We start from the raw sequence: 56,243 nt of genomic DNA on the forward strand, positions 1-56,243 counted from the left end.
TGGGTCGAGATCGTCTCCACCGCCCACCGGATCGGCATCCCCACGACCAGCACGATGATGTACGGCCACGTCGACAACCCGCGTCACTGGGTCGGCCACCTCAACGTCCTCAAGGCCATCCAGGACACCGCGCGCGACAACGGCAGCGAGGGCTTCACCGAGTTCGTGCCGCTCCCCTTCGTGCACACCAGCGCACCGATCTACCTCGCGGGCGTCGCCCGCCCCGGCCCCACCCTGCGCGACAACCTCGCCGTGCACGCGATGGCCCGGATCCTGCTCCACGGCCGCATCCGCAACATCCAGACCAGCTGGGTCAAGCTCGGCGTCGAGGGCACCCGCGCCATGCTCCGTGCCGGCGCGAACGACCTGGGCGGCACCCTGATGGAGGAGACCATCAGCCGGATGGCCGGCTCCGAGCACGGCTCCGCCAAGACCGTCGTCGAGCTCACCGAGATCGGTGCGGGCATCGACCGCCCGGTGCGCGAGCGCACGACGACGTACGGCGCCCAGCCCCCGCGCTGAGTCCGCTCAGCCGCGCGCGGACCGCCGGCGCGAGATCGCGTCGACGGCGGCGGCGATGAGCAGTACGACGCCGGTGATGACCTGCTGCCACTGGGCGTCGAGGCTCGGGCGCAGCAGGAGGCCGTTGGGGATGATCGCGATCACGAGCGCGCCGAGGATGGCGTCGCGCGGCCGGCCGCGTCCGCCGAAGAGCGAGGTGCCTCCGATCACGGCCGCGGCGACGGAGAAGAGCAGCACGTTGCCGGAGCCGAGATCGAGGGACGCCGAGGACTGCGACGAGGCCAGCATGATGCCGCCGAGCGCGCCGAAGGCGGAGCAGATCGCGAAGGCGGTCACCTTCATGTGGACGACGTCGATGCCGGCGCGCCGCGCGGCCTCGGCGTTGCCGCCGGTCGCGTAGAGGTGCCGGCCCCACGTGGTCTTGGTGAGCGCGAAGGTGCAGCCGATCATCAGCACGATCGCGATGGCGGCGGGCACCGGGATGCCCTCGATGAGCTTGAACGGGTTGGTGTTGCGGTTGCGGCACGCCAGCGCGGTGATCACGATCGCGACGGCGGCGAGCACGCCGCCGCGCACGAGCACCAGGCCCATCGTCTCGTGCGCCAGGCCCGCGGCCTTGGCGCGGACCGAGCGCACCACGGTGTAGCCGACGTAGCCGGCCACGATGACCGTCACGAAGATCCAGCTGTTGACGATGCTGAGGTTGCCGTAGGTGAGGTCGTGCCAGAACGGGTAGCGCGAGATCGTGACCGGCTGGCCGCTGAGGGCGAACTGCAGCACCCCCTGCCAGGCCAGGAAGAGCGCGAGGGTGACGACGAAGCTCGGGATGCCGACCTTCGCGACGAGGAAGCCGTTGAAGATGCCGATCGCGGCACCGATGCAGACCGCGGCGATGAGCGCCGGCAGCAGGTGCTGGGTCTGGTTGGTCAGCACGAGGACCAGGCCGACGAGCACGACCACCGCGCCGGCGTACGTCTTGAGCCACACCGCCAGCGCGATCGCGAGCGCGAGCCCGACGATGATCGCCCAGTAGAGCGCGCCGGGGAGACCGTCGTGGAGGCTGCCCTTGAAGACACCCACCGCGGCGAAGGCCGCGCACGCACCGCCGGCGGTGCCGGCCGACAGGTCGATCTCGCCGAGCAGCAGCACGAAGACCAGGCCCATCGCGATGACGGCGATGTAGGCGCCCTGGCCCGGGATGCTCCCGATGTTGTACGCCGACAGGAACTGGTCGCTCACCTGGCTGAACAGGATCACCAGGACCACGAGGCCGAGCACCGAGGGCAGCGCCCCGGGGTCCCCGCTGCGGAGCTTGCCGAACCAGGAGCGGAGGGCTCCGCCGATCGACATCTCCTCGACGTCGAGGGAGAACTCGCTGGCACGCTCGGACGTGGGCAGCGCCCCGGCCTCGACCCGGATCTGCGGCGTATCGCTGGACATGGTCCCCTCAGATGTTCTCGCTGGCGACCGCGGGCGCGAGCCCGATGTCACCGCTGCGGCCGGACGTGATGAGCTCGACGATCTGCGTCGTCGAGCTGGCGCTGGTCGACACCTCCGCGGCGACGCGGCCGAGGTAGAGGGCCGCGACGCGGTCGGCGACCTCCATGACGTCGTTCATGTTGTGGGAGATGAAGACGACACCGCAGCCCTGGTCGGCCAGGCGTCGGATCAGGTCGAGCACCTCGCGGGTCTGGGCGACGCCGAGCGCCGCCGTCGGCTCGTCGAGGAAGACGATCTTGCTGTTCCACAGCACTGCGCGCGCGATCGCGACCGTCTGCCGCTGCCCCCCGGAGAGGCGCGAGACGAGCTGGCGCACCGACGAGACGGTCCGCACCGACAGGGCGGCCAGGGTCTCGCGTGCCCGCCGCTCCATCTCACCGTCGGAGAGGATGCCGCCGAGCTTGCTCAGCTCGCGGCCGAGGAACATGTTCTGGGTGATGTCGAGGTTGTCGGCCAGCGCGAGGTCCTGGTAGACGAACTCCAGACCGAGAGCGGTGGCGTCGCGCGGGTCGTTCAGCGTCACCGGCCGGCCCTCGAAGCGGATCTGGCCGCTGTCGATGCCGTGGATGCCGGCGATGCACTTCACGAGGGTGGACTTGCCGGCGCCGTTGTCACCGACCAGCGCGGTGACCTCGCCCGGGTAGACGTTGAAGTCGACGTCGTGCAGCACGTGCACGGGACCGAAGCTCTTGTTGAGCCCGGAGATCTGCAGGATGGGTTCGGTCATGCCGGCTCCTCGGTCACGTGCGGTGGGAGCCGGTCCCCGGGGCGAGGCTGGGTCGCCCCGGGGACCGGTCGTCGGGTGGGTGGCTGGGCTCAGCCCGCGATCACTGGATCCCGAGCTTGCTGCAGTCGTCCTCGATGCCCGAGCACAGGTCGTCGGCGGTCAGCGCACCCGCGTCGATGACGTCCTGCACGTTGGCCTGGGTGATCACCTGCGCGGGGAGCAGGAGCGCCTTCAGGTCGTGGTCGGGCGCCTCCGGGTCGTCGAACGGCGCCAGCGTCATGCCGGCGTCGGCCGGGTCGGTGCCGGAGATCAGCGCGATGGCGAGCTGAGCGGCGGCGGTGGCCTCGAGCGTGACGTCCTTGAAGATCGTCATGCTCTGGTTGCCCGTGATGACGTTCTGCAGGCCCTCGACGCTGGCGTCCTGACCGGTGATCACGACGTGTCCGTCGAGGCCGCGGTTCTTCAGGACGCCGTTGACGGCGTTGGCGATGTCGTCGTTGGCCGCGACGACGCCCTGGACGTCACCCCCGGCGGAGGTCAGCGCCTGCTCGAAGGCCGGCGCCGCGTTCTCGACGTCCCAGCCCTTGACGGTCTGCTCGGCGACGATGTCGATGTCGCCGGAGTCGGCCAGCGGGTCGAGCACCTCGTGCGCACCCTTCTGGAAGAGCACCGCGTTGTTGTCGACGTCGGTGCCGCCGTTCATCATGATGATCTTCGGCTTGTCGATGTTCTGCGCCTCGAGGCAGTCGATCATCGTCTGCGCCTGCAGCTTGCCGACGTCCTCGTTGTCGAAGGAGACGTAGTAGGGCGCGTTGCCGCCGAGGTTGACGCGGTCGTAGTCGATGACGTCGACACCGGCCTCAGCGGCCTGCTGCTCGACGCCGGCGCCGGAGGCGGCGTCGATCGAGTCGATGATGAGCACGTCGACACCCTGGCCGATCATGTTCTGCGCGATCGAGGCGAACTTGTTCTTGTCGCCCTGGGCGTTCTGCACGTCGGCGTCGATGCCGGCGTCCGTGAGCGCCTTGGTGAGGAGCGGCTTGTCGTAGAGCTCGTAGCGGGTCGACGATGTCGTGTCGGGCAGGATCACGCCGACCTTGCCGGACGCCTTCGCCGAGGTGTCGCCAGCCGGCGGGGCGGAGGCCTCGCTGGTCGGCGGGCTGTCGAGCGAGCAGGCGGACACGATGTCGGCGGAACCGCCGCCGCTGCCACCGCCGTCGTTGTCGTCGCCGCAGGCGGCCAGCATGGCGACGCCGACGAACGAGACGGCTGAGAGGGCCGCGGTACGGCGCAGGGTTGTCTTCATTTCTCTCCTCGGGCTGAGCTGGGGGGCCGATGGGTCCGAGTGTCGACGGTCACACCGTTGCCGTCAAGACTTGAACACAAAAACGCGAATTCATCTCGCCGGACGCCATTAGTGGATGGTTCTTGACTGTTTAGCGCCGCTGTGGGCACAGTTCCGCCATGACGCCCGCCCGCAGCGACGCCGCCCCCGGCTCGACCGCGTCGCTGCGCGCCGCCAACCAGCGCCGGGTGCTCGACGCGCTGCGCACGACCGCCCCGGACGGCTCCGACGGCACCGTCTTCACCCAGGCCGAGCTGGCCCGGACGACCGGGCTGGCCCGGGCCACCGTGTCCAACATCGTGCGGGACCTGGGCGCAGCCGGCCTGATCGACACCGAGGCCGGAAGCGGACGGCGCGGTTCCGCCGTACGCCTCTCGCCGCGAGCCGGCGTGGTCGCCGGCATCGACTTCGGGCACAGCCACCTCGCGGTCGCGATCGGCGACCTGACCGGCCGGATCCTGGCCGAGGAACGCCAGCGGATCGCCTCCGACATCAGCCACGGCGAGGCCCTCGACCTCGCCGTCCGGATGGCCGACGACCTGCTCCCCGAGGGCGCGATCCTGCGCCGTGTGGGGCTCGGCCTCCCCGCCCCGATGACCGAGGCGATCATCCAGACCGCATCGATCTTCCCGGGCTGGCGTGGCATCGACGCCAGAGAGACCGCGATCGCCGCCTTCGGCGCGCCGGTCGAGGTCGACAACGACGCCAACCTCGGCGCCCTCGCCGAGCACCGCGTCGGGGCCGGGCGCGGCCTCGACAGCTCGGTCTGCGTGAAGATCTCCTCCGGCGTCGGCTCCGGCATCATCATCAACAACGAGCTCTTCCGCGGCACCGCCGGAAGCGCCGGCGAGCTCGGCCACCTGACGTTCGACGAGCAGGGCCCGCTCTGCCGCTGCGGCAGCCGGGGCTGCCTCGAGACCTACACGTCGGTCGGCGCGGTGCAGTCGATGATCGCCGGCCAGCTGCCCGACGCCACCCTCGACGACATCGTCGCCGCGGCCCGTCGCGGCGACGTCTCCGCCCGCCGCGCACTGGAGGACGCCGGCCTCCACCTCGGCTGGGGCCTGGCCGCGATCGTCAACATCTTGAACCCGTCGGTGATCGTGGTCGGCGGCGAGATGGCGCGTGCGGGCGACCTGCTGCTCGAGTCGGTGCGCATCGGGCTGCGCCGCCACGCCCTCGACCCGGTCGCGCTGACGCCCGTCGAGGCGAGCAGGCTCGGCGAGCGGGCCAGCCTCATCGGCGCGGTCCTGCTGGCGGCCGAGAGCACCGAGCTGCTGCTCGACGCCTGACTCACTCCTGGTCGGCGCGCTTCTTCCGCTCGGCCTGCGGGCCGTCGTCGAGGGCGAGGAACTCGGGGAAGGACACCCGAAGCCGCAGCCCGAGCTGCTCCATCAGGTCCACCGGAGGGGCCGGGGGGACAGGGGTGTCGGTCGGTTCGGTCATCGAGCACCTGCGGGGGCGTGGTTGGCGGTGGTGGCGGTGATCTGCTGGATCCGGTCGGCGATGAAGGCCAGCCGGTCGGCGTGCTGGGTGCGCACCGCCGAACCCTCGGCGAAGAGGTCGCGGAAGAGCTGCCGCGCGTTCTCCACCATGGGCGTCTTGTACGGCGCCTTGTCGGCGAACCCGACCACCTGGTGCTGGGGCGCGCCCGCCAGGGCGGCGGTGCGCCGGCCGATGACCGAGCTCAGCACGTCGCGCACCTGGTCGCCGTCGAAGCCCGGGGCCTGCGCGGCCCGCTCGTAGGCGGCGTCGTGCATCGCCAGCACCTGGTCCGCGCCGCGGAGGTAGGCCAGCGGCTCCTCGGCGCGCGGCGGGTCGTCGACGTAGTTGCTCGTGCAGATGAAGCCGAGCTCGGGGATCGCGACGTACTGGCCGCGAGCCACGTCGGTGAGGCCGACACCGAGCTCGTAGAAGCTGCGGAGGTACCACGTGCGGAGGAACTCCAGGCGAGCGATCACGTGCGCCCGCCGGGCGACGCCGTAGCTGGTCGGGAACGGCAGCGACCCGAAGACCCGCATCCGCTGGGCCGGGTTGTCGGCGTTGATGTGGCGTACGACGTCGAGGCGCGCGCTGGCCCGACCGGGTGCGGTGACGTCGAGGTGCACGACGTGGCCGCCGGCGCAGACCGCCTCGGGCCGCTCGATCAGCCTCTTGCGCGCCTTCTCGAGCGTCTCGAGCACCGGGTAGTTGTCGTCGGCGCCCATGATGACGAACTCGCGCTCGAAGGTGTGCAGCGTGCGGAGCAGCCTCTCGAAGACGGGGAGGTCGGCGTCGTACTCCTGGTGCTCGACCGCCACCTGTGCCTGGGCGACGGACTCGCGGTTGCGCTCCTTGACCTCCGGGGTGCTGCCGTCGGCGACGACCAGCTCGGCGCGCGGGTGGAAGCGGGCGTAGTAGTCGAGCACGGCCTGCAGCGAGGCGGGTCGGTCCGCGGTGGGGATGACGATCTTCATGCGATGCCGAGCGGCCGGAAGTCCACGTCGGGATAGTAGTTGCAGTAGGACTCCACCCGGGCCCGGAGGTCGGGGCCGATGACCGCGCCGCGCCCCGTCGTACCGACGTTCCTGCGCACCTTGCCCTGGTCGCCGCCGGCGACCTTCTCCAGCGCCTCGGCGATGCCCTCGCTGTTCCAGGGCAGCTGGCCGGCCTTGAGGATGCGGCGCAGCTCGCCGGGCGGGTCGGCGACCAGGTCCTCGTAGGTCACGAGCACCTTCTGCTCCGCCTTCGCCCAGCTGACGTAGAAGTGGAGGTACCACGGCACGGCCATGTCGACCAGGAACGCGTACATCCGCTCCTCGTCCCAGCCCACCATCGACTCCTCGACGTAGGCCGCGGCCGTCAGCGGGGAGTCGTTGACGAAGTGGTCGCGCAGGCTGACGAGGATGTCGTAGATGTTGCGCACCAGGCAGACCGGAACGATGCCGTAGCGATCGACGAGCGTCTGCGTCTCGTGCGTGTGCTTCACGTGCAGCTGGGCGACCCACGCCCGGGGGCGCTGCGGGCTCACGAGCTCGCCCTGGTCGAAGGCGCGGCGCAGGGTCTGGGTCGCGGCGAAGGCGCGCTGGATCTCGGTCTCGCTCATCTCCTGCTCGCGCCGCGCGTAGGACGGCACGATGTGCTCGCGCCGGTAGCCGGGCAGGCTCGCCAGCGCGGCGGAGAGGAAGGTCGACCCGCTCTTCGGCATGCAGGCCACCAGGACCGCGCGCGAGTTGGCGCCGGGGACGGCGGGGGCACTCGTCATCAGGTCGTCCGGTTCTGGTGGGCGGCGGAGTCGACGCCGACCCTATCGAGGCCCCGGCGCCGCGCGCGCCACGTCCGGAACCGCCGCCACCCCCGCCGGATCGCGCGCATGGCCAGCCACAGCACGACCAGGCCGGCGACCAGCAGCACCGCCGTGATCCCCGCCGCGACGTAGGGGTGCTCGATGGCGAACCACACGAGCGCGAGCACGACGACGTCCTCGGCGGTGCTCAGGGTGATGTTGCTGAAGGGCTCCGGCACGCTGTTGACCGCCAGCCGGGTGCCGGCCTTCACCGAGTGCGAGCCGAGCGCGGTGCCGCCCCCGACGGCGCCGCCGACGAGGGCGTTCATCGACTGCGAGTCGCCCGCCAGCAGCACCCCGATCGCGCCGCCCACCACCGGCCGAAGCACCGTCGAGACCACGTCCCAGGCGGAGTCGAGGTAGGGCACCTTGTCGGCGACGAACTCGAAGGCGTACATCAGCGCCGCGACGGAGAGCACCTCCCACCGGCCGAGCTCGTCGGGCACCTGGTCGAGCCCGCCGATCCGGTCGGCGACACCGAGGACCAGCACGACCAGGTAGGCGTTGACGCCGCTGGCCCAGCCGCTGGAGAAGGCGAGCGCGAGGGACTCCACGGCGGCAGGCTAGCCGTGTGCCGCCGCCCGTGTCGGGTACCCGCCTGTCATGGAGTACGACGACCTCAACCCGCCGCCCGAACCGGACCGTGAGACCTACCACGACGAGAGCGTCGACGACGAGGACCAGCTGCAGCCCGAGGACACCCTCGACGACCCGGACGTCGAGGACGTCCTCGACCGCGGCTTCTCCCCGCCCGAGCGCTACTCGACGGCCCAGGACCACGGCACCACGCCGCGCGAGGAGATCGAGGGCGAGACCCTCGACCAGCGGATCGCCCAGGAGGTCCCCGAGCCCGACCCCTACGAGGAGGCGGAGCGCGACGTGGACGACATCGTCGACGGCGACGTCGACGACGGTGAGGTCGGTGACGTCCGGGCCGGAAGGATCGTGGAGCCCGACGAGGGCGCCCGCGAGGACACGGAGAGCGGTCTCGTCGGCACCGACGTCGGGATCGACGGCGCGGCCGCGAGCGCCGAGGAGGCCGCCGTGCACGTCATCCCCGACGACGACCCGCCCGGCATCTGAGGGTCTGGTGGTGCGACCAACGGGTATCTGACCGCCATGGAATTCATCCTGTGGCTCATCGCCGTGGTCCTGGTCGTCTCCGGCATCGTCAGCCTCGTCCGCGGAGCGGTCATGTGGGGCATCGTCCTCATCGTAGTGGGACTGCTCGTCGGCCCTGGTGGCGTCAGCCTCTTCACGTAGACCGGCGACGGATCCCCTTGTAGATCCCGCGGTCGACGATCCACGGGAAGAGGACGTTGCGCACCGACCACGCGGGGAACCGGAAGGGACGCCCGTTCGGCGCGAAGACCTGGAGCCCGTCGTCCTGCGGACCCAGCACCGAGCCCCATCGCGACCGCGGCGGGGAGTAGGTCCCGAGCCGCCGCCCGGCGAGGTGGCGCCGGATGTTGCTGGCCAGCAGGCGGTCGGCGCGGTTGCGCGCCGAGGAGCGCAACGGGTCGGTGGCGGCGACGTCGCCGATCGCGAAGACCTCGGGCCGGCTGGGCGTCTGCAACGTCGGGCGTACGGCGACGAACCCCTCGTCGTCGAGCAGCTCGCCGGGCAGCCAGCCGCTGTTGGGCGTCAGCCGCCCGACCGCCCACAGCACGGCGTCGGCGGGCATCGGCTCCTGACCGGTGGACCACCGCACCGGACCGTCGGTGATCCGGTCGAGCGCGAAGCCCTCCGGCACCACCGCCCGGTGCCCACCGTGCAGCCCGACGCCGGCAGCGACGAGGCGGCGCCGGACATGGCTCCACACCCGCGGGTGGTGACGCGGCAGGGCCCGCTCCCCCGGGAAGCACAGGTCGACCTGCTTGTCCGGCCACCGGGTGCGCAGGTTCAGCGCGCTGCCCACGGCGGCGGCGCCGCCCCCGACCACGACCACCGAGCCGGCCGCCGCCAACCGGTCGTGCGCGGCGCGGAGGTCGGCAGCGACCTCGTCCTCGGTCTGCACCTCGGGCCTCCTCCAGAACCCGTTGCTCGCCCCCGTCGCGATCACCAGGACGTCGTACGGCTCGAGGTGGGTGGAGCCGTCGGGCAGCGTCACGGCGACCTTGCGCGCCTCGAGGTGCAGCGAAGTCAGCGTGCCGTGGACGGTGCCGACCCGGTCGAGCCCGCGGTAGCGGTCGAAGGGGACCCAGTACTGGCGCGCCCACTCGTCGGGTCGCGACAGCCGCAGGCCGAGCTCCTGGCCGCTGACCAGACCGGGCTTGGCCGAGATGCCGACGACCTCGGCGTGGCGCGCCAGGTGGATCGCGGTCAGCAGGCCGCTGTCGCCGAGCCCTGCGACGACCACCCGCGGTCTGGTCACGAGGCCGCCCGGCGTCGCGGCGGACGCGGGACGAGCATCGGCACCCGGTCGATCACGTCCTGGTAGGACGGTCGCCGCTCGAGGCTGCGCTTCTCCATCATCGGGATGCTGGCGCCCAGGAAGAGAGCCACCATCGCGACGGCGCCGAGCACCAGCCACCACCAGTCGCCGGGCGACGCGGCGATGCCGAAGAGGGCGAGCGACACCCAGAAGCTGATCTCGCCGAAGTAGTTCGGATGGCGCGACCACCCCCACAGGCCGCGGTCCATCGCCTGCCCGGGCTGACGCTCCGCGACGAACCGGCGCATCTGGCCGTCCGCGATCAGCTCGAGCAGCACCGCGCCGACGCCGACGACGAGCGCCACGGCGTCCAGCCAGCCCGCGTCGCGGCCGGGCAGCGCCACCGCGACGTAGACGGGCACGGTGCCGAGGAAGACCTGGAAGGTCGGGATCAGGTGGATCGCGAGGAAGTCGACGACCAGCTCGAGGCGCCCGGCCTGCTCGCGCAGCATCGGGTAGCGCCAGTCCTCGTGGTGCAGACCCGGGAACCCGATCACCCAGTTGGCGGTGAGCCGGACCGCCCACAGCCAGACCACCGCCAGCACGAGCGCGGTGCGGAGGCCGTCGCCGGCAGCGTCGCTCGCGACGACCCAGAAGACGGCGAGGTACGGCGGCAGCACGCTCCAGTAGGCGTCGTAGAAGCTCGAGTTGTGGTGGATCCGGCTGGCCACGAAGACGACGACGGTCGCGAGCACGTCGGCGACCAGCGCGTCGAGCCACAGCCACTCGGTGTCGGGCCCCCACAGCAGCCAGGCGGTCGCGACACCGAGCGCGACGACGTACGCCAGGCTGACCCGGACCATGGACTCGGTCTTGCTCATCGGCACAGGCTACCGGCAAAACAGGAACGTGTTCTAGTTCTTCTCCGGTCGGGCGGCCGCCGCCCAGGCGACCAGGTCGCGTGCGGGGCCCTCGGGCGGGTGCGCCCCGCCCTTCCACACCGCGTGGAGCCGGCGGGTGAGATCGAGGTCGGCGACGTCGATCCGCACCAGCCGGCCGGTCGCCAGGTCGTCGCGGATCGCGTGCGCACCCAGGGCCGCCGGCCCGGCGCCGGCGGCGACGGCGGACCGGACCGCAGCCGTGCTGGAGAGCTCGAGGGCGGGCGGCGCCGTGGGCAGCTGTTCGAGGGCGCGGTCGAGGACGGTGCGGGTGCCGGACCCCGGCTCGCGGACGACGAGCGGGGTGGCCGCCAACGTGGCGGCGCTGACCCGGCGACGCGAGCGCTGCGCCCAGGGGTGGGCCGGACCGACGACCACGACCAGGGTGTCGGTGCCGACGAGCCGGTGGCGCAGTCCCTCCGGGGCGTCGGGGCCCTCGACGAAGCCGAGGTCGACCTCGCCGGCGGCGACCAGCTCCGCCACGCGCTCGCTGTTGGTCGCCGTCATCGTCACGTCGGTCGGCGACTGCCCCAGCTGCTGCTGGCGGGAGCGGAGCGCCACCAGCCAGGCGGGGAGGAGGTGCTCGGCGATGGTCAGGCTCGCCGCGATGGTGAGGTGACCGCGGCGGTCGGCGCGCAGCGCCGCGATCCCGGCGTCGAGCTGCTCCGCGGCCTCCAGCACGCCGGCCGACCACTGCACCACGAGCTCGCCCGTGGGCGTCAGCGCCGACCCGCGGTGACTCCGGTCGAGCAGGGCCGCGCCGACGAGCGACTCCATGGTGCGCAGGCGCGAGGACGCCGCCTGCTGGGAGATGCCGAGCTCCGCCGCGGCCGCACTCAGGCTGCCGGTGCGCGACACCACGGCGAGCAGCTCGAGAGCACGCAGCTCCGGCACACGGGATCCCAGCACGAGACACAAAGTTACCTTGTGACCCCACAACCACAACCTCGTTCTGTGGGGCGAGACACGTGTCCAGACTGGAGGACATGACTCTCCGCGTCGCGATCATCGGCGCCGGCCCCGCCGGCATCTACGCCGCCGACATCCTCACCCGCTCCGAGACTCCGGTCTCGGTAGACATCCTCGAGCGGCTGCCCGCTCCGTTCGGGCTGGTCCGCTACGGCGTCGCGCCCGACCACCCGCGCATCAAGGAGATCGTCAAGGCGCTCCACCGCGTGCTGGCCAAGCCGGAGGTCCGCCTGCTGGCGAACGTCGAGTACGGCGTCGACGTGAAGCTCGACGACCTGCGCGACTTCTACGACGCCGTGGTCGTGGCCACCGGCGCGATGTCCGACCGCGACCTCGGCATCCCGGGCGAGGAGCTGTCGCACGGCGCCGCCGACTTCGTGTCCTGGTACGACGCCCATCCCGACGTCTCGCAGGACTGGCCCCTCGACGCGCGCAGCGTCGCGGTCATCGGCGTCGGCAACGTCGCGCTGGACGTCGCCCGGGTGCTGGCGAAGACCGGCGACGAGATGCTCACCACCGACATCCCCTCCCACGTCCACTACGGCCTGTGGGCCAAGACCACGACCGACGTGCACGTGTTCGCGCGACGCGGTCCGGCGTACGCCAAGTTCTCCCCCATGGAGCTCCGCGAGCTCAACCACTCCCCCAACGTCGAGGTGATCGTGCACCCCGAGGGCTTCGACGTCGACGACCACGGCATGGCCCACATCGCCCAGCACAAGTCGCAGAAGATGGTGCTCGACACCCTCGCCAACTGGGTGGGACGCGAGCCGGTCGGCAAGCCGCACCGGATCCACCTCCACTTCGCGGAGGCGCCCGTCGAGATCGTCGGCGACGGCGCGGTCACCGCGTTGCGCACCGAGCGGACCCGCCCCCTGGGCGACGGCCGCGTCGAGGGCACCGGCGAGGTGACCAGCTGGGACGTGCAGGCGGTCTACCGCGCCGTCGGCTACCGCAGCACCGCGCTGCCCGGGCTGCCCTTCGACGACCGCGACGCGGTCGTGCCCAACGACGAGGGCCGGGTCCTCGACCTCGACGGCGAGGCGATCCCGGGCACCTACGTGACCGGCTGGATCAAGCGCGGCCCGGTCGGCCTCATCGGCCACACCAAGAGCGACGCCGCCCAGACGGTGGGGCACCTGCTCGCCGAGACGAGCGCCACGGCACCGCTCCGGGAACCGGGCGACGTCGACGCCTACCTCGCCGAGCGCGGCGTCGCCGTCGCCACCTTCGAGCACTGGGAGCGCCTCGACCAGCACGAGATCGCCCTCGGCGAGGCGGCCGGTCGCACGCGGATCAAGGTCGGCGAGCGCGAGGAGATGCTGCGCGCCGGGCGGGGCTGAGGTCGCCGAGGACGGTCTTCGGGCGAACGGCGACTAGATTCGTCCGGTGCCCGACGCGGAGACCCCCCTCGACCGGATCGACCCGGACGAGCTCGCCACCACCCTGAAGGTGCTGGGGCAGCTCCACCGGCTCGATCCCGCGCACCCGGACGTGCGCACGGTCAAGCACGCGACCGGCCACATGTGGAAGCTGATCAAGAAGTCCCGCCGGGCGGCGATCCGCGCGGAGCGCGCAGCGCACGACCAGGCGATCATCGAGCTGACGGCGACCGGATCCGCGATGCGGATCGACGACGAGACGGCCGGCATCCCGCTGGTCTCGACGGCCACCGGCGCGTCGGCCGGCGAGCTGCTCACCGCCCGGGGCTGCTACATCTGCAAGCAGGACTACACGATCGTCGACGCGTTCTACCACGGCCTCTGCCCCGACTGCGCGGCCTTCTCCCACGCCAAGCGTGACCAGCGCACCGACCTCACCGGCAAGCGCGCGCTGCTGACCGGGGGCCGCGCCAAGATCGGGATGTACATCGCGCTGCGCCTGCTCCGCGACGGCGCCCACACCACCATCACCACACGCTTCCCCAAGGACGCCATCCGGCGCTTCGCCGCGATGGAGGACTCCGCCGACTGGCTGCACCGCCTGAAGGTCGTCGGGATCGACCTGCGCGACCCGACCCAGGTCGTCGCCCTGACCGACGACGTCACCGCCGACGGCCCGCTCGACATCCTCATCAACAACGCGTGCCAGACCGTCCGCCGATCGCCCGGCGCCTACTCCCAGCTCGTCGAGCTGGAGTCGGCCCCGCTGCCCGACGTCGCCGTGCTGCCCGAGATGGTCACCTTCGACCGGATCTCCGAGGCCCACCCGGCCGCGATCACCGGCGCCCTGCAGGCGCACTCGGTCGCCCACCACGAGGGCGAGTCGGCCGAGCACGCGGTGGCGGTGCACAACGCGGCGTCGCTGACCGCTCTCGCGCTGAAGGCGGGAAGCGCCTCCCTGGACGCCCACCTCGCGGGCACCGCCGTCGACGCGGGCGGGCTGCTCCCCGACCTGCAGACCAACAACTCCTGGACCCAGGTGGTCGACGAGGTCGATCCGCTCGAGCTGCTCGAGGTGCAGTTCTGCAACTCGATCGCGCCCTTCCTGCTGGTCTCGCGCTTGAGGCCCGCGATGCGTGCCGCCGTCGCGGCAGGGGCGCGCCGCGCGTACGTCGTCAACGTCAGCGCGATGGAGGGCCAGTTCGGCGGACGCCGCTACAAGGGCTCGGGCCACCCCCACACCAACATGGCCAAGGCCGCGCTCAACATGCTGACGCGCACCTCGGCCGGGGAGATGTTCGAGACCGACAAGATCCTGATGACCGCCGTCGACACCGGGTGGATCACCGACGAGCGACCGCACCAGGAGAAGCTGCGGATCGCCGCCGAGGGCTGGCACGCCCCGCTCGACCTCGTCGACGGCGCCGCCCGCGTCTACGACCCCATCGTGCGCGGCGAGGCCGGTGAGGACCTCTACGGCTGCTTCGTCAAGGACTACGCACCCGCGCCCTGGTAGGGCGCACGAACCAGGAGGACCCGTGGAGCTGCAAGACATCCTGCACACGACCGCTGCCGTGCGGGAGTTCACCGACGACCCGCTGCCCGACGACGTGCTCAGCGAGATCCTCGAGGTGGCGCGCTTCGCACCGAGCGGCGGCAACCGCCAGGGCGCCCGGCTGGTCGTGGTCCGCGACCGCGACACCCGCGAGCGCCTGGTCGAGATCACCTCGCCGGGCGCGCAGCGCTACGCCGCACAGGGCGCCGTGCGGGAGGGGCCGTGGAACCCGGTGCTGCCCACCTCGCTGACGGCCGAGGAGATCGCGGCGACACCGGTGCCGGCCCACCTCGTCGAGCCGATCCGTACGGCGGCCGCGCTGATCGTGGTGTGCGTCGACCTCTCCGCCGTGGCGGCGACCGACCAGCTGCTCGACCGCGTCGGTCTCGTCGCCGGCGCCTCGATCTACCCGCTGGCCTGGAACATCCTGCTGGCCGCGAGGGAGCGCGGCTACGGCGGCACGTTCACCACCATGGCGATCGCCGAGGAGCCGGCGCTCAAGGAGCTGCTCGGCATCCCCGACCCCTACGCCGTCGCGTGCGTGATCCCGCTCGGCCGTCCGGTCAAGGAGGTCAAGAAGCTGCGCCGCCGCCCGGTCTCCGAGTTCACCACGCTGGAGCGCTTCGACGGCCCCCCGCTCGCCGACTGAGGCCGCTCGGGGGTCAGGCCGCTCGGGGGTCAGGCCGCTCGGCGCTCGCGCTCGACGGACCCGGTCGCGGTCGTCGTACGCACGCGCGGGAGGGCGGAGGGATGGTGCTCCTGCACCCACGCCAGCAGGTCCTCACGCAGGTCGCACTTGAGGTCCCAGGCCGATGAGGCGTCGGCCGCCGAGGCGGTGATGCGGACGATCATCGTCAGCTCGGTGCTCCCGGTCACCTGCAGCACCCACTCGCGCCGGTCCCACAGCGGGTTGTCCTCGACGAGCTCGCGCGCCCGGGCACGGAGCTCGGCGACCGGGGCGGACGGGTCGAGGTGCAGCTCCACGGCCGCGATCACCCGCGACTCCGAGCGCGTCCAGTTCTCGAACGGTGTCGTGGTGAAGTAGGTGGCCGGCAGCACCAGGCGGCGCTCGTCCCAGAGGTGGACGACGACGTAGGTGAGCGTCAGCTCCTCGATGCGGCCCCACTGCCCCTCCACGACCACGATGTCGTCGAACCGCAGCGCGTCGGTGAAGACCAGCTGCAGGCCGGCGAACACGTTGCTCAGCGTCGTCTGGGCGGCGAGACCGGCAACGACTCCGACGAGCCCGGCGGAGGCCAGCACCGAGGCGCCGTACGTCCGCATCGTGTCGAAGGTCATCAGCGCGGCCGCGAGCCCGATCACCGTGATGAGGACCGCGGTGAGCCGGCGGATGATGCCCATCTGGGTGCGCACCCGGCGGGCCCGCCGGTTGTCGCGCACGTCGACGTCGACGTGGTGCATCACCCCGTCCTCGACGAGGAAGGCGATGCTCGCCACCAGCCACGACACCGCGCCGATGGTGGCGATCACGAGCAGGTGGCCGAGCGGGCGCTCGACCTCGGCGGGCAGCCCGGCGGAGCGTACGGCGGACAGCTCGCCCACCGTCACGAGGGTGGCGAGCCACGAGCGGTGGCACCGGTCGTGGATCCGCTCCAGGAACGGTCGCCGGGTGACACGTGCCGCGACAAGCACGGCCCGCGCGGAGAGCCACCCGATGGCGACGGCACCGACGAGAGTGCCGAGGAGGAGGACGGTCGTGGGTTCGGAGAGGACGTCGAGCATGGCTCCCTGGGAGGTCGGGGACGACGGTCAGCCTCTTCCTGTACCCGCCGCCGGCCTCCCCACCCGGGGACCACAAGGTGCTGCGCATCACGCCGAGCGGGGGTAACGTCGCCGATTGTCTGACACTCCCCCCGTCCGCTCGGAGAACCCATGAACCTGCCCCGCTCCACCTCCGTCGTCGCCGCTCTGGGCCTGACCGCGAGCCTCGTCGGCACGGCTGTCGCGGCCCACGCCGACGACAGCACGCTCGAACCGCACCACACCTTCACGATGTCGATCGACGCCGCGACCGGCGCTGTCGCCGTGCCCAACGGCGGTGCGGAGATCCCCAACATCGACTCGGTGAAGAGCACGATCCGCAAGTACTACAACACCGCGTCCGGCACGATCGACTGGGACGGCGACGGCACTCCCGACGTCAGTGGCCAGCTCGCCAACCCGACGTCGTCGCCCTACCTGTCCGAGGTCTCCGACATCGAGCAGGACCTGCTCGGCTCGCTGCGCTCGACCGCGCGGCCCGGCCAGATGGTCGTGTTCGACGCCGACGACACCACGCTGTGGAACTACAACTTCGAGGACGCCTACCTCAACTTCAACTTCGACCCGGTCAAGCAGACGACCTGGGTGGACGGCAAGCACTTCCCGGCGGTCCCGGGCATGGCCGACACCGTCAACGAGATCCTCGACCGCGGCTACGCCGTCTACCTGATCACCGGCCGCACCGCCAACCAGGAGGACGCGACCATCGCGAACCTCACCGAGCAGGGCTACGTCGACGGCGACGGCAACCCGATCTTCGACAACGACAACGTCTTCACCAAGTGGAACAGCGGCGACCCCGCACCGGCCTACATCGCCCAGTGCACCGGCGCCCGCTGCACCACGGTGGAGTACAAGGCGCAGACGCGTGCGCACATCGAGGACATGACCGGCGGCACGATCATCGCCAACGTCGGCGACCAGTGGAGCGACCTCTGGGGCGGGTACGCCGAGCGGTCGATCAAGCTGCCGAACCCGACCTACTTCCTGGCCAGCCCCGACCTCGTCGGAGCGCCGGCCCGCGACGCGTCGATGGTGCCGCCGTCGACGTACACGATGCTTCCCGACGGCTCCAGCGGCCTGACGGAGCGCGGTGACGGCATCCCCAACATCGACCTGGTGCGCAACGAGATCCGCGCCTACTACGCGGCCGGGCCCGGCACGCTGCCCGACGGCACCGCGGTCAGCAACGGCATCGCCAACAAGGACAGCTCGCCCTACATCTCGGAGATGAACGGCCTCGCGTCGTCGTGGACCGACGAGCTGACGACGAGCTGCACCGACGGCGTGCAGGCGCACGACACCGCTGCCGCCGCCCTGGCGGCGGCGAACCAGGACCTCCACGCCGCGAAGCGGCAGCTCCGCGACGACAAGGTGGCCCTGGATGCCGCGCGCGACGCGTTGCACCGGGCTCGGCACAAGCTCGCCGCCGCCAAGGACCGTCTCGCAGCCGCCGACACCCCGCGCGAGAAGCGCAAGGCCCGCAAGGCCGTGCACCACTGGCGGACGGTCGTCGCCGAGCGCAAGGACCTGGTGCGCGCGGCCGAGGAGACCGTGTGGGCCGACCGCGAGGCCGTGCAGGCCGCCCAGGCCGTCGTCGACGGGATCACGGTGCCCGGCCTGCCGGCCGCCGTCTTCGACGCCGACGACACCACCCTGTGGACCTACGACATGGAGGACGGCGACATGAAGTTCGTCTTCAATCCCACGCGCCAGGCCGACTGGGTCAACAACAAGTGGTTCCCGGCCGTGCCGGGGATGGTCGACCTCGTCAAGGCCGCCGACACCGCCGGCTGCGAGATCTTCGGCCTCACCGGTCGCGGCACCGCGCAGCAGGACGCCACGATCGCCAACCTGACCGAGCGCGGCTACGTCGACGGGGCGGGCGACCCGCTCTTCACCTCCGACGACTACTTCACCAAGCCGGCGTTCAGCGACCTGCCGCCGTACCTCGACTGCACGGTGGACGGCAACCCGACCTCGTGCTCGACGATCGAGTACAAGTCGCAGACCCGCGCCCACATCGAGAACGACCTCGGGTTCGACGTCGTCGGCAACTTCGGCGACCAGTTCTCCGACCTCAAGGGCGGTTCGGCCGACGTCAGCTACAAGCTGCCGAACCCGACCTACTACCTGCCCTGAGCCGCTGACGCGGGCCGATGAGCCTCTGGCCCGGAAGGGTCAGAGGTTCATCGGCACCTGCTGCACGGTGCCGCCGTCGACGACGAACTCCGCGCCGGTGGCGAAGGACGACTCGTCGCTCGCGAGGAACACGACGAACGTGGCGACCTCCTCGGGGCGACCGGGCCGGCCGAGCGGGATCTGGATCATGCCCTCCGGCATGGCGTCGGTGGCCGGCGTGCTGATCCGGCCCGGGTGCAGGGAGTTGACCCGGATGCCGTGGGGGGCCAGCTCGAGCGCGACCGACTTGCTGAGCCCGCGCAGTCCCCACTTCGCGGCGATGTAGCCGTGCGCCCAGGGGGTGCCGCGCAGTCCCTCGATGCTCGAGGTGTTGATGATCGACCCGCCCCCGGCGGCGATGAGGGCGTCGGTGGCGGCGCGGATGCCGAGGAACGGCCCGGTCAGGCAGATGTCGATCATCTCCTGCCACTGCGCGCGCTTGAACCGGTTCACCGGTGCCCCGTTGAAGATGCCGGCGTTGTTGAAGAGCACGTCGAGCCTGCCGAAGTCGGTGACGGCGAGGTCGACGGCAGCCTTCCAGTCCTCCTCGCTGGTGACGTCGAGGTGGACGTAGCGGGCGACGTCGCCGTCGTGCTCCTGGCGCAGCGCCGCGGCGAGCGCCTCGCCCTCCTCGTCGAGGAGGTCGCCGATCACCACGCGCGCCCCCTCGGCGACGAGCATCCGCGCGCTCGCCTCGCCGATGTTGCGCGCGCCGCCCGCGATGAGGACGACCTTGCCGGACACACGTCCCATGGCTGCTTCTCTTCCTGTCCTGTCGGCGGCCGGTCAGGCCAGGGTGGTGGCGAAGATGCCCTTGGTGGCGGGGAACGGCAGGTCGAGCACCGTGCGGATGCCCGGCTCTGCCGCGACGACGTCGGGGATCGCGTTCACGACGCGCCCCGCACCCGACGCGATCGCCGCGTAGTTGTGGTCACCGCGCGCGCTGGTGGGACAGACGTCCACGACGTACGACGGCTCCCCGGTGATCTCCACCCGGTAGGACCCGCCCTCCTGCGCGGCCTGCGGCCAGTCGGGACGCAGGTCGGGCCGCAGCCGCGTGGTGTGGTCGACGACGAGGACCTCCTTGCCGTCGACGACGCCGGTGATCGTGAAGCGGACCGCGGCCACGCCACCCTTCGGGATCGTGCCGACCGCGACGTCGAACGCCTCCGGAGCGGGCTCCTGCTCGAACCACTCCCTGATCTCGTCGAGCTCCAGCCCGAAGCCGCGCGCGAGCTGGCGCAGCGCGATGCCCCAGGCCGCCGACAGGGTGCCCGGCTGGAAGAGCATCGGCAGGTCGCCGACCTCGCGCCCGAAGCCCATCACGTCGAACATCACCGGCGCGCCGTCGTACGTCGCGTAGTCGGCGATCTCGTAGCAGCGGACCTGCTCCACGCTCTGGCAGGTGCTGGCGATCGCGAACGGCAGCAGGTCGTTGCACCATCCCGGGTCGACGCCGCTGACGAACAGGCTGACGCCGTGCTCGCGGCACAGGTCCTCGTAGGGATCGATCATCGCGTCGGGCAGCAGGCCCCACGGGAACATCATCGGCACCGGGGCGGTCGCGACGACGTTCGCGCCGGCTGCGAGGCAGCTCTTCAGGTCCTCGAGCGCCTCGAAGAACCGGGTCTCCGCCAGGGCGCAGTAGACGACGCAGTCGGGCCGCGCCTGCAGTGCCGTGGCGAGGTCGTCGACCGCGACGACGCCCGTCACGACGTCGGTCCCGGCGAGCTCGCCGGCGTCCTTGCCGACCTTCTCCTCGGTCGACACGACGAGGCCGACCAGCTCGAACCGCGGGTCCTCGACCACCTGCCGCAGGGCGATCCGCCCGGCATTGCCCGTCGCGACGTGCACCACGCGGATCGCCATCGGTCTCCTAAGTTAGAACACGTTCTAGTTCAGGAGAGGATAGGCGGGGCGCCGGACACGTGTCCAGCGGCCCACCCCGTTTCCCCTGACCACCGGGCTCTGATTTCGCCGAAACAGAGCCCGCACGTCAGGGAGAAGGGAGATCCGGGGGACGGGGAGGTCAGGGGACGGGGAGGTCAGGGGGACGGGGAGATCAGGGGGACGGGGAGGTCAGGAGTCGCCGAGGATCAGGCAGGTCGTCGTGCCGTGCGCGATCACCTTCCCGGCGCCGTCGACCAGCCGACCCTCGGCGGTCGCCTGCTTGCGCCCGCGGTGGACGACCGTCCCGGTCGCACGGACCGGGCCGGTGCCGGGGAGCATCGGGCGCAGGTAGTGCAGGTTGAGCTGCGCGGTGGTGTAGCCCTCGCCCGGTCGCAGCGTGGTGTGGACGGCACAACCGAGGCACGAGTCGAGGATCGTCGCGGCGATGCCGCCGTGGATGGTGCCGAGCGGGTTCATCATGCGCTCGTCGGGGGTCAGCTCGAAGGTCGCCCGTCCCTCCCCCACGTCGACGACCGACATGCCGAGCAGCACGGCGATCGAGGGCGGCGGCAGCTCGCCGTCGGCGATCGCGCGCATGGTCTCCAACCCGGTCATCTCCGCGAGCTGCGCGAGGTCGATGCTCATGCCGCCTCCCCGATCGCCGCGACCGGACCGGGCACCACGACCACGTCGGGCTCCCGTCGCGGCAGCGCCATCGCGGCGGCCGAGGTGAGCACGCCGCAGACGACGAGCATCCACCACACGTCGTGGAACGCGTCGAGCACGCTCCCCGGGGTGGCCGAGCCCGACAGGGCCACGGTCAGCGCGACACCGAAGGTCGCCCCGAGCTGGCGGATCGCCTGGTTGACGGCCGAGCCGGCGCCGTACTGGTCGGGCGGCAGCCCCTGGACCGCCGCGCTGGTCAGGTGCGGGATGACCAGCGAGACGCCGAGCCCCGCCACGAGCGCGCTCGGGAGGATCTGGCCGGCCCAGTGCGGCGTCGTGCCGACGGCGGCGATGAGCCACAGCCCCGACGCCGCGTAGATCAGCCCGCCGGGGACGAGGAGGGTGCGCTGGCCGACCCGGCCGGCGAGCCGACCGAAGTACGGCGCCAGCACCATCACCACGACCGGGCCCGGCATCATCGCCAGGCCGGTGCGCACGATGCCGTAGCCCCAGACCTGCGTCAGGAAGAGCACCTGAGCGAAGAACATCGCGGTGAACCCGATCGTGAACGCGGCGGTGGCGATGTTGGCCCAGCGGAACGAGCGGGCGCCGAAGAGCGCGAGGTCGAGCGCCGGGTGCGGGTGGCGCAGCGAGCGCACCACGAAGAGGCCGAGCACGACCAGGCCGCCCGCCAGCGCGCCGAGCGTCCGGACCGAGGTCCAGGTCCACTGGTCGCTCTGCACGAGGCCGAGCGCGAGCAGGCTGAGCGAGCCCGCGAGCAGCACGATGCCGACCGGGTCGGGGAAACGCGCGTGCGTGCCCTCCTTCGACTCCGGCACGAACCGGGCTGCCAGGAGGAGCGCGACGAGGCCGACCGGCAGGTTGACCAGGAAGACCGAGCGCCAGCCCCAGCCGTCGACGAGCAGCCCGCCGACGGTGGGCCCGACCGCTGCGGCGAGCGCGGCGATCGCACCCCAGATCGCGACGGCCGCGGGCACCTTCGGCGCCGGGAAGACGGAGAGCACCACGGCCAACGAGGCCGGCACGAGCGCGGCGGCCCCCAGCGCCTGGATCGCACGGAAGGCGACGAGCAGCGCGGGCGAGTCCGCGACCGCGCACAGCGCCGAGGCGGCGGTGAAGGCGACGAGGCCGACGGAGAAGACCCGGCGCCGACCGAACCGGTCGGCCATCCGGCCGGCCGGCACCAGGGCCGCCGCGAGCACGATCGTGTACGCCGACAGCACCCACGACATCGCCGCGAACGAGACACCGGGGAAGGAGCGCCGGATGTCGTCGAAGGCGACGAAGAGCACCTGGGTGTCCAGGAACACCATGAACGCGGCCATCGAGGCGATGCCGAGGACGGCGTACGGCCGCACGGCCGCCTGAGGAGGAGTCATGACGTGACGGTAGTGCCGATTGGTTTAAAAAAACAACCAGATAGACGCAAATCACAACCCCCGAGGTAGCCTGGGGTCCGTGGGGACGAAGACCTACGACCAGTACTGCACCATCGCCACCGCCCTCGACCTCGTCGGCGACCGGTGGGCGCTGCTCGTGCTGCGCGAGCTCTCGTTCGGCGAGCAGCGGTTCACCGACCTCCGCTCGGCACTGCCCGGCATCGCCAGCAACCTGCTCACCGACCGGCTGCGCGGCCTGCAGGACGACGGCCTGGTCGAGCAGGTCGAGCTGCCCGCCCCGGCTGCCCGCAACGTCTACCGGCTGACCGCCGCCGGCACCCGGATCCGCCCGGTCCTGAGGGCGATCGCGCAGTTCGGCGTGCCCTACCTGCCGCCGGCGGAGGAGGGCCGGGTCCGTCCCCGGATGGCCGTGTACGGCGGCGCCGGCGCGCTGTTCGACCCCGTCGCCGCGATCGGCGTCGACCTCCGCGTGCGGTTCCTGCTCGACGGCGACGAGCACTGGCTCGAGGTCCGCGACGGCAAGCTGCGCCGCGCCGACACCTCCCTGCCTCCCGACCTCGTCTTCACCGGCTCCGCCGCCGCGCTCGTCGACCTCAGCCGCGGCGCGCTCCTGGAGGACCTCGACGGTCGGCTCCGGGTCGACGGCACCGCTGCGGCCCTCGAGCTGTTCGAGCGCTGCTTCCCCGCGCCGCGCTGAAGGGCGACCTGCGGCATGCTCAGCGCAGCACGCGGCGCACGAAGGCGTCGAGGTTGAGCAGGAGCCGCTCGACCCGCTGCTCGACGGTCGTGGTCTCCTCGAGGAGGCTCACGACCGGGGCCGGTGCCCAGCCGCGCACGTAGCCGGAGCAGCGCAGATCGGTGCAGACGTCGACGCCGACGGTGTTGCCCTCGCGGCCGGCCCGGCCCGCCCGGCTCGCGGCCATGAGCGTGACGCCGTTGGCCGGGTGGACCGTGCAGCACAGCGAGCACATCCGAGCCCGCCCGCTGCTGCTGGGGTTGCGTCGCAGCTTGATGCCGAGCAGCCGGTCGCCCGGCACGACGACGTACGCCTGCTGGGGCGCCTTGGGGTCCACCCATCCGAGGAAGTCGAGGTCGGCCCACGGGAGCTCGTCGAAGGACGCCGGCAGGTTCGCCCGCTGTGCCTCGCCCCGGCTGCAGTTGACGAACGACCCGCGGATCTCACGCTCGGTGACGGGATGCATGCCGGCGACGATAGGTGCTTTCGTCCAGGGAGCCGAAGGCTCGGGCGTGCCCTCGTCCGCCAGCACAGCCGCGGCCGGCACGCCATCGGGGACGCTGGGTGCCATGGACCGAGGAGAGCAGGGCCGGGCCCGGATCCGGGTGCAGGTCTCGGCAGCGCATCCCGACGCCGACGTACGCAGGTGCGTGCAGGCCTTCGTCGAGGCTGCTCTACGGTGACCCGGTGTTGCTCTTCGAGTTCGAGGGCCGCCGGCCCCAGGTCCACCCCGAGGCGTTCGTCGCCCCCACCGCCACCCTGATCGGCGACGTCCGCGTCGAGAAGGGCGCGAGCATCTGGTACGGCGTCGTCCTCCGCGCCGACATCTGCACGATCATCGTGCGCGAGGGCTCCAACATCCAGGACAACTCCGTGGTGCACGCGGCCCCGGACGTGACCATCGAGATCGGCCCGAACGCCACCATCGCCCACTCCTGCGTCTTCCACGGCGAGAAGATGGGCGAGAAGGCGCTGCTCGGCAACGGCAGCACCGTCCTCGACGGCGCGACCATCGGTGCCGGCTCCCTCGTGGCGGCCGGCTCGGTCGTCACGCCCGGCACAATCATCGAGGCGGGCGTGCTGGCCGCCGGCTCTCCCGCCGCCGCCAAGAAGCCCATCGACGGCACCGGCGCGCAATTCTGGGTCGAGACGAACGGGCCGTACTACAGCGAGCTCGCCGAGCGGCACCGGGCGGGGATCACCGCGCTCTGAGACGTCGACTGCGTCAGCCTCCGGCGGGTAACAGCGATCCATGTCGCGACTACCGAAAGCGTTCTCCGCTGCTGCTCTTGCCGTGATGATCGCCGGCCCCGGCCTGTCGGCGTGCAGCGACGACAGCAGCGAGTGCTACACGACCGGGTGCCCCGGCTCTGCGCAGGAGGAGCGCGACATCCAACGCGCCGCGAAGTGGGGTTGCGACGACGTCGAGTACAAAGGGCTGGAGGGAGCCTGCGGCTGACCTCCGGTCGGAGCAGGGTCTGCTCCCAGGTCAGCGTGGAAGGGCTACTCCCACTCGATGGTGCCCGGCGGCTTGCTCGTGATGTCGACGGTGACCCGGTTGATCTCGCGGACCTCGTTCGTGATGCGCGTCGAGATGCGCTCGAGGACGTCGTACGGCACGCGCGCCCAGTCGGCGGTCATCGCGTCCTCGGAGGTGACTGGCCGGAGCACGACGGGATGGCCGTAGGTGCGGCCGTCCCCTTGTACGCCGACCGAGCGGACGTCCGCGAGGAGCACGACCGGGAACTGCCAGATGTCGCGGTCGAGGCCGGCGGCGGTCAGCTCCGCGCGGGCGATCGCGTCGGCGTCGCGCAGGATGTCGAGTCGCTCGCGGGTGACCTCGCCGATGATGCGGATGCCGAGGCCGGGGCCGGGGAACGGGTGGCGCCAGACGATCTCGGGCGGGAGGCCGAGCTGCTCGCCGACGAGGCGGACCTCGTCCTTGAAGAGGGTACGCAACGGCTCGACGAGCTCGAACTCGAGGTCCTCGGGGAGGCCGCCGACGTTGTGGTGGGACTTGATGTTGGAGGTGCCCGCTCCCCCGCCGGACTCGACGACGTCGGGGTAGAGCGTGCCCTGCACCAGGAACTTCACGGTCGAGCCCTCGGGGGCGTTCTTGATGACGTCGACCTCGGCGGCCTCGAACGTGCGGATGAACTCGCGCCCGATGATCTTGCGCTTGGTCTCCGGGTCGGTCACGCCGGCCAGCGCCTCGAGGAACTGCTTCTCGGCGTCGACCACCACCAACCGGGTGCCGGTGGCGGCGACGAAGTCGCGCTCGATCTGCTCGGTCTCGCCCTTGCGCATCAGGCCGTGGTCGACGTAGACGCAGGTCAGCCGGTCACCGATCGCCTTCTGCACGATCGCCGCGGCAACCGCGGAGTCGACGCCGCCGGAGAGCCCGCAGATGGCGCGGCCGTCCTCGCCGATCTGCTCGCGGATCCGCTCGATCTGCTCCTCGGCGATGTTGCCGATCGTCCAGGTCTGGCGGCAGCCCGCGATGTCCCAGAGGAAGTGCTCGAGCACCTTCTGGCCGTGCTCGGTGTGCAGCACCTCGGGGTGCCACTGCACGCCCGCGAACCCCTTGTCGACGGCCTCGAAGGCCGCCACCGGCGTGTCGGGCGTCGAGGCGAGCACGTCGAACCCCTCGGGCGCAGCGGTCACGGAGTCGCCGTGCGACATCCACACGTTGTGCTCGGTCGGCACGCCGCCGAGGAGGGTGCCGGCGTGGCTGACGTGGACGCGCGTGCGGCCGTACTCCCGCGCGCCGGTCGCCGACACCGTGCCGCCGAGTCCCTGCGCCATGAGCTGGAAGCCGTAGCACATGCCGAAGACCGGCGTACCTGCGTCGAACAGGGTGTTGTCCAGGCTCGGTGCGCCCGGCTCGTAGACCGACGACGGACCGCCGGACAGGATGATCGCCTTGGGGCCCTTGGCCACCATCTCGGCCACCGGCATCGTGTGCGGCACGATCTCGGAGTAGACCCGCGCCTCGCGCACCCGCCGGGCGATCAGCTGGGCGTACTGCGCCCCGAAGTCGACCACGAGGACCAGGTCGTGCTCGGCGTACTGTCCGTCGGGTGCCGTCATGGGCGAATCGTATCGACCTGAGCGGCGCCGATCAGGAGCGGTACTCGGGGTTCTCCCAGTCGAACCGCGTGCCCGCGTTCCACTCCGAGCGCTGGTTGCCGTGGCCCGGTACGCCGCCCGCGTCCTTGAGCATCTTCGCGAGGTGCATCAGGTTCCAGGTCATGAAGGTGGTGTTGCGGTTGGTGAAGTCGTTCTCGGGGCCACCGCTGCCCGGATCGAGGTACGACGGCCCGGGACCCGCCTCGCCGATCCACCCCGCGTCGGCGTTGGGCGGGATCGTGTAGCCGATGTGCTGCAGGGAGTAGAGGACGTTCTGCGCGCAGTGCTTGATGCCGTCCTCGTTGCCGGTGATGATGCAGCCGGCGGCGCGTCCGTAGAAGAGGTACTGCCCCTTCTCGTTGAGCGACCCGCTCAGCGCGTAGAGCCGCTCGATGACCTGCTTGGTGACCGAGGAGTTGTCACCCAGCCAGATCGGCCCGGCGATCACCAGGATGTCGCTGTCGAGGATCTGCGGGTAGATGTCCGGCCACGCGTCGACCTCCCACCCGTGCTCGCGCATGTCGGGGTAGACGCCGGTCGCGATCGGGTGGTCGATCGCCCGCACCTCCTCGACCGTGACGCCGTGCTTCATCATGATCGCCGAGCTCGCGTCGATGAGTCCCTGCGTGTGGCTGACCTCGGGGCTCCGCTTCAACGTGCAGTTGATGTAGATCGCCCTCAGGTCGCTGAAGTCCCAGTCGGTCATCGCACGCCTCCTGTGCCAGGTGGAACCCGAGTCGTCCCGGGCAGTCTGGCACCGATCGGGATCCCACCAACACCCTCCGTTCCCCTGACGTGCAGGTCGAGAATCGGAGAATTCACGACCCGCATGTCAGGGGCTTGGGGTTCTGGCGGCGCAGCCACCGCGCCCGCTGGTCCGGCGTGAGCGCGCGACGGGCAGCGACCGTGCTGGTGTCGACCCACCAGTCCGGCTGGGTCAGGGTCCACGTCGGCGCGCCGGGGCGACCGTCCGCCCGGTCGTAGGCCGCATGCAGCCGCCGCACGAACCGGGTCGTGTCGCGGTTGTCCGCCGACATCATCCACAGCGACTCGATGCCGTGCCGCCGGTAGAGCTCCTCGCGGTCGAGGTCGCGGCGCCGAGGAGCCACGCCGTCATGGACCGCCCCGTTGTACTCCCCCGCGACGGCATGCACCGGGTCGAACAGGTCCGGCGTGAGGAGGTGCCGGCCCGACAGGTCGAAGAGCGGCACGTTGCAGAGCAGGCTCCCTGCGCGTCCTGTGTGCTCCCACTCGATGCGCATGTCCACCTCGGGGGGCGACCAGACGTTCTCGTCGGCCCTCGTCAACGCCTGCCGGAGCAACCGCACGCCGCCGCGCGCGACGAGACGCTCCGTGTACGCCGTCAGCCCCTCGATGTCGACGAGGTCGTCGAACGCCGCCATGTCGATGGTCCGTACGGCGCCGGCCAGGTGCCACGCGCGGCGCACCTCGTAGGTCACGGCCCGCTCGGGGATCGTGACGCGGAGGCCGCCCACCACGATCACGTCGTCGTCGAACAGCCAGTCCTCGCTCAGCGCCACCCCCGGCCGGGCGCGAGCCTGCCGGCGATCATCCAGGGCGATCGGCACCGCCTGCGGCGTGAGACCGTCGCCGCGCACGCCGTTGAACCAGGTCGCGCCCAGCCAGTGCAGAGCAGCCCACCCCGTCGCGGCGCCGCCCGTGCCCCGCACCGCTTCCGCGATCCGCTGACGGGTGGGCGCCGGATCGACGTCGGCGGGGACGTACAGCCCCTTTCCGACCCGTCGCCAGCGCCTGCCCCGCGCCTGTCCCGGTGTCGGGCCCGCGACGCCCGCAGGGTCCACCCGGACCGGCATCACCACGTCGGCGTACCCGTCGCTCGTCATGGCGCGCAGATTTCACGCCCGCCGCCCCTGGCGACCACCCCCGCGCGAGATATCCACAGGTGCCGCCCGACCGAGGCCCGAAGCCCCTGACGTGCGGGTCGGAAATCGGCGAATTCACGACCCGCACGTCAGGGGCGACGGGGGCGCGGGGGCCGGAAAAAGCACCAGGGCCCGACCGGGGAGGGAGGGTGGTCGGGCCCTGATCGTCCAAGCAGCTGCTGGACAGTGCCTGAACCGAGCCCGGGCTTCGGGAGGGAGCGTGAATCTCCGGGCTCGTCTCCTCAACGATGCCACGGAGGGCGGGTTACGCCCAGCCGCAGCCCATCTGGAGGAATTTTCGAACGGACTTTCGTGACGGGCGAGGCTCAGGAGACGCCGACGATGGGCAGGCGGAGCGCGCCGGGCGCGCTGTCGGGCACCACGGGCTGCTTCGGGGCGACCGGCTGGATCCGCTGGTACGGCGCCCCGCTGGCCGGTCGCGTGTCGTTCTCGCCCTTGTTGGGCCAGAACGCCATGGCCCGCTCGGCCTGGGCGGTGATCGTGAGCGAGGGGTTCACCCCGAGGTTGGCCGAGATCGTCGAGCCGTCGGCGATGTGGAGGCCCTCGTAGCCGTGGACCCGGTGGAAGGGGTCGACCACGCCGGTCTCGGCGCTGTCGCCGATGGTGCAACCGCCGATGAAGTGCGCGGTCAGCGGCATGTTGAACGGCTCGCCGATGGTCCCGCCGGCCTTGCCTCCCATGTGCTCGGCCATCTTCCGGACCGCCTCGTTGGCGACCGGGATCCAGGTCGGGTTGGGCTCGCCGTGCCCCTGCTGGGAGGTCAGCCGCCAGCCGAGGCCGGGGATCCTCCTGGGCTTGGTGGTGATCGAGTTGTCGACCGTCTGCATCACCAGCGCGATGACGACACGCTCCGACCAGTGCTTGACGTCGTAGAGGTCGAGGACGTTGGCCTTCTCCTTCCACAGCTCCTTCAGCCACGTCTTCCACCGCGGCTCGGAGCCGCCACCGTCGGTGAGCACCGTCTGCATCAGCGACATCGCGTTGGAGCGCTTGCCGTAGCGCACCGGCTCGATGTGGGTGACCTCGTCGGGGTGCCAGGAGGAGGTGATGGCCACGCCGCGGGTGAAGTCGGTGGCTGCTCCCTTCGGCGCGATCGCACCGAGCAACGACTCGGAGTTGGTGCGCGTGAGGACACCCAGCCGGTCGGAGATCGCCGGCAGGTCGCCGGTGGTCTTCAGCTGGTGGAGCAGCTTCTGCGTGCCGAGCGCGGCGGCCGCGAAGACGACGTGGTCGGCGGTGAACGTCTTGACGGCCGTACGACGGCTCAGCTTCGCCTTCGTCCAGCGCGCGTCGACCCGGTAGCCGCCGCCGTCGAGGGGGCGCACCCGGGTGACGGTGGTGAGCGGGTGGACCTCGGCGCCGTTCTGCTCGGCGAGGTAGAGGTAGTTCTTCACCAGGGTGTTCTTGGCGTTGTGCCGGCATCCCGTCATGCACTCGCCGCAATTGAGGCAGGTGTTGCGGGTGGGGCCGGCGCCGCCGAAGTAGGGATCACCGACCGACTCCCCCGCAGCCTGGTCCGGGCCGCCGAAGAACACGCCGACGGGCGTCGGGTGGAACGTGTCGGCGACGCCCATCTCCTCGGCCACGGCCTGCATGACCTCGTCGGAGGGAGTGACGTCGGCGTACTCCACGACGCCGAGCATCCGCTTCGCCTGGTCGTAGTAGGGCGCCAGCTCGGCCTTCCAGTCGGTGATGTGCGACCAGGACGGGTCGCGGTAGAACGGGTCGAGCGGCTCGTAGAGCGTGTTGGCGTAGACCAGCGAGCCACCGCCGACCCCGGCGCCCGCGAGGATCAGGCAGTCGCGCACGGCGTCGATCCGCTGGATGCCGTAGCAGCCGATCTCGGGCTGGAAGAGGTAGCGCTTCAGGTCCCACGAGCTGTCGGCGAAGTCGCCGTCGTCGAACCGGGCGCCGGCCTCCAGGACCGCCACCTTGTAGCCCTTCTCGGTCAGCCGCAGCGCGGAGACCGAGCCCCCGAACCCCGAGCCGATGACGACGACGTCGTAGTGGAGCTCCCCCTCGGCCATGTCAGGCCCGCCCGAGCTTGTTCATCACCCGCAGGGCCGCGGTCTGCACCTTGGCGTAGCGCTCGGAGCTGAGCCCGAACTGCGGGGCGAGCCTGAGCAGCCGCTGGGTGCCGACGGACTGGGTCTCGGTGTAGCGGTGGATGCCCTCGGCGCCCTGGCGCCGGCCCATGCCGGACTCGCGCATGCCGCCCATCGGAGCGGCGACGCTGCCGAACGTGGCACCGAACGCCTCGTTGATGTTGACCGTGCCGCACTTGACCTGGCGGGCGATCGCCCGGGCCCGGGCGCCGTCCTGGCTGAAGATCGCGGCGTTGAGGCCGTACTCCCCGTCGTTGGCCCGGGCGATGGCGTCGGACTCGTCGTGGAACCGGTAGATCGACACGACCGGGCCGAACGTCTCGTGCCCGAAGCAGGTCATGTCGGGGCTGACGCCCTCGAGGATCGTCGGCTCGTAGTAGTACGGCGCCAGGTCGGGTCGCGCGCGTCCACCGGTGAGCACGCGGGCACCCTTCGCGACCGCGTCGTCGACGTGGGCGTTGACCGTGTCGAGCTGGTCGGCGGAGATGAGCGGCCCCATGTCGACCTCCCAGTCGAGCGTGGCGCCCAGCGTCATCGCCTGCGTGCGCGCGACGAACCGCTCGACGAACCGGTCGTAGACCTGGTCGGCGACGAAGATCCGCTCCGCGGAGACGCAGAGCTGCCCCGCGTTGGAGAAGCTCGCGCGGACCGCGCCCTCGGCGGCCTTCTCGACATCGGCGTCGCGCAGCACGAGCAGCGGGTTCTTGCCGCCGAGCTCGAGGGAGGCGCCGATCAGCCGCTCGGCGCACTGCTTCGCGATGAGCTTGCCCGTGGCGGTCGAGCCGGTGAAGCAGATGTAGTCGGAGCGGTCGATCATCGGCGTGCCGAGCTCGCGACCGGGCCCCGCGACGACCTGCCAGAGGTCCTTCGGGAAGCCCGCCTCGTCCACCAGCTTCACGCCCATGAGCGCGGTCAGCATGGTCTGGGCGTCGGGCTTGGCGACGACCGCGTTGCCGGCCATCAGCGCGGGCAGGCCGTCGGAGAGCGCCATGGTCAGCGGGTAGTTCCAGGGCGAGATGATGCCGACGACGCCCTTGGGCACGTGGTTGATGTCGATCCGCGTGAGCACGGGGATCACCCCGCCGCGCCGCTCGCTCGCCATGTGCTTGGCCGACGTCCGCGCGTAGTAGCGGGCGGTGAGCGCGGTGTGCACCACCTCGTCGTAGGCGTGCTTGCGGGCCTTGCCGTTCTCGAGGGAGATGATGTCGAGCAGCTCGGGCATCCGGTCGAGCAGTAGGTCGTGGAGGCGCAGCATCACCGCCGAGCGCTGCTCCATCGTCGTGCGCGCCCAGGCCGCCTGCGCGACCCGCGCGCGGCGGTAGGCCTCGGCGACGTCGTCGGTGCTCGACTGCGGGATGTTCGCCAGCGGCGCCCCGTCGAGCGGCGAGGTGAGGGTGACGCTCCTGCCGCTGGTCGCGGTGACGCGGTCGGTCAGCGTGGCGACGTACTCCGGCTCGAGGACGTACGACGCCCGCGGGTCGTGCTCGGGGTCGTGGGGACCGTCCACCAGCGGACCGCCCGCACCCTCCGGGAGACCCTCGGGATGACCGGGATTCGAAGCGCTCATACGACGAGCGTAGGTGAGGGCGGTCACTCCCGGCTACCGATCAGTAGCCGATGTGCTGCTTTACACATCAATATTTGCTGTAAAGGGCCGTCCTCGGGGCTCCGCACCGACGGGACGGGGCGCGATCAGCGCGCCGTGAGCACGATCATCGCGACGACGAGCGGCGGCATCCCGGCGACCGCGGCCTCCGCCGCGGCTCGCAGCCCGGCCCGCTCCTCGACGTCCAGGGCGGCGACCCACGGTGCCGTGTGGGCCATCCCGAGACGCCAGTCGACGAGGTCGGCCGCGGTGTCCATCCCGGTGGCGACGTCCACCCGCACGGCCCGGGCCGTGGCGTGGCCCGCGCGCCGCGCGCACGCCTCCAGCTCCGCGGTGTCCGGGTTGGCGTCGGCCCGCACGACGGCGTACCACTCTGGTGGCCGGAAGCCGTGCGTGGCGAGCACCTCCTCGACCGCCTCCTTGGCCGGGTGGCCCCACTCCGGGGCGTAGGCCGTGGCGAGGAGAGCGCCGGCGACCCGGCGCAGCTCGCCCATGGCCGGCACCGGGTCGGTGAAGTGGTTGAGCGAGAACGCCGCCGCGGCCAGGTTGAAGGTGGCGTCGGCGAAGGGCAGCCGCCCGAGGTCGCCGACGACCGAGTGCGCGGGCGGTCGCGGGAGCATCCCGGCCGCGAGGTCCACCGACACCACGGTGCCGGCACCGCGCCGGAGCAGCGCGTCGCCGGCGACGCCGGTCCCCGCGCCCGCGTCGAGCACCACGGCGCCCGCCAGGTCCACCGGCGCGTGCTCGGCCATGACGCCCGCCATCCGTGCGTACATCCGCGCCGGCCCCGCGCGCCAGCCCTCGGCCGCGGCGTCGTAGGCCTCGCCCACCCCGTCCATCGCCGTCATCCGTTCTCCAGCAGAGGGGCCGCGCCGAGCACGCGCTCCTCCCACCACGCCAGCTCGTCGTCGCGCCCACCGAGCGCCTTCTCCCAGCCGAACTGCACCATCGCGCCGATCAGGCAGAGCCCGAGCTGGCGGTCCCACCAGCCGCCCGTGTCGACCCCTTGCCGCTCCAGCTCGCCGCGGTAGGTCGCGACGGCGTCCTCCTTGGAGGTGGGCAGACGCCGGCAGTTGATCGCGAGGTACCACGCCAGGTCACTGAGCCCCGCACCCACACCCGGCAGCTCCCAGTCCAGCAGCACGGTGCGGCCCCACTGGTCGGTGCCGAGGTTGTCGAGCTTCCAGTTGCCGTGCACGAAGGTCTGCGGCGTGGTGGCCAGCGCGTCGACGAGCGGCCCCGGCTCGTGCACCAGGGGTACGACGACCGCCGCCAGCTCGGGCGCGACGTCCTCGAGCAGCGGCCATCCCTGCGCCACCAGACGAGGCACGAGGTGGTCGGACCCCAGCGCCGCCTCCGCGGCCGCCATCCGCGGGGACAGCTCGAGGTAGCGCGTCGACGGGGACACCACGTCGATCTCGGTCTCCCAGAACGTCGTGTGCAGCGTCGCCATGTGGCGGAGGAACCGCTCGTGCTGCTCGAGGCCGATCGGCTCGTCGGTCGCGGGCACCAGCCACTCGCCGACGTCGTGCATCAGCAACGCCGCCAGGGTGGGCCGCTCCTCGTCGTGGGCGACCGCGACGATCGGCTGGTTGAAGCAGGCGGGCAGGCGGGCGAGGATGCCGCGCCGCCACAGCTCGACGGTCGCGCTGCCCGGGATGTCGGCCACCCGGAGGGTCCAGTCGGCGTCGTGGTCGAGGTGCTTGACGACGTACGGCGTCCCGCCGATCGTCACCCTCTCCAACCGGGCACCGGACTTGCCGGGGCCGTCGAGCGGGCGACGGTCGGTGGCGTCGGCGAGGAGCTCGTCGATCGAGCCGGCGACCTGCATGCGGCGCCTCCCTGGCATCGGTGGTCCCCGAGCGTGGAGGCCAGCCTCGCAGAGACGTCCCGCCCGGGCCAGTGGTCCCGGACGGTCAGTAGCCGAGCTCGCGCAACCGGGGGTCGCCGAGGCCGAAGTGGTGCCCGATCTCGTGGACCACCGTCTTGCGGACCTGCTCGACCACGTCCTCCTCCGAGGCGCAGATCCGGCAGATCGCCTGCCGGTAGATGGTGATCCGGTCGGGCAGGACGCCGGCGTAGGACGACGTCCGGCGCGACAGCGGGATGCCCTGGTAGAGCCCGAGGAGCCCGCGCGGTCCGCGGTCGTGCTCGACGAGGACCGCGACGTTGCTCATCAGCCGGCCCAGCTCCTCCGGCAGCCCGTCGAGCGCCTCGGCCACCATCTCCTCGAAGCGCTCCGGCTCCACCTCGATCACTCCGAAAGTGTGCGCCGCCCGTGGTTGCCGTCCGGTGGTCGCTGCCGGGCGGTCGCCGCACGGAGGATGATCGCGGCATGACGATCATCGAGCGGCTCGGCGTCGAGCAGCCGGTGGTCCAGGCCGGCATGGGTGGCGGTGTCAGCCGGCACCGGCTCGCCGCCGCGGTGTCGGAGGCCGGCGGCCTCGGCACGATCGCCGTCCAGGGCGCCGCTGCGATCCGGGCGGAGCTGGCCGCCGCGCGATCGCTCACCGACCGGCCGGTCGCGGTCAACCTGCTCCTGCCCTTCGCCCGGAGGAGCTGGTTCGAGGAGGCGGCACGGGCCGACGCGGTGGTCACGTTCTGGGGCCGACCACGCCGGCACACGCCGGGTGTCTGGCTGCACCAGGTGGGGTCGCTCGCCGAGGCGCGCGCCGCCCACGAGGCCGGTGCCGACGGTGTGATCGTCCAGGGCGTCGAGGCGGGTGGGCACGTCCGTGGGACCACCCCCGCGCTCGACCTGCTCGCCCAGGTCCGGTCCGCGATTCCTGCGCTGCCCGCCTGGCTCGCCGGAGGGGTCGCGACCGCGCAGGACGTGAGCCGCGCCCTGGACGCCGGCGCCGAGGCCGCGGTCGCCGGCACCCGCTTCCTGCTCACCGAGGAGAGCCGCGCCCATCCGCTCTACAAGGAGCGGCTGCTCGCCGCCGACCGGACGATCCTGACGACCCTCTTCGGCCTCGGCTGGCCGGCCGCCGCCCACCGCGTCGCGCCCAACGAGGCCACCGACCGGTGGCTCGCGCGGTCGGGAGCCGTACCCGCACCGCTCCGCCTGCTCAACGCGGGCAGTGGCCTCGGCGCCCGCTACCTCCCCGCGGAGATCGAGGCGCGCCTCGTCCGGCGCCAGCGCCCGAGCAGTCGCCTGCTCACCCCGCAGGCGCCGACCGACGACCTCACCGCCCGACTCGTGGAGGGCGGCCCGCTCTATGCCGGGGAGACGGTCGCCCGCATCGACACCGTGCTCCCAGCGGGAGAGGCCGTCCGGTCCCTCTCCCGTCGATGAGCAGTGGCCGGCCGTCTCCGTCGACCACTCCCTGGATGCTGCCGGTGGGCCTGGGTACCGGCGCACCATGAAGGCAGTCACCTGGCAAGGCACCCACGACATGCGGGTCATCGACGTCCCGGACCCGCGCATCGAAGAGCCGACGGACGCGATCATCAAGGTCACCTCCACCGGCCTCTGCGGCTCCGACCTCCACCTCTACGAGACGCTCGCGCCGTTCATGGAGGCCGGTGACGTCGTCGGTCACGAGCCGATGGGCATCGTCGAGGAGGTCGGCGCGGAGGTCACCAACCTCCAGGTGGGCGACCGCGTCGTGGTGCCGTTCAACGTCTCCTGCGGCTCGTGCTGGATGTGCGACCGGCACCTCTACAGCCAGTGCGAGACCACGCAGAACCACGAGCACGGCACCGGCGCGAGCTTCTTCGGCTACAGCAAGCTCTACGGCCAGGTGCCCGGCGGTCAGGCGGAGTACCTCCGGGTGCCCTTCGCCAACTTCTCACCGGTGAAGGTGCCCCACGAGCACTCCGACGACCGGTTCCTCTTCCTCTCCGACGTCCTGCCGACCGCCTGGCAGGCACTGCAGTACGCCGACGTCCCCGACGGCGGCACACTCCTCGTGCTCGGCGCCGGCCCGATCGGCGACATGACCGCCCGGATGGCCATCAAGGAGGGCTACCGCGTGATCTCGGTCGACCGCGTCCCCGAGCGGCTGGCCAGGGTCGAGGCGTTCGGGGCGGAGCCCCTCGACCTCGACGAGGCCGAGAAGGTCGGCACCATCGCGGAGATCGTCCGCGAGTCGACGGGCGGGCGCGGCCCCGACTCCGTCGTCGACGCGGTCGGCATGGAGGCGCACGGCTCGCCCGCCGCGGCGATGGTGCAGAAGTTCGCCGGTCTGCTGCCCGACGTCGTCGCCGAGCCGTTGATGAAGAACGCCGGCATCGACCGGCTCGCGGCCCTCTACACGGCCATCGACGCCGTCCGTCGCGGTGGCACGGTCTCCATCTCCGGCGTGTACGGCGGCGCGGCCGACCCGATGCCGATGATGCAGCTCTTCGACAAGCAGATCCAGCTCCGGATGGGCCAGGCCAACGTCCGCAGGTGGACCGACGAGCTCCTCGCCAAGCTCGTCGCGGACGACCCGTTCGGGGTCGACGCCTTCGCCACCCACCACCTCCCCCTGGACGAGGCGCCGAACGCCTACGAGCACTTCCAGAAGAAGGAGGAGGGGATGGTCAAGGTGGTCTTCCGGCCCTGAGGCCGCGTCACCCCATCGGGGGCGAGGCCAGGTAGACCGACTTGAGCTCGGTGTACTGCGCGAGCCCCTCGGGCCCGAACTCACGGCCGATCCCGGAGGCCTTGTAGCCGCCGAACGGCGCCGCGAAGTCCATCGTGTAGGTGTTCACCCCGATCGTGCCGGTCCGCACCTGCCGGGCGACGTCGGCGCCGGCCTCGGCGTCAGCGGTCCACACCGTGCCTGCGAGCCCGTACTCGGAGTCGTTCGCGATCCGCACGGCATCGGCCACGTCGTCGTACGCGATGACGGAGAGCACCGGGCCGAAGATCTCCTCCTGCGCGATCCGCATCCGGTTGTCGACGCCGGCGAACACGGTCGGGCGGACGTACCAGCCCGACGACAGGCCGTCCGGCATGCCGAGACCGCCGGTGAGCAGCGACGCGCCCTCCTCCTGACCGAGCGCGATGTACTTCTCCACCCGCTCCTGCTGGCGCCGGGCCACCATCGGGCCGATCTCGGTCGCCTCGTCCATCGGGTCGCCGACCTTCATGCCCGCGACCGCCTCGGCCAGCTGACCGGCGAAGGAGTCGTGCAGGTCGCGGCTGACGAGGATGCGGGTCTGCGCCACGCACGCCTGGCCGGAGTTCATCACGCCGATGAACTTCAGGCCCTCGATCGTCGCCGCCACGTCGGCGTCGTCGAGCACGATCGCGGCCGACTTGCCGCCCAGCTCCAGCGAGCAGCGCTTGAGCTGCTCGCCGCAGATCGCCCCGATCCGCCGCCCTGCCGCGGTCGAGCCGGTGAACGCGACCTTGTCGACGCCGGGGTGGGACACGAGGTGCTCCCCGACCTCGCGGCCGGCCGCCACGATGCTGACGACCCCCTCGGGCACGCCCGCCTCGGTCAGCGCCTCCGCGAGCAGGTAGCAGTCGAGCGGGCTCTCGGGCGCCGGCTTGACGACGACCGTGCAGCCGGCGAGCAGCGCCGGCACCAGCTTGGAGAGCACGGTGAACTGCGGCACGTTCCACGGCGGGATCGCCGCGACCACACCGAGGGGCTCGTGCCGCACGAGTACGTCGGAGCCCAGCGCGCCGGGACGCGTGGCCTCCCACGGGAACTCCCGGGCGATCGCGAGGAACGCCTCGATCTGCATCCACGCCGCCGGTGCCTGCGCGAGGTTGCTGAACGCGATCGGCGAGCCCATCTCGGTCGTGATCACCTCCGCCATCTCGCCGAGCCGCGCGGCGTAGGCGCCGGAGAGCGCCGCGACCACGTCGATCCGCTCGGCCGGAGACATCCGCGGCCACGGCCCCTCATCGAACGCCTTCCGCGCTGCGGCGACCGCCGCGTCGATGTCGGCCACGCTGCCCTCGGGCACGCGCGCGACGACCTCCTCCGAGTGCGGCGAGACCACCTCGAGCACGGAGTCCGTCGCGGGCTTGGTCCAGGCGCCACCGATGTAGAGGGCGTCACGATCGAGGTTGGTCATGGGGTTCCTTTCCGTCAGGCCAGGTCGAACCAGTCGGCGAAGCCGCTGGGGTCGTGCCGTCCGAGGGCGCCGTGCTCGAACAGGCCCCATCCCTCGACGCCGTCGGCCCCCGGGCCGTGGGCGACGGCGTGACCGACGTGGTCGATCACGCCGAACATCACCCTCCCGGCGACGGCGGGATCGTTCATGTCGTAGGTGAGCCGCTCGGTGAAGCCGGCGCCCTTCCAGACCCCGTGGGTCCAGTCGGAGTCGCCGCCGTAGCCGCCTCCGACGTGGATCGGCACCGGCAGCTTGGAGGTCACCTCGAGCACGAGGTCCTTGCCGTCCGGCGTCGTGCAGTGGATCGTCGCGCCGGTCGGCACCCGGGTGCCGGGGGTGTAGCGGACCTCGACGCGCGGCCAGCCGAGCTGCTCGACCCGGCCGTCCTTGAAGACCCGGGTGCAGTCGTTGAGCACGCGGAAGCCGTCCGGCGTCTCCTGGATGATGATCACGACGCAGAAGTCGTCGAAGCGCATCGGCACGTAGAGCCACCACATGCCCTCGAAGGCCGGGTCGGCCGGCTTGCCCGCGGGCGCTGCCTCGCCGACGGGGCGGATCCCCCACGACCGGTCGCGGGAGCCGACCCACCGGTCGGGGGTCACCGGGATGTCTGTGCCGTCGACCGAGATGAGCCCCTCCCACGTGCCGACCTGGGCGAACCGCTGCGCGTCGAGGACCGTCCCCGACCCCTGGCGCATCACGTGCGGCAGCTCCTGGACCACGTCGAAGGAGCCCTCCCAGGTGAGGTCGAGCGCGATGCCCTCGGTCTCCTCCATCACCACGCGCAGCCTGCGCAGGGGCTCGAGGATCTCCACGCGGTAGCCGCCCACCTGCTGCTCCATCCGGTCGCCGCCGCGGGGGTCGGCGGCGTCGCTGAGGTGTACGGCGGTCTGCTCGTCGCCGCGGCGCAGCAGCACGAACGCGTCCTTGGTGCCGAGGTTGGGGTAGAAGCCGAGCCCGGTGATGAGGAAGAGGTCCCCGGTGCGGTCGTGGGCGTTGAGGTAGCAGCGGTCGTAGAAGTTGCGGTCGCTGCTGCCCGCCCACGCCACCGGGCGCGGCAGCTGGTGGATGGGGTACTCGTCGAGGGGGCCGAGGCCGACGTACTCGCCGTGGAGGTTGCTCATCGGGGTCCCCGATCGGTCGTGCGGTGGAGCGACGCGGTGGTGCAGGCTCGAGTGGGGCGGTTCATGCCCCGACCTCGTCGAGGAGCCTCTCGAAGAGAGGCCGGTGGTGCATCACGGACTCCGGGTCCTCCGGCCGCTCGATCTCGCCGAAGTGGACCTGGCGCGAGCTGGTGCGCAGGAAGACGATGCCCCAGATGACCGCCGCGAGGAGCTGGTGCCAGGTGAGGTCGCCGACCTCGACGCCGGACAGCTCCTGGTAGGTCGCCACGACGTCGTCGGCCGTCATGAAGTCGGGCATGCCGGGCAGCCCCAGCATGGTCGCGATCTCCTGGAAGACCGCATGGGCGAAGACCATCCAGGCGAGGTCCATCTCGCGCGGCCCGAGCGTGGCCATCTCCCAGTCGAGGACGGCGACGGGCGCGAAGTCGCGGTACATCACGTTGCCGATCCGCGAGTCGCCCCAGACCAGCACCGGCGGACCCTCGACCGGCAGGTTGGCCTCGAGCCAGGCGAGGCCGCGCTCGATGAGCGGCGAGGGCGGGCTGGCCTCGGTCGTGGAGGTCGCGTAGTCGTACCAGGCCCGGATCTTCGCGACGTTGCGGGCGAGCGGGGTGGGGCCCTCGTGGCCGGTGACCGCGGGGTCGAGGAAGCCGAACCGCTCGGCGGCACCGTCGATGCCGTGCAGCCTCGCCAGCACGGCGACGGTGTTGCGCTGCAGGGCCGCCTGCTCCTCGGGGGCGGCGTCGAAGAGCCAGTTGTCGCCGAAGGTGTAGGGCAGCACGTCGGGAGGCACGGCGCCCTCGAGCCGGTCCATCAGGAAGAACGGCGTCCCCAGCACCTCCCCCGTCGGCTCGTTGAGGCCGACCGCCGGGACCGGGATGCCTGCCAGCTCGCCGGCGAGCCGCATGGCGTCGTACTGGTCCTGGAGCCGGTAGGAGGCGAAGACCGGGAGGTCCTCGGGCGCGGGGGCGACCCGGGCGACGTACTCCTTGGTCGTGCGGGTGCCGTCCCCCTCGCTGTCGGTCGCGGTGATCGCGAGCAGCACGGTCTCGCTCGACATGCCGTTGGTCTGGATGCCCTCGTGCAGCGTGACCTCCGGCTCGGCGCCGGGCGGCAGCACGCTCGCCAGCCACTCCTCGAGCCGCGCGCGCACGGTGGCCGGGTCGCGGCTCGAGCGCTGCAGGGTCATGTCGGCGGGCGGCGTTGCCTGCGTCATCGGTCTTCCCTCCGGTCTCAGGCGCGACCGCAGCCGCGCTGACCCAAACTAGAACACGTTCTAGCGCACTTCAAGAGGCAACGTGGCCCGGTCGTGGCGGACGCAGCGGCTCCCGCACGACTCCGCTTCCGGGATGCCGAGCTAGTGAGCGTGGTCGGCGGGATGCAGCGGCGGGCCGGAGACGCCGCAGTGGCGGCACTCCTCGACGTGGAGACGGGCGCCGTCGACGGTGCCGATGGGCTCGACGCGGGCGGGGCGCCGTACGAACGCGAAGGCGAGGGCGGCGCCCGCCACCAGGAGCGCCGCGGTGATGGTCATCGCGGTGCCGTAGCCGGCGTCGAACGCGGCCGGTTGGGTGTAGTCGTCGCCGGCGATGCCGGCGGCCACGGGGATGGTGGCCACCGCGATCAGGCCGGCCGTGCGGGCGACCGCGTTGTTGACGCCCGAGGCGATGCCGGCGTGGCGGTCGTCGGCGGCGTCGAGCACGGTCGCCGTCAGCGGCGCGACCATCAGCGACAGGCCGGCGCCGAAGAGCACGACGGGCGGGAGCACGTCGACGGCGTACGACGCCCCGGCACCCACGCGCCCCATCCAGATCACTCCGCCGGCGGACAGCAGCGGGCCGAGCGTCATCGGCAGACGGGGCCCGATCCGCTGCGCCAGCGCCCCGGCGCGGGAGGAGAAGAGCAGCATCAGCACCGTGACGGGCAGCATCGCCGAGCCGGCGACCAACGGCGACCAGCCGGCGACCACCTGGAGCTGCAGCACCAGCAGCACGAAGATGACGCCGAGCGCGGCGTAGACGAGGAAGGTCACCGCGTTCGCCGCGCTGAACTGGGTGCTGCGGAAGAGCCCGAGCGGCACGAGCGGGTGGGACGAGCGCCTCTCGACCACCAGGAAGCCGACGAGGCAGGCGATCCCGAGCGCGCCGGCCCACGGCACCGTGCCGCTGAACCCCACGTCGCCCGCACGCGTGAGCGCGAAGGTGAGGGCGCCGAGCCCGGCGGCCGCGAGCACGGTGCCGGCGACGTCGACCCGCGGCAGCGCCGTGGGGTCCCGGCTCTCGGGGACGTGCTTCGCGGCGACGAGCAGGATCGCGACCGCCACCGGCACGTTGACGAGGAAGACCAGGCGCCAGTTCCACTCGACGAGCCAGCCGCCGACCAGGGGCCCGACCGCTGCGGCGATGCCGCCGAGCCCCGACCACGCACCGACGGCTGCGCCCCGGTCGTCGGGGTGGAACGACGCAGCGATGATCGCCAGGCTCCCCGGCGTCAGCAGCGCCCCGCCGATGCCCTGCAGCCCGCGGGCCGCGATCAGCAGCCCGGTCGTCGGGGCGAGGCCGCACAGCAGCGAGGCGACCGCGAACCACACCACCCCGATGAGGAACACCCGCTTGCGCCCGAACCGGTCACCGAGCGAGCCGCCCAGCAGGATCAGCGCGGCCAGCGTCAGCGTGTAGGCGTTGATCGTCCACTGCAGCCCCGCGAAGCCGGCGTCGAGGTCCTCGCCGATCCGACCCAGCGCGACGTTGACGACCGTCGCGTCGAGCATGGCCAGGCCGGAGCCGAGCACCGTCGTGAGCAGCACCCACCGACCCCGGGCGCTGCCCATCCGCAGCAGCGCCTCGTCGGCAGGCGCGGCCGTCATTCGGCGACGACCTCGATCCTCTGGAACTCCTTGAGGTCCGTGTAGCCGGTCGTGGCCATCGACCGCTTGAGCGCTCCGACCAGGTTCATGGTGCCGTCGGCGACCACGCTCGGGCCGAAGAGGATCTCCTCGATCGTCCCGATCTGCTCGAACTGCACCCGCTGGCCCCGGGGCAGGGCCTGGTGGTGCGCCTCGGCGCCCCAGTGGAACCCGCGGCCCGGAGCGTCGGTCGCCCGGGCGAAGGGGGACCCGACCATGACGGCGTCGGCGCCGCAGGCGATGGCCTTCGCGAGGTCGCCCGAACGGCCGATCGAGCCGTCGGCGATGACGTGGACGTAGCGGCCACCGGACTCGTCGAGGTAGTCACGCCGGGCGGCAGCGACGTCGGCGACCGCGGACGCCATGGGTACGGCGACACCCAGCACCGTGCGCGTGGTGTGCGCCGCTCCCCCGCCGAAGCCCACGAGCACGCCGGCGGCGCCGGTGCGCATCAGGTGCAGCGCGGCCTGGTGCGTCGCACAGCCACCGACGATGACAGGCACGTCGAGCTCGTAGATGAACTCCTTGAGGTTCAGCGGCTCGGCCTGGCTGCTCACGTGCTCGGCGGAGACCGTCGTGCCGCGGATGACGAAGAGGTCGACGCCGGCGTCCGTGACGACCTTCGCGAACTCCTTGGTGCGCTGGGGCGAGAGCGAGCCCGCGACGGTCACGCCGGCCTCGCGCACCTGGCGCAGCCGCTCGGTGATGAGCTCGGGCTTGATCGGCTCGGTGTAGATCTCCTGGAGCCGGCGGGTCGCGGCGTCGCCCTGCAGGCCGGCGACCTCCTCCAGCAGCGCCTCCGGGTCGGCGTAGCGGGTCCAGATGCCCTCCAGGTTGAGGACGCCCAGGCCGCCGTACTGACCGAAGGCGATCGCCGTCGCCGGCGACATCACGGAGTCCATCGGCGCGGCGAGGATCGGCAGCGAGAAGCGATAGGCGTCGATCTGCCAGTCGACGCTGACCTCCTCGGGGTCGCGGGTGCGCCGGGAGGGCACGATCGCGATGTCGTCGAAGGAGTACGCGCGGCGGGCCCGCTTGGCCCGCCCGATCTCGATGTCGGTCACCGGCTGATTCTAGGGGGTCGGCGGCGCCGACCCCGCGCCGCCGTGACCCGCGGCGCCGGACCGTCGTTGAGCGCTCGTACGCGGCGCGGTCCTGCGCCCTGGGGAGGCGTCCAGCGAGCGAGGAGTCCTCCGTGGCCACACCCACCCTCCGCACCCGGGCCCTGGTCCTCGGCACCGCGATCGCGCTGGTGCTCCTCGGCGCCGCCGCACTGGCCCCGCCGAGCGCGCAGGGCGCCGACCCCTTCTCGGCGCACGGCAGCGCCCGGCAGGTGTACGCCGTCGGGCTGCCCGCCGGCGCGAGCGCCACGCTGCTCGACGGCGCCGGTCAGGAGGTCGCGACCCAGGACGCCGACTCGCTCGGCGGCCTGCTGTTCCGGGAGGTGGCACCGGGCGCCGGCTACCGGGTGCGCGAGGACGCGACCGGCGCGACGTCCGGGCCGGTCACCGTCCACTCCGAGGCGGCAGCACCCTGGGACCCGAGCATCTACGACCAGTCGATCCCCCAGGACGGCTACTCCTACCTGACCACGCGCGACGGCACCCAGCTGGCGCTCACGGTGCACCCGCCGACCCACCCGGCCGGCATCGGCGGGCTGCCCGAGGGCTTCCCGGTGCCGAACGGACCCGACTACCTGCCGCCGTACCCGACCCTGATCGAGTACTCCGGCTACGGCTACGCCGCCCCCGACGCACCCGTCAGCGGCATCGCCGCGCTCGCCAACCTGATGGGCTTCGCCGTCGTCGACGTGAGCATGCGCGGCACCGGCTGCTCCGGTGGCGCGTTCGACTTCTTCGAGCCGTTGCAGAACCTCGACGGCTACGACGTCATCGAGACGATCGCCCGCCAGCCGTGGGTGAAGGGCGGCAAGGTCGGCATGATGGGCATCTCGTACGGCGGCATCAGCCAGCTGTTCACCGCCCAGCTCCGCCCGCCGCACCTCGCGGCGATCTCACCGCTGTCGGTGCTCGACGCGACCGCGACCACCCTCTACCCCGGCGGCATCCGCAACGACGGCTTCGCCGTGGCCTGGGCCAAGGAGCGTCAGGAGCAGGCCCAGCCCGCCGGCGTCGGGGCGACCGGCACCCAGCCCTATGCCGAGCAGCGGGTCGCCGAGGGCGACGCCACCTGCATCGCGAACCAGGCGCTGCACGGCGAGGCGGCCGACCTGATGACGAAGATCCAGCAGAACGCGCACTACGTGCCCGAGGTGGCCGACCCGCTCGACCCGATCACGTTCGTGCACAAGATCAACGTGCCGACGTTCATGGCCTGCCAGTGGGAGGACGAGCAGACCGGCGGCCACTGCCCGGCCCTGGTGCGCCACTTCACGGGCACGTCGAAGAAGTGGTTCACCTTCACCAACGGAGCGCACATCGACTCTCTCGACCCGACGACACTCAATCGCTGGTACGACTTCCTCGAGCTCTACGTCGCCCACCAGCCGCCCGCCCTCAACCAGGCGGTGATCCGGGCCGCCGCGCCGCTGATCTACCAGGAGGCGATGGGCGTCCCACTGACCGACCTGGTCACCCTGCCGCTCGACCCCATCCAGGCGCGGCTGACCTACGCGGGCGCCCTGGCGGCCTTCGAGAAGCTGCCGGCGGTGCGCGTGCTCTTCGACAACGGCGCGGGCCCCTCCCCGATCGGCATCCACTCCGCCGGTGACCCCTACCCGGCGTACGAGCGGTCGTTCTCCACCCTGCCCGTGCCCGGCACCGAGGCGCGCTCCTGGTACCTCGGCGCGAACGGCGCCCTGGCCTCGAGCCCGCCGGCGAGGCCACAGTTCGTGCGCTACACCTCCGACGCCGACGCCCTGCCGCGGAACGACTACACGGGCAACACCGGCACCGGCGGCCTGTGGGGCAACGCCTCGCAGTGGAGCTGGGACTGGAAGCAGAACCCGCCCGGCACGGCCATCTCCTACCTGTCCGCGCCGCTGACCCAGGACCTGACCACCGTGGGCGCCGGATCTGTGCAGCTGTGGGTGCGCTCGTCCACGCCCGACGTCGACCTGCAGGCGACGGTCAGCGAGGTCAGCAACGGCCACGAGACCTTCGTCCAGAACGGGTGGCTGCGCGCCAGCGAGCGCAAGCTCGCGACCACGTCGGACAACATCTTCAAGCAGCCGAGCACCCTGCTGCAGCCGATCCCGACGATGCTCGCCAGCGACGTCGAGCCGATGCCGCAGGACACCTACACCCGCGTCACGATCCCGCTCTACTTCCAGGGCCACGCCTACCGGAAGGGCACGCAGATCAGGATCACGATCTCCGCGCCCAACGGCACTCAGCCCATCTGGTCGTTCGACGAGACGGAGCCCGCCGGCACCACGGCCGACGTGCACGTCACCTCGTCGCGGCAGATGCGCTCGCGCTTGGTGCTCCCGGTCGTGCCCGGGGTGACCATCGGGTCGCGCCAGCCACCGTGCCCGAGTCTGCGCAACGAGCCCTGCCGACCGGCCGTGCCGTTCACCAACGAGACGGCGACCGAGTAGGCCGTCGCCTCAGCCGATGTCGAACAGGTTGCGCTGGCCGGCCTTGTAGAGCTGCTTGTCGACCAGCTTGAGCGCCTCCCACTCCTTGGGGCGGTAGAGCGAGTAGATCGCCGCCGGCGTGCCGCCGACCCCCGACTCCTCGAGGATCGCGTTGGCCGCCTGGCGGCCCGACTCGTTGGCGCCCTCCATCGTCGCGAGGTCGACGTGGGTGCGGCAGAAGTCGCCGGCCATGAAGAGGTTGGGGATCTTGGTGCGCGCGGTCGGCCGCAGCTCCCAGGAGCCCACGGTGTTGATCAGCAAGGGCTCGTCGTTGGAGTTGCGCTTGCTGACCGGGTCGTACTTGATGCCCGGGTCGAGGTGCCAGGAGTGGAGCACGTCGTCGGGCAGCACCGACTTCCCGGTGTCCTCCAGCGACGCCTTCATCTGGGCCCAGACCTCGGCCTCCACCTCGGCGCGGGTGCACCGGTTGGCCGGCTTGCCGTAGAGGATGCCGGGCACGGTCCAGTCGGAGATGTCGACCGACAGGCAGTCGACGACCGACCCGTCGCCGTACGTCCGGGCGAAGTCGTTGGTCCAGTGGCTCGCCTGGAGGATGCCGGTCAGCGACCACGGCGAGTCCATGAAGGCGATGTGGCCGGGCGTGATGTCGACCGGGCGCCGCAGGTAGAACTGGATGCCGTTCATCCAGTCGGTGACCAGGTTGCGCAGGCCCTCGAGGCTGCCGTCGGCACGCAGGACGGCCGGCGTCAGGAACTTCGTGAACCGCTCCACGGGCATGGCGGAGACGAACCAGTCGGCATCGATCGTGGTCGGGCCGGCCGGCGTGCTCGCACGGGCGCTCACCACGCGACCGCCCGACATCGTCAGCCCCGTGATCAGGCTGCCGGTCACGAAGCGCACGCCCTTGCTGCGCAGCAGGTCGACCCACGGGTCGATCCAGACCTCGTTGGTGGGGCCGTTCAGCACCTGGTCGGCGGGCCGGCCGTTGGTGCCGAGGCCGGCGAAGGAGTAGAGGAACGCCTCCGCCATGTTGCCGATCGTGCGGGTGCTGGCGATCTCCTCCTTGGCCGCCACCAGGGCACGGGTGAGGCCTCGGGCGGCGACGGTCTGGTACTCCGCGTCGCGCTTGGCGGCCCGGACGAAGTCCCACCAGGACGTGTTCTCCCACTGCCCGAACCGGCGCTCGTCGCAACTGGAGAGGAAGACGATGAGCCGGGTCGCGAAGTAGGCGGCGTCGGTCGGCTTGATCATGGACCCGCCGACGAGCTCGTCGACGATGAGGCGGCGCAGGGCGTCGGGCGTGCCGAGCTGGCGCGGGTCGGGGATGAGCCCGAAGAGGTTCTGGTCGTCGCGGCCGCCCGAACGGGGGAAGAGCGGCATGCCGGCACCGACGAGGTTGTCGAAGACGCCGTTGGCGTTGGTGCCGAACGGGATCCGGGCCATCGTGTCGGGGATGTGGCTGTAGAAGCCCGGGAAGAACCGGAACCCGTGCTCGCCCGGCAGGTCGCGGCGGCCACCGGTCGCGGTGCCGGCCACGGGGATGCTGCGGGCCTTGCCGCCGAGCGACTTGCGCTCGTAGACCGTCACCTGGAAGCCGCGGTCGACGAGCTCGTGGGCGGCGGCGAGCCCCGCCATGCCACCGCCGAGCACCGCGACCCGCTTGCGGGTGACGGCCAGCGCCGGCGAGAGCGGACCGGTGGCGAGCGCGGCCGCCGCGGCCATGCCGGTGCCCTGCAGCACCGTCCGTCGTGACAGGGACCCCATGTCTCCACCTCTCTTAACCGACACCTGTGTCGGTTAACGAGGAGTCTGGCGCAAAGGTCACGCGGTTGACAAGACCCCCGCCGGTGGGTTCGGTAGGCCGGTGCCTGCCGAGCCCACCGATACTGCCGAGCGCGCGCCGCGCCGCCGACTGCGCGGTCCCGAGCGACGCACCCGGATCGAGGCGGCGGCCGTGACGGCCTTCGCGCTCCGGGGGTACGACGCCACCTCGCTCGGCGAGATCGCGACCGCCGCCGGGGTGACCCGCACGGTGATGTACGACCACTTCCCCGACAAGCGCGCGCTCTACCTGCACGTCCTCGCCAGCCAGCAGGAGCTGATGCTCGACGAGATCGCCGGCGGCATCACCAGCGAGGGCGAGCCGCGCGACCGGGTGCGCGCCACCTTCGCGGCCTACCTGCGGTTCACCCGCGACCACCCGGCCACGCGGCGACTGCTCCTCGACCCGATCCCGTCGGGAGACAGCGAGCTCGACGAGGTGGTGCACACCTACCTGCAGGCCCGGGCCGACGCGATCGGCGCCCTGATCTCGGCCGACCTCGCTCGCGCCGGCGTCGACCTCGGCTCGGTCAGCCTGCCGGTGATGGTGGCCGCCGTCAGCGGCGCCGCGGACGGCCTGGCGCAGTGGTGGGCACTGCACCCCCGCACTCCCCTGGCTGCCGTGGCCGATGCCGCGACCCGATTGCTCTGGAACGGCCTTCCCCGCGCCGGCGAGCCCTAGGCTCGCTCCATGGCGCACCTGCCTGACCACCTGGCGCCGCTCGTCTCCGGCAAGCCCCACCTCGACATCGTCGGCATCGCCGATCCGTGGATCGTCCCCGACGGCTGGCTCGAGCAGACCCAGCAGCAGGTCCGCACGCTCGTCGAGGGCTACCGCCCCGCCTGGGACACCGGCGGCCAGGGCTCCGACTGGCACCCCGACGCACCGACCGGCATCTTCTTGACCTGGGCGATGCTGAGCTACCTCCCGAGCGCGCTGCCGGTCTGGGCCGGCAGCTACCCGTTCCTCGGCGACACGCTCCTCAAGCCCTGGCTGCCCGACGACTACGCCACCCCGACCGGAAGGTTCAGCGCGTTCACCAACGGCACCGACCTGTGGTTCCTCAACGTGGTCAAGCGCTCGATGGCCACCCAGGACACCGCGGCCGTCGGGGAGGCGCTCGCCTTCACCCGCGACGTGGCCCTGCTCCTCGCCGACGTGCCGGTCTTCGGACAGCGCCCGGTCACACTGGCCGCGGTGATCGACCGCATCCTCGCCGACCCGGCGCTCCTCGAGGCCCACCTGCGCTACCCGACCGCCGTCGCCGCCTGGCGCGGGCTCCTCGACGCCGAGGACCTCGCCCAGTGGCCCGAGGCGGAGGGCTGGCGCGGACAGCTGTCCTGGGCGCTCGACGGGTACGACGCCGCGCACACCCGGCTCTGCGCGGCGCTCGGCGCGGACCTCGGCACGGCCGACGACGCGATCGCCGCGATGGCGGCCTGCAACGGCGTCACCCTCCCCGAGGCCTTCGTCGTCGCAGCCGGCGAGGAGCGTGCGGGTGCCGTGGCCGCCCGGCTCGACGAGCTGACGAGGGACCACTTCGACGCGCCGACCTGGCAGCGCCGCAACCGGGCCTGGCTGCGACGCGGGCTGCGCGCCGGCGAGCCCGACGCGACCCGGCTCTGGGTGGCCACGGGCTACCAGGTCTCCTACCTCTGCGCGTGGCTCTCGGACGCGAGCAAGGGCTCCGGGTGCCCCGACCTGCTCGGCTTCGTCACCGACGTCGAGGAGCTCTTCGACCCGATGGACCGGATCCGCAACACCCAGGGCGAGCGCCTCGCCTCCCTGCCACCGGTCGCCGACGTCGCCGCCGCCCCATCGGGCGGCGGCGCGACCGGGAGCGCGGTCGGCGGGGGCGTCGTCGTACCGCCGGGCGGGGGCGACCCCATGGCCGACCTCGACCGCCTTATCGGGCTGACCGCCGCGAAGCAGCAGGTGCGCGGGCTGGTCGCCGAGCGCAAGGCGGAGGCACTGCGCCGGGAGGCCGGGATGCCGGCCGCGGAGCGGTCGCACCACCTGGTCTTCGTCGGCAACCCCGGCACCGCGAAGACGACGGTGGCGCGGATCATCGCGCGGATCTACCACGACCTCAGGGTGCTGAGCGAGGGCCACCTCGTGGAGGTCGGGCGCGCCGACCTGATCGCGGAGTACATCGGCCAGACGGCGCCCAAGGTCACCGAGGTCGTCGACCGGGCGACCGGCGGCGTGCTGTTCGTCGACGAGGCCTACTCGCTCGTGCCGCGCGACAGCGGCCGCGACTTCGGGCACGAGGCGATCGCCACGCTGCTGAAGCTGATGGAGGACCGCCGCGACGACCTCGTCGTCGTGGCGGCCGGGTACCCCGCGGAGATGGCGGCCTTCCTCGACTCCAACCCCGGTCTGCGCTCGCGCTTCCCCACGACGATCTCGTTCCCCGACTACGACACCGCCGAGCTGGTGCGGATCTTCGCACTGCTGGTGGACACCGCCGGGTTCACACCGGGCCCCGGCCTGTACGACGCCTTCGGCGCGCTCGTGCCCTCGCCGCGGCCGGTCGGCTTCGGCAACGGCCGGTGGGCGCGCAACGTGTTCGAGGACGCGGCGACCCGGCAGGCCCTGCGGATCACGGCCGTCGGCGCGACACCATCAGCGGACGACGTACGCACGCTGCTCGTCGCGGACCTCCCGCCTGCTCCCCCGTCGGCCCCGACGACCGGGACGGGCGTCTACCTCTGACGCGCGATCTGCCTGGTCAGTGCTGTGAGACGGGACTTTCGGAGCATTTCCGCGTGCGATGCGGGGCGCTGGGTATTGCGGGGTCGGTCCACTCGTCGAGTCGGATCTCGGGCGGCGTTGGCGACGGATCACCTCGCTCCCTCCCGAGAAGGAACATCCACGATGAAGAAGCAGATCCTCGCTGCCGTCATGGTCATGGGGACCATGGCAGCTCCCACCGTCGTCGACCTCGCGCCGGCCGACGCCGCGTTCACCGCCAAGCCCAAGGGGCGTATCGTCACCCCGCGCAACGCCGACGTGATCGCCTCCTGCAAGTTCCAGGTCAACCGGGTCGCGCAGGGCAGCGTGTACTTCACCTTGACCGCGAACGCCCGCCCGGCCGACCTCGACGGCTACCGCGCGAACGCCTACACCCAGGTCAGCTGCTACCTGCTGCCCGCCAGGGACACCGACCCGCACGACGCCTACTTCTGGGTCAACCCGTCCGTCAGCGGCGCGACCCTGGCGCCGCAGAGCTCCAGCGGCGCGGTCGGGTACGCCGATTCGTACACGCTGTGCGGCCAGGGCATGGTCAAGCTCAAGAACGGCGACTCGTCCTTCACGCCATACGTCTGCCAGTAGACCGCTGTTCGACGTCCGGCCCCGCGGCCTTCGACGGTCGCGGGGTCGGACGGCAGCAGCGCGGGGCGCGCGGTCAGCCCTGGTGGTAGTTGGGCGCCTCGACGGTCATCTGCACGTCATGGGGGTGGCTCTCCTTGAGCGACGCGGAGGTGATCCGGATGAACCGGCCCTTCTCCTGCAGCTCGGGGATCGTCTGCGCCCCGACGTAGAACATCGACTGGTTGAGACCGCCGAGCAGCTGGTGGGCGACCGCGGACAACGGGCCTCGGTAGGCGACCTGTCCCTCCACGCCCTCGGGCACGATCTTGTCGTCGCTGGTGACCTCGGCCTGGAAGTAGCGGTCCTTGGAGTAGGACTTCTTGCCGCGCGACGACATCGCGCCCAGTGAGCCCATGCCGCGGTAGGCCTTGAACTGCTTGCCCTGCACGAAGATCACCTCGCCCGGCGACTCCTCGCAGCCCGCGAGCATGGAGCCGATCATCACGGACTCGGCGCCCGCGACGATGGCCTTCGCGATGTCGCCGGACTGCTGCAGGCCGCCGTCCGCGATGACGGGTACGCCGGCCGGCTTGGCCGCGAGCGAGGCCTCGTAGACCGCGGTCACCTGCGGGACGCCGCAGCCGGTGACGACGCGGGTGGTGCAGATCGAGCCCGGGCCGAAGCCGACCTTGACCGCGTCGGCCCCCGCGTCGACGAACGCCTGAGCGCCCTCCCGGGTCGCGACGTTGCCGCCGATCACCTGCACGTGCCGGGTGGCCGGGTCGGTCTTGAGGCGGCGGACCATGTCGAGCAGCAGGGTGACGTGGCCGTGCGCGGTGTCGGCGACCAGCACGTCGACGCCGGCCTCGACGAGGCTGGTCGCCCGCTCCCACGCGTCGCCGAAGTAGCCGATCGCGGCGCCGACCATCAGGCGCCCCTGGCCGTCCTTCGAAGCGTCGGGGAACTGCTCGGACTTCACGAAGTCCTTCACGGTGATGAGCCCGCCGAGGCGGCCCTGCGCGTCGATCAGCGGCAACCGCTCACGCTTGTGCTTGCGCAGCAGCGTGGTGGCCTCCTCGCGGCTGATGCCGACGTCGCCGGTGACCAGCGGCATCGGGGTCATCACCTCGTCGACCTTCGTGGTCGCCCACTCGGCGACGGGCGTGAACCGCAGGTCGCGGTTGGTGCAGATGCCGAGGAGCCGGTTGTCGGCGTCGACGACGGGGAGGCCGGAGACCCGGTACTCGCCGCAGATCCGGTCGAGCTCCTCCAGCGTCGCGTCGGGACCGATCGTCACGGGGTTGGAGATGATGCCGGTCTGCGTGCGCTTGACCAGGTCGACCTGGTAGGCCTGCTCCTCGGCCGACAGGTTGCGGTGGAGGATCCCGATGCCGCCCTGGCGTGCCATCGCGATCGCCATCCGCGACTCGGTGACGGTGTCCATCGCCGCGCTGACCAGCGGCGCCTTGATGCTGATCTCCCGCGTGAGGCGCGTGGTGAGGTCGATCTGGTCGGGCGCCAGGTCGGAATGACCCGGCAGCAGCAGCACGTCGTCGTACGTCAGACCCAGGGACGCGAACTTGTCAGGGACCTCCATGACGGAATCCTACGCGGCGCCTGAGCCTCCCCACGAACCGGGGAGCGCCGCTCGCGGCCGGTCCGCGGGCCGATCTGGCGCCCGCGCGCGCTGTAACTCAGTGTTCGTCTCGCTCCCACGGAGAAGCGGCCACTCCCTCTGCGCTGCGACCGGTCATACCGCCCCGGGAGCGCGCCGAACACCGAGGTGGTGCCTGGTGACCACGGATCCGAACGACCGATCACCCTCGCGGTCCTTGCGCCGATCAGTCAGGCTGGGGCGGTGACCAACGACCTCCCCCCGCACGTGCTGGTCCTCTTCGGCGCGACCGGTGACCTCGCCTCCCGGAAGCTCTTCCCCGGTCTCTACCGGTTGGCTCAGGACGGCCGCCTGCCGGAGCACCTCGCCGTGATCGGCAGCGGGCGCCGCTCGCCGGGGACCGACGAGGAGTTCCGCGACCACGTCCGCGAGGCGCTCGAGAAGTTCGTGGGCGAGGTCGACGAGGAGCTCGCCGGGCCGCTGTTGGAGCGGATCACGTTCGTGACCTCCTCCGCCGACGACGGCAAGGACCTGGCGCAGGCGGTGCGGGACGCGGAGGACAAGATCCTGGAGGAGGCGGGCTGCCTGTTGGGCGACGTACGACGGCTGCTCTACCTCTCCGTGCCGCCCTCCGCCGTCGAGAGCATGGTCGGCATGCTCGCCGAGGAGGACCTGGTCGACCGGTCGCGGCTCGTCGCGGAGAAGCCGTTCGGCACCGACCTCGCGTCGGCGCGCGCGCTCGACGCGGTGCTGCGCGACGCCTTCGAGGAGGGTCAGATCTTCCGGATCGACCACTTCCTCGGCAAGGAGGCGGTGCAGAACATCCTCGCGCTGCGCTTCGCCAACGGGCTCTTCGAGCCGGCGTGGAACAGGCACACCATCGAGTCGGTGCAGATCGACGTGCCGGAGAAGCTGACGGTCGAGGGACGCGGCAGCTTCTACGAGGGCACCGGCTGCCTGCGCGACATGGTCACCACGCACCTGTGTCAGCTGCTGGGGTTCGTCGCGCTGGAGGACCCGCACGCCTACCGGGAGTCCGCGATCCGCGCCGCGAAGGCCGCCGTCTTCGGCGCGGTCAGGGTGCTCGACCCGGACCGTGTCGTCTTCGGGCAGTACGACGGCTACCGCGACGAGCCCGACGTCGCCGACGACTCCGACGTGGAGACGTTCGTGGCGATCGAGGTCTGGATCGACAACGACCGTTGGCGCGACGTGCCGTTCTACCTGCGCACCGGCAAGGCGCTGGCCGAGGGGCGGCGCACGATCACGATCCGATTCCACGACCCGCGTCACCGCTGGCTCAAGCCGGAGGACGGCGGCACGCCGGCGCCCAACGAGCTCGTCATCGAGCTCGCCGACGACCCGCGGATCGCCATCGACGTCCGCGCCAAGCGACCGGGCCCCGACATGGCGCTCGTGGAAGGCGTCTTCCGGCTCGACCTGGTCGGCGACGCTCCCGGGTCGGACCCGCTCGAGGCCTACGAGCGCCTGCTCCTCGACGTGATGCGCGGCGACCGCACGCTCTTCATCAGCTCGGGCGAGGTCGAGCGGCTGTGGGAGATCTGCCAGCCCGTGCTCGACCGCCGGCCCGAGACGCAGCCCTACGAGCAGGGCTCGTGGGGACCGCAGGACGCGGTCGACCTCCCGCTGGGCGGCTGGCGACTCGGCAACCACCCACCCGACAGGTCGTTCAAGAGCTGAGGTCGACCGCGACGAGCTGGCCATTGCGACCCGGCGTCGGTCCGCCGGTCCACAGGTTCGTCGCGACGTAGAGCGTGTCCCCGTCGAGCGCGCACGAGAAGGCGCCCCGGTCCAGGCCGATCGTCCGGACGAGCTCCCCGCCCTCGGCGACCAGGGTGCAGGACTCGTGCGGCACGTCGGCGTACCAGATCCTCCCGGCCGGGTCCACGCAGATGCCGTCGGGCACGCCCTCGCCGAGGTCGGCCCACGTGCGGCCCTCCCCCAGCGACCCGTCGGCGCCGATGGGGAAGGCGGTCAGCCGGCTCCCGTAGGACTCCGCGACGACGAGCTCGTCCCCGATCACCGCGAGGCCGTTCGGGAACATCACGCCGCCGGCGACCCGCTCGGCACGGCCGTCGGGCGTGACGACGGCGATGAACCCCGGCCGCGGCTCACCGCCGGGGAACTCGAAGTCCACGTTGCCGACGTAGACGAAGCCGTCCTTGGTGACCGTGACGTCGTTAAAGCCGTGCTCGGACAGGTGCGCCAGGTCGGCGTACGTCGCGAAGACACCGTCGGTCTCCTGCACCAGCAGCTCGCGACCGTGCACGACGACCAGCCGCCCGTCGGGGAGGAAGTCGATGCACATCGGGAACGCGCTGCCCCTGGCGACGACCTCGGAGCCGCCGCTCACGAGGGCGTGGACCTCACCGGCACCCCAGTCGGAGACGTAGACGCGGCCGTCGCGGCACCGGGGCGACTCGGGGAAGGCGAGGTCGGAGAGGACGACGTCGATCTTGCTCATGGTGCTGGAGACCGCCGCGGTCACCCGGACTCATCGGCCCCACGTCGACAGCGGCTCCTAGCCACACCGATCCTGGGCCGGGTGACTCAGCCGAGGTTGCGCAGGACGACCACGTCGAAGTCGTTGAAGGCCGAGGCCACCAGATCCGGGTCCCCGTCGCCGTCGATGTCGCCGCTGGCGACGCCGACCGGTCCTCTGCCGATCCCTTCCGGGCTCGTCGGAGCCGCGCTGTAGTTGCCGAACCCGTTGTTGACGAGGATCGTCGCGTCGCCGGAGTTGCCGTTGACCACCGCGAGGTCGGTGTCACCGTCGCCGTCGAAGTCGGCCGCGGTGAGGTCGTTCGGCCGTAGGCCGACCGCCTCGGGACCGGTCGTGCGTTGGGTGAGCAGACCGTGGCCGTTGTTGAGCATGACCGACACGGTGTTGTCCGTGCGGTTCGCGACGGCGAGGTCCGGATGCCCGTCCTTGTTGGCGTCGAGGACGGCGAGGGCGTCGGGCGCGTTGCCCGTCTGCCGGACCGTGATGAAGTCGCGGTAGACGTAGTTGCCGACGCCGGTGTTGTAGAGCACCGAGACCCAGTGCGCGTTGACGCTGGCCACCGCCAGGTCCATGTCCCCGTCCTCGTCCCAGTCGGCCGCGACGATGTCGTGCGGGTCGGCGATCGCGAGCTCCGGGCTCGTGAAGCGGGGCCTGAAGTTGCCGAGGCCGTTGTTGACGAGGATCGCCACCCGCTTGGCGGTGTCCTGGGCGACCGCGAGGTCGAGGTCGCCGTCGCCGTCGACATCGACCGCGGCGACCGCGACCGCCGTGTCGTAGCCGGTCTCCGGGCTGGTCGAGCGCGGCGAGAAGTTGCCGAGGCCGTTGTTCACGAGGATGGTCAGGTCTCCCGAGGAGTAGTTCGGGATGACGAGGTCCAGGTCGCCGTCACCGTCGATGTCTGCGGGCTCGATGTCGGAGGGATTGTCACCCGTCGACTCGGGGCTGGTGCTCCGTGCCGCGAACCTCCCGGCGCCGTTGTTCATGAAGATGGCCACGTGGTCGTTGTCGCCGATCACGTCGCCGAGCGGCTCGGCGACCGCGAGGTCGAGGTCGCCGTCGCCGTCGAGGTCCGCGAGTGCGACCTTCCCGGGCGACCGGTCGAGGTGCTTGGGACTCCCGGGCGCCGGGTCGAAGTCGGTGGATGCCGCCATCGCCGGCAGCCAGCCGCAGAAGGCGACCGCGAGCGCGATCATTGCTGCTCGTCGTGCTCGACGGCCAGACAGCGCGAACAGGACTGTTCG

At 71.7% G+C, this 56,243-nt stretch carries 51 protein-coding genes (1 of these 51 cut by a window edge); 18 read left to right on the forward strand and 33 right to left on the reverse strand.

Translation table 11 applies throughout. The features are described 5' to 3' along the window. On the forward strand, positions 1-522 hold the 3' end of the coding sequence (locus tag ACAX67_RS12145) for a bifunctional FO biosynthesis protein CofGH (protein ID WP_370704103.1). Its footprint begins 2,064 nt before the window's first position; only the last 522 of its 2,586 coding nucleotides appear in the window; its start codon lies beyond the left edge, outside the window; it ends in the stop codon at positions 520-522. 6 nt (positions 523-528) lie between these two features. Here the strand turns inward: ACAX67_RS12145 and ACAX67_RS12150 are convergent, their stop codons facing one another. From ACAX67_RS12150 to ACAX67_RS12160, 3 genes are all read right to left on the reverse strand, one after another. Then, entirely contained in the window at positions 529-1,962 is a 1,434-nt protein-coding gene (locus tag ACAX67_RS12150) for a sugar ABC transporter permease (protein WP_370704104.1), read from the reverse strand. 7 nt (positions 1,963-1,969) lie between these two features. Continuing rightward, on the reverse strand, positions 1,970-2,749 hold the full coding sequence (locus ACAX67_RS12155) for an ATP-binding cassette domain-containing protein (RefSeq protein WP_370704105.1): 780 nt from the start codon (positions 2,747-2,749) through the stop codon (positions 1,970-1,972). A gap of 100 nt (positions 2,750-2,849) precedes the next feature. Next, positions 2,850-4,055 (reverse strand): sugar ABC transporter substrate-binding protein, encoded by a 1,206-nt coding sequence (locus tag ACAX67_RS12160; RefSeq protein ID WP_370704106.1) that lies wholly within the window; start codon positions 4,053-4,055, stop codon positions 2,850-2,852. Positions 4,056-4,213: 158 nt separating this feature from the next. On the opposite strand from ACAX67_RS12160, the gene ACAX67_RS12165 reads away from it, so the two are divergent. Continuing rightward, the gene (locus ACAX67_RS12165; RefSeq protein ID WP_370704107.1) at positions 4,214-5,386 is read left to right on the forward strand and encodes an ROK family transcriptional regulator; all 1,173 of its coding nucleotides are present in this window, start codon (positions 4,214-4,216) and stop codon (positions 5,384-5,386) included. 1 nt (position 5,387) lies between these two features. Here the strand turns inward: ACAX67_RS12165 and ACAX67_RS12170 are convergent, their stop codons facing one another. The 4 genes from ACAX67_RS12170 to ACAX67_RS12185 are packed head-to-tail and all read right to left on the reverse strand — an operon-like array spanning position 5,388 to position 7,973. Then, complete coding sequence (locus tag ACAX67_RS12170) at positions 5,388-5,540, reverse strand: hypothetical protein (RefSeq protein ID WP_370704108.1); 153 nt, start codon at positions 5,538-5,540, stop codon at positions 5,388-5,390. Next, on the reverse strand, positions 5,537-6,550 hold the full coding sequence (locus ACAX67_RS12175) for a TIGR00180 family glycosyltransferase (RefSeq protein ID WP_370704109.1): 1,014 nt from the start codon (positions 6,548-6,550) through the stop codon (positions 5,537-5,539). Before ACAX67_RS12175 ends, ACAX67_RS12170 begins: the two co-directional genes overlap by 4 nt. Then, positions 6,547-7,338, reverse strand: coding sequence for a sulfotransferase (locus ACAX67_RS12180; protein ID WP_370704110.1), 792 nt, complete (start codon positions 7,336-7,338; stop codon positions 6,547-6,549). Before ACAX67_RS12180 ends, ACAX67_RS12175 begins: the two co-directional genes overlap by 4 nt. After that, on the reverse strand, positions 7,338-7,973 hold the full coding sequence (locus ACAX67_RS12185; RefSeq protein ID WP_370704111.1) for a DUF4126 domain-containing protein: 636 nt from the start codon (positions 7,971-7,973) through the stop codon (positions 7,338-7,340). Before ACAX67_RS12185 ends, ACAX67_RS12180 begins: the two co-directional genes overlap by 1 nt. 49 nt (positions 7,974-8,022) lie before the next feature. Here ACAX67_RS12185 and ACAX67_RS12190 point away from each other — a divergent pair, with 49 nt between their 5' ends. Together ACAX67_RS12190 and ACAX67_RS12195 are read left to right on the forward strand one after the other, a co-directional pair. Then, complete coding sequence (locus ACAX67_RS12190) at positions 8,023-8,502, forward strand: DUF5709 domain-containing protein (RefSeq protein WP_370704112.1); 480 nt, start codon at positions 8,023-8,025, stop codon at positions 8,500-8,502. Positions 8,503-8,538: 36 nt separating this feature from the next. Then, the gene (locus ACAX67_RS12195) at positions 8,539-8,682 is read left to right on the forward strand and encodes a GPGG-motif small membrane protein (RefSeq protein ID WP_370704113.1); all 144 of its coding nucleotides are present in this window, start codon (positions 8,539-8,541) and stop codon (positions 8,680-8,682) included. On the opposite strand, the gene ACAX67_RS12200 is transcribed toward ACAX67_RS12195, so the two are convergent. Genes ACAX67_RS12200 through ACAX67_RS12210 form a run of 3 tightly spaced genes read right to left on the reverse strand, consistent with a single transcriptional unit; the run spans position 8,675 to position 11,640 of the window. Further along, complete coding sequence (locus ACAX67_RS12200; protein ID WP_370704114.1) at positions 8,675-9,793, reverse strand: FAD-dependent oxidoreductase; 1,119 nt, start codon at positions 9,791-9,793, stop codon at positions 8,675-8,677. The genes ACAX67_RS12195 and ACAX67_RS12200 overlap by 8 nt on opposite strands. Beyond that, positions 9,790-10,674 carry a DUF1295 domain-containing protein gene (locus ACAX67_RS12205; protein WP_370704115.1) on the reverse strand — a complete coding sequence of 295 codons (885 nt, stop codon included), beginning with the start codon at positions 10,672-10,674 and terminating at the stop codon, positions 9,790-9,792. Before ACAX67_RS12205 ends, ACAX67_RS12200 begins: the two co-directional genes overlap by 4 nt. A gap of 33 nt (positions 10,675-10,707) precedes the next feature. Then, on the reverse strand, positions 10,708-11,640 hold the full coding sequence (locus tag ACAX67_RS12210; RefSeq protein WP_370704116.1) for a LysR family transcriptional regulator: 933 nt from the start codon (positions 11,638-11,640) through the stop codon (positions 10,708-10,710). A 77-nt stretch (positions 11,641-11,717) separates the two neighbouring features. Between ACAX67_RS12210 and ACAX67_RS12215 the strand changes: the two genes are divergently transcribed. From ACAX67_RS12215 to ACAX67_RS12225, 3 genes are read left to right on the forward strand one after another with little or no spacing between them, the layout of a single operon-like run. Next, entirely contained in the window at positions 11,718-13,043 is a 1,326-nt protein-coding gene (locus ACAX67_RS12215) for an FAD-dependent oxidoreductase (RefSeq protein WP_370704117.1), read from the forward strand. Positions 13,044-13,089: 46 nt separating this feature from the next. Next, positions 13,090-14,598 carry an SDR family NAD(P)-dependent oxidoreductase gene (locus ACAX67_RS12220; RefSeq protein ID WP_370704118.1) on the forward strand — a complete coding sequence of 503 codons (1,509 nt, stop codon included), beginning with the start codon at positions 13,090-13,092 and terminating at the stop codon, positions 14,596-14,598. A 22-nt stretch (positions 14,599-14,620) separates the two neighbouring features. After that, on the forward strand, positions 14,621-15,286 hold the full coding sequence (locus tag ACAX67_RS12225) for a nitroreductase family protein (RefSeq protein WP_370704119.1): 666 nt from the start codon (positions 14,621-14,623) through the stop codon (positions 15,284-15,286). 29 nt (positions 15,287-15,315) lie between these two features. Here ACAX67_RS12225 and ACAX67_RS12230 read toward each other — a convergent pair whose 3' ends face one another. Then, positions 15,316-16,380, reverse strand: a complete 1,065-nt coding sequence (locus ACAX67_RS12230; protein WP_370704120.1) for a mechanosensitive ion channel family protein — start codon at positions 16,378-16,380, stop codon at positions 15,316-15,318. A 150-nt stretch (positions 16,381-16,530) separates the two neighbouring features. On the opposite strand from ACAX67_RS12230, the gene ACAX67_RS12235 reads away from it, so the two are divergent. Then, entirely contained in the window at positions 16,531-18,561 is a 2,031-nt protein-coding gene (locus tag ACAX67_RS12235; protein ID WP_370704121.1) for an HAD family acid phosphatase, read from the forward strand. 39 nt (positions 18,562-18,600) lie between these two features. Here the strand turns inward: ACAX67_RS12235 and ACAX67_RS12240 are convergent, their stop codons facing one another. From ACAX67_RS12240 to ACAX67_RS12255, 4 genes are all read right to left on the reverse strand, one after another. Next, entirely contained in the window at positions 18,601-19,353 is a 753-nt protein-coding gene (locus tag ACAX67_RS12240; protein ID WP_370704122.1) for an SDR family oxidoreductase, read from the reverse strand. Positions 19,354-19,386: 33 nt separating this feature from the next. Continuing rightward, entirely contained in the window at positions 19,387-20,469 is a 1,083-nt protein-coding gene (locus ACAX67_RS12245) for an NAD(P)H-dependent amine dehydrogenase family protein (protein ID WP_370704123.1), read from the reverse strand. 210 nt (positions 20,470-20,679) lie between these two features. Then, positions 20,680-21,135 carry a PaaI family thioesterase gene (locus ACAX67_RS12250; RefSeq protein ID WP_370704124.1) on the reverse strand — a complete coding sequence of 152 codons (456 nt, stop codon included), beginning with the start codon at positions 21,133-21,135 and terminating at the stop codon, positions 20,680-20,682. Beyond that, positions 21,132-22,556 (reverse strand): DHA2 family efflux MFS transporter permease subunit, encoded by a 1,425-nt coding sequence (locus ACAX67_RS12255; protein WP_370704125.1) that lies wholly within the window; start codon positions 22,554-22,556, stop codon positions 21,132-21,134. Before ACAX67_RS12255 ends, ACAX67_RS12250 begins: the two co-directional genes overlap by 4 nt. A gap of 79 nt (positions 22,557-22,635) precedes the next feature. On the opposite strand from ACAX67_RS12255, the gene ACAX67_RS12260 reads away from it, so the two are divergent. Continuing rightward, positions 22,636-23,274 carry a winged helix-turn-helix transcriptional regulator gene (locus ACAX67_RS12260; RefSeq protein WP_370704126.1) on the forward strand — a complete coding sequence of 213 codons (639 nt, stop codon included), beginning with the start codon at positions 22,636-22,638 and terminating at the stop codon, positions 23,272-23,274. A gap of 19 nt (positions 23,275-23,293) precedes the next feature. Here ACAX67_RS12260 and ACAX67_RS12265 read toward each other — a convergent pair whose 3' ends face one another. Then, positions 23,294-23,779, reverse strand: coding sequence for an FBP domain-containing protein (locus tag ACAX67_RS12265; RefSeq protein ID WP_370704127.1), 486 nt, complete (start codon positions 23,777-23,779; stop codon positions 23,294-23,296). A 221-nt stretch (positions 23,780-24,000) separates the two neighbouring features. Here ACAX67_RS12265 and ACAX67_RS12270 point away from each other — a divergent pair, with 221 nt between their 5' ends. Both ACAX67_RS12270 and ACAX67_RS12275 read left to right on the forward strand, forming a co-directional pair. Then, positions 24,001-24,525: a gamma carbonic anhydrase family protein gene (locus tag ACAX67_RS12270; protein ID WP_370704128.1), complete on the forward strand. Its 525-nt coding sequence runs from the start codon at positions 24,001-24,003 to the stop codon at positions 24,523-24,525. Positions 24,526-24,565: 40 nt separating this feature from the next. After that, positions 24,566-24,772: a hypothetical protein gene (locus ACAX67_RS12275; protein WP_370704129.1), complete on the forward strand. Its 207-nt coding sequence runs from the start codon at positions 24,566-24,568 to the stop codon at positions 24,770-24,772. A gap of 44 nt (positions 24,773-24,816) precedes the next feature. Here ACAX67_RS12275 and guaA read toward each other — a convergent pair whose 3' ends face one another. From guaA to ACAX67_RS12315, 8 genes are all read right to left on the reverse strand, one after another. Continuing rightward, the gene (gene guaA, locus ACAX67_RS12280) at positions 24,817-26,403 is read right to left on the reverse strand and encodes a glutamine-hydrolyzing GMP synthase (RefSeq protein ID WP_370704130.1); all 1,587 of its coding nucleotides are present in this window, start codon (positions 26,401-26,403) and stop codon (positions 24,817-24,819) included. A 31-nt stretch (positions 26,404-26,434) separates the two neighbouring features. Continuing rightward, positions 26,435-27,148: a flavodoxin family protein gene (locus ACAX67_RS12285; RefSeq protein ID WP_370704131.1), complete on the reverse strand. Its 714-nt coding sequence runs from the start codon at positions 27,146-27,148 to the stop codon at positions 26,435-26,437. 112 nt (positions 27,149-27,260) lie between these two features. Further along, positions 27,261-28,307 carry a hypothetical protein gene (locus tag ACAX67_RS12290; protein ID WP_370704132.1) on the reverse strand — a complete coding sequence of 349 codons (1,047 nt, stop codon included), beginning with the start codon at positions 28,305-28,307 and terminating at the stop codon, positions 27,261-27,263. Between the two features lie 365 nt (positions 28,308-28,672). Continuing rightward, complete coding sequence (locus ACAX67_RS12295; protein ID WP_370704133.1) at positions 28,673-30,394, reverse strand: GMC oxidoreductase; 1,722 nt, start codon at positions 30,392-30,394, stop codon at positions 28,673-28,675. Between the two features lies 1 nt (position 30,395). Next, positions 30,396-32,039: a succinic semialdehyde dehydrogenase gene (locus ACAX67_RS12300; RefSeq protein WP_370704134.1), complete on the reverse strand. Its 1,644-nt coding sequence runs from the start codon at positions 32,037-32,039 to the stop codon at positions 30,396-30,398. Positions 32,040-32,164: 125 nt separating this feature from the next. Continuing rightward, the gene (locus ACAX67_RS12305; protein ID WP_370704135.1) at positions 32,165-32,926 is read right to left on the reverse strand and encodes a class I SAM-dependent methyltransferase; all 762 of its coding nucleotides are present in this window, start codon (positions 32,924-32,926) and stop codon (positions 32,165-32,167) included. Beyond that, positions 32,923-33,909 (reverse strand): phosphotransferase family protein, encoded by a 987-nt coding sequence (locus ACAX67_RS12310; RefSeq protein WP_370704136.1) that lies wholly within the window; start codon positions 33,907-33,909, stop codon positions 32,923-32,925. Before ACAX67_RS12310 ends, ACAX67_RS12305 begins: the two co-directional genes overlap by 4 nt. 85 nt (positions 33,910-33,994) lie before the next feature. Then, positions 33,995-34,336: a metallopeptidase family protein gene (locus ACAX67_RS12315; protein WP_370704137.1), complete on the reverse strand. Its 342-nt coding sequence runs from the start codon at positions 34,334-34,336 to the stop codon at positions 33,995-33,997. Positions 34,337-34,413: 77 nt separating this feature from the next. On the opposite strand from ACAX67_RS12315, the gene ACAX67_RS12320 reads away from it, so the two are divergent. Next, positions 34,414-35,376, forward strand: coding sequence for an NAD(P)H-dependent flavin oxidoreductase (locus ACAX67_RS12320; protein WP_370704138.1), 963 nt, complete (start codon positions 34,414-34,416; stop codon positions 35,374-35,376). A gap of 67 nt (positions 35,377-35,443) precedes the next feature. After that, a complete protein-coding gene (locus ACAX67_RS12325; RefSeq protein WP_370704139.1) occupies positions 35,444-36,631 on the forward strand; it encodes a zinc-dependent alcohol dehydrogenase in 1,188 nt (395 codons plus the stop codon). 7 nt (positions 36,632-36,638) lie between these two features. On the opposite strand, the gene ACAX67_RS12330 is transcribed toward ACAX67_RS12325, so the two are convergent. The 5 genes from ACAX67_RS12330 to ACAX67_RS12350 all read right to left on the reverse strand — a co-directional run bounded on the left by ACAX67_RS12330 (position 36,639) and on the right by ACAX67_RS12350 (position 43,231). Continuing rightward, complete coding sequence (locus tag ACAX67_RS12330) at positions 36,639-38,099, reverse strand: aldehyde dehydrogenase (RefSeq protein ID WP_370704140.1); 1,461 nt, start codon at positions 38,097-38,099, stop codon at positions 36,639-36,641. A gap of 14 nt (positions 38,100-38,113) precedes the next feature. Beyond that, complete coding sequence (locus tag ACAX67_RS12335; protein WP_370704141.1) at positions 38,114-39,262, reverse strand: Rv3169 family protein; 1,149 nt, start codon at positions 39,260-39,262, stop codon at positions 38,114-38,116. Positions 39,263-39,323: 61 nt separating this feature from the next. After that, positions 39,324-40,478 (reverse strand): phosphotransferase family protein, encoded by a 1,155-nt coding sequence (locus ACAX67_RS12340; RefSeq protein ID WP_370704142.1) that lies wholly within the window; start codon positions 40,476-40,478, stop codon positions 39,324-39,326. Between the two features lie 141 nt (positions 40,479-40,619). Next, positions 40,620-42,128, reverse strand: coding sequence for an MFS transporter (locus tag ACAX67_RS12345; RefSeq protein ID WP_370704143.1), 1,509 nt, complete (start codon positions 42,126-42,128; stop codon positions 40,620-40,622). Further along, on the reverse strand, positions 42,125-43,231 hold the full coding sequence (locus ACAX67_RS12350; RefSeq protein ID WP_370704144.1) for a GuaB3 family IMP dehydrogenase-related protein: 1,107 nt from the start codon (positions 43,229-43,231) through the stop codon (positions 42,125-42,127). The genes ACAX67_RS12345 and ACAX67_RS12350 overlap by 4 nt, the downstream gene beginning before the upstream one ends. Positions 43,232-43,362: 131 nt before the next feature. Between ACAX67_RS12350 and ACAX67_RS12355 the strand changes: the two genes are divergently transcribed. After that, the gene (locus tag ACAX67_RS12355; protein WP_370704145.1) at positions 43,363-45,726 is read left to right on the forward strand and encodes a CocE/NonD family hydrolase; all 2,364 of its coding nucleotides are present in this window, start codon (positions 43,363-43,365) and stop codon (positions 45,724-45,726) included. Between the two features lie 9 nt (positions 45,727-45,735). Here the strand turns inward: ACAX67_RS12355 and ACAX67_RS12360 are convergent, their stop codons facing one another. Further along, complete coding sequence (locus ACAX67_RS12360; protein WP_370704146.1) at positions 45,736-47,490, reverse strand: hydroxysqualene dehydroxylase; 1,755 nt, start codon at positions 47,488-47,490, stop codon at positions 45,736-45,738. A gap of 100 nt (positions 47,491-47,590) precedes the next feature. Here ACAX67_RS12360 and ACAX67_RS12365 point away from each other — a divergent pair, with 100 nt between their 5' ends. The 3 genes from ACAX67_RS12365 (at position 47,591) to ACAX67_RS12375 (ending at position 50,884) form a co-directional block, all read left to right on the forward strand. Beyond that, the gene (locus ACAX67_RS12365; RefSeq protein ID WP_370704147.1) at positions 47,591-48,229 is read left to right on the forward strand and encodes a TetR/AcrR family transcriptional regulator; all 639 of its coding nucleotides are present in this window, start codon (positions 47,591-47,593) and stop codon (positions 48,227-48,229) included. Positions 48,230-48,238: 9 nt separating this feature from the next. Next, complete coding sequence (locus ACAX67_RS12370; protein WP_370704148.1) at positions 48,239-50,263, forward strand: AAA family ATPase; 2,025 nt, start codon at positions 48,239-48,241, stop codon at positions 50,261-50,263. A gap of 162 nt (positions 50,264-50,425) precedes the next feature. Then, positions 50,426-50,884: a hypothetical protein gene (locus tag ACAX67_RS12375; protein WP_370704149.1), complete on the forward strand. Its 459-nt coding sequence runs from the start codon at positions 50,426-50,428 to the stop codon at positions 50,882-50,884. Positions 50,885-50,957: 73 nt separating this feature from the next. On the opposite strand, the gene guaB is transcribed toward ACAX67_RS12375, so the two are convergent. Continuing rightward, positions 50,958-52,460 (reverse strand): IMP dehydrogenase, encoded by a 1,503-nt coding sequence (gene guaB, locus ACAX67_RS12380; RefSeq protein WP_370704150.1) that lies wholly within the window; start codon positions 52,458-52,460, stop codon positions 50,958-50,960. A gap of 261 nt (positions 52,461-52,721) precedes the next feature. On the opposite strand from guaB, the gene zwf reads away from it, so the two are divergent. Next, the gene (zwf, locus tag ACAX67_RS12385; RefSeq protein ID WP_370704151.1) at positions 52,722-54,179 is read left to right on the forward strand and encodes a glucose-6-phosphate dehydrogenase; all 1,458 of its coding nucleotides are present in this window, start codon (positions 52,722-52,724) and stop codon (positions 54,177-54,179) included. On the opposite strand, the gene ACAX67_RS12390 is transcribed toward zwf, so the two are convergent. Then, positions 54,169-54,987 carry an SMP-30/gluconolactonase/LRE family protein gene (locus tag ACAX67_RS12390; RefSeq protein WP_370704152.1) on the reverse strand — a complete coding sequence of 273 codons (819 nt, stop codon included), beginning with the start codon at positions 54,985-54,987 and terminating at the stop codon, positions 54,169-54,171. The two genes, zwf and ACAX67_RS12390, sit on opposite strands and share 11 nt — an antisense overlap. Positions 54,988-55,049: 62 nt before the next feature. Further along, complete coding sequence (locus ACAX67_RS12395) at positions 55,050-56,195, reverse strand: FG-GAP repeat domain-containing protein (RefSeq protein WP_370704153.1); 1,146 nt, start codon at positions 56,193-56,195, stop codon at positions 55,050-55,052. Between the last annotated feature and the right edge of the window lie 48 nt (positions 56,196-56,243).

It is taken from the genome of Nocardioides candidus (assembly GCF_041321175.1).
GTDB lineage: Bacteria > Actinomycetota > Actinomycetes > Propionibacteriales > Nocardioidaceae > Nocardioides.

Excerpts from the sequence above, each read along its gene's own strand:
- ACAX67_RS12150 (WP_370704104.1), bottom strand. The coding sequence starts at position 1,962 with ATGTCCAGCGATACGCCGCAGATCCGGGTCGAGGCCGGGGCGCTGCCC.
- ACAX67_RS12155 (WP_370704105.1), bottom strand. The coding sequence starts at position 2,749 with ATGACCGAACCCATCCTGCAGATCTCCGGGCTCAACAAGAGCTTCGGT.
- ACAX67_RS12160 (WP_370704106.1), bottom strand. The coding sequence starts at position 4,055 with ATGAAGACAACCCTGCGCCGTACCGCGGCCCTCTCAGCCGTCTCGTTC.
- ACAX67_RS12165 (WP_370704107.1), top strand. The coding sequence starts at position 4,214 with ATGACGCCCGCCCGCAGCGACGCCGCCCCCGGCTCGACCGCGTCGCTG.
- ACAX67_RS12170 (WP_370704108.1), bottom strand. The coding sequence starts at position 5,540 with ATGACCGAACCGACCGACACCCCTGTCCCCCCGGCCCCTCCGGTGGAC.
- ACAX67_RS12175 (WP_370704109.1), bottom strand. The coding sequence starts at position 6,550 with ATGAAGATCGTCATCCCCACCGCGGACCGACCCGCCTCGCTGCAGGCC.
- ACAX67_RS12180 (WP_370704110.1), bottom strand. The coding sequence starts at position 7,338 with ATGACGAGTGCCCCCGCCGTCCCCGGCGCCAACTCGCGCGCGGTCCTG.
- ACAX67_RS12190 (WP_370704112.1), top strand. The coding sequence starts at position 8,023 with ATGGAGTACGACGACCTCAACCCGCCGCCCGAACCGGACCGTGAGACC.
- ACAX67_RS12195 (WP_370704113.1), top strand. The coding sequence starts at position 8,539 with ATGGAATTCATCCTGTGGCTCATCGCCGTGGTCCTGGTCGTCTCCGGC.
- ACAX67_RS12205 (WP_370704115.1), bottom strand. The coding sequence starts at position 10,674 with ATGAGCAAGACCGAGTCCATGGTCCGGGTCAGCCTGGCGTACGTCGTC.
- ACAX67_RS12215 (WP_370704117.1), top strand. The coding sequence starts at position 11,718 with ATGACTCTCCGCGTCGCGATCATCGGCGCCGGCCCCGCCGGCATCTAC.
- ACAX67_RS12230 (WP_370704120.1), bottom strand. The coding sequence starts at position 16,380 with ATGCTCGACGTCCTCTCCGAACCCACGACCGTCCTCCTCCTCGGCACT.
- ACAX67_RS12235 (WP_370704121.1), top strand. The coding sequence starts at position 16,531 with ATGAACCTGCCCCGCTCCACCTCCGTCGTCGCCGCTCTGGGCCTGACC.
- ACAX67_RS12240 (WP_370704122.1), bottom strand. The coding sequence starts at position 19,353 with ATGGGACGTGTGTCCGGCAAGGTCGTCCTCATCGCGGGCGGCGCGCGC.
- ACAX67_RS12245 (WP_370704123.1), bottom strand. The coding sequence starts at position 20,469 with ATGGCGATCCGCGTGGTGCACGTCGCGACGGGCAATGCCGGGCGGATC.
- ACAX67_RS12250 (WP_370704124.1), bottom strand. The coding sequence starts at position 21,135 with ATGAGCATCGACCTCGCGCAGCTCGCGGAGATGACCGGGTTGGAGACC.
- ACAX67_RS12255 (WP_370704125.1), bottom strand. The coding sequence starts at position 22,556 with ATGACTCCTCCTCAGGCGGCCGTGCGGCCGTACGCCGTCCTCGGCATC.
- ACAX67_RS12265 (WP_370704127.1), bottom strand. The coding sequence starts at position 23,779 with ATGCATCCCGTCACCGAGCGTGAGATCCGCGGGTCGTTCGTCAACTGC.
- ACAX67_RS12275 (WP_370704129.1), top strand. The coding sequence starts at position 24,566 with ATGTCGCGACTACCGAAAGCGTTCTCCGCTGCTGCTCTTGCCGTGATG.
- guaA (WP_370704130.1), bottom strand. The coding sequence starts at position 26,403 with ATGACGGCACCCGACGGACAGTACGCCGAGCACGACCTGGTCCTCGTG.
- ACAX67_RS12285 (WP_370704131.1), bottom strand. The coding sequence starts at position 27,148 with ATGACCGACTGGGACTTCAGCGACCTGAGGGCGATCTACATCAACTGC.
- ACAX67_RS12290 (WP_370704132.1), bottom strand. The coding sequence starts at position 28,307 with ATGACGAGCGACGGGTACGCCGACGTGGTGATGCCGGTCCGGGTGGAC.
- ACAX67_RS12295 (WP_370704133.1), bottom strand. The coding sequence starts at position 30,394 with ATGGCCGAGGGGGAGCTCCACTACGACGTCGTCGTCATCGGCTCGGGG.
- ACAX67_RS12300 (WP_370704134.1), bottom strand. The coding sequence starts at position 32,039 with ATGAGCGCTTCGAATCCCGGTCATCCCGAGGGTCTCCCGGAGGGTGCG.
- ACAX67_RS12305 (WP_370704135.1), bottom strand. The coding sequence starts at position 32,926 with ATGACGGCGATGGACGGGGTGGGCGAGGCCTACGACGCCGCGGCCGAG.
- ACAX67_RS12310 (WP_370704136.1), bottom strand. The coding sequence starts at position 33,909 with ATGCAGGTCGCCGGCTCGATCGACGAGCTCCTCGCCGACGCCACCGAC.
- ACAX67_RS12320 (WP_370704138.1), top strand. The coding sequence starts at position 34,414 with ATGACGATCATCGAGCGGCTCGGCGTCGAGCAGCCGGTGGTCCAGGCC.
- ACAX67_RS12325 (WP_370704139.1), top strand. The coding sequence starts at position 35,444 with ATGAAGGCAGTCACCTGGCAAGGCACCCACGACATGCGGGTCATCGAC.
- ACAX67_RS12330 (WP_370704140.1), bottom strand. The coding sequence starts at position 38,099 with ATGACCAACCTCGATCGTGACGCCCTCTACATCGGTGGCGCCTGGACC.
- ACAX67_RS12335 (WP_370704141.1), bottom strand. The coding sequence starts at position 39,262 with ATGAGCAACCTCCACGGCGAGTACGTCGGCCTCGGCCCCCTCGACGAG.
- ACAX67_RS12340 (WP_370704142.1), bottom strand. The coding sequence starts at position 40,478 with ATGACGCAGGCAACGCCGCCCGCCGACATGACCCTGCAGCGCTCGAGC.
- ACAX67_RS12345 (WP_370704143.1), bottom strand. The coding sequence starts at position 42,128 with ATGACGGCCGCGCCTGCCGACGAGGCGCTGCTGCGGATGGGCAGCGCC.
- ACAX67_RS12360 (WP_370704146.1), bottom strand. The coding sequence starts at position 47,490 with ATGGGGTCCCTGTCACGACGGACGGTGCTGCAGGGCACCGGCATGGCC.
- ACAX67_RS12370 (WP_370704148.1), top strand. The coding sequence starts at position 48,239 with ATGGCGCACCTGCCTGACCACCTGGCGCCGCTCGTCTCCGGCAAGCCC.
- ACAX67_RS12375 (WP_370704149.1), top strand. The coding sequence starts at position 50,426 with ATGAAGAAGCAGATCCTCGCTGCCGTCATGGTCATGGGGACCATGGCA.
- guaB (WP_370704150.1), bottom strand. The coding sequence starts at position 52,460 with ATGGAGGTCCCTGACAAGTTCGCGTCCCTGGGTCTGACGTACGACGAC.
- ACAX67_RS12395 (WP_370704153.1), bottom strand. The coding sequence starts at position 56,195 with ATGATCGCGCTCGCGGTCGCCTTCTGCGGCTGGCTGCCGGCGATGGCG.